Raw genomic sequence first — 57,671 nt, forward strand, 5'->3', positions numbered from 1 at the left:
ATACCACGAATACGGAATTCTTTTAAGTTACGTTCCATTTTTGCAGCAGCTTGCTCAAAAGTAAGTGCCCAAGTTGTAACTTTTACAAGTAAAGAATCGTAGTACGGTGTAATAACTGCACCTTGGAAGCTATTTCCTGTATCAAGACGTACACCAAAACCACCGCCTGATCGATACGCCATAATTTTTCCTGTATCCGGCATAAAATTATTTAGCGGATCTTCAGTTGTTACACGAGATTGAATTGCAAATCCATGTACAACTACTTCCTCTTGCTTCGGAACACCTACCATTTTGCTATGTAATGCATGTCCATCAGCTATTAAAATTTGTGATTGAACAATATCTACTCCCGTAATCATTTCTGTAATCGTATGTTCTACTTGAACACGTGGATTTACTTCAATAAAGTAAAACTCATCATCTTTTACAAGGAATTCTACTGTTCCTGCATTTAAATAATTTACATTTTTCGTTAACTTCACAGCAGCATCACAAATACGCTGACGCAGATCATCTGAAAGTGATACACTCGGTGCAATTTCTACAACTTTTTGATGACGACGTTGTACAGAACAGTCACGCTCGTATAAATGAACAACATTGCCTTCTTCATCTGCTAAAATTTGTACTTCTATATGTTTAGGTTTTTCAACGAATTTTTCGACGTAAACTTCATCATTACCAAAGGCTGCTTTCGCTTCTGATTTCGCTCGATTATATGATTCTCCTAATTCCTCACTAGTACGCACAATACGCATACCACGACCGCCACCCCCAAGGGATGCTTTAATAATAATCGGGTAATCATACTTTTCAGCAAATTTTTCGACTTCTTCTAATGAATTTACTGGACCATCACTACCAGGTATAACTGGAATTTGTGCTAGCTGCGCTTGTGTTCTTGCTTTCACTTTATCTCCAAACATATCTAAATGCTTACTTTTCGGACCGATAAAGATAATTCCTTCTTCTTCACAACGTTTAGCGAATTGAATATTTTCTGACAAGAAACCATATCCAGGGTGGATTGCATCTACATGATTACTTTTTGCAATCTCAATAATGCCTTCAATATCTAGATAAGCATCAATTGGTTTTTTTCCTTCCCCAACTAAATAGGACTCATCGGCTTTATAGCGATGATAAGAACCACTATCCTCTTTAGAATAGATTGCAACTGTTTTTAATCCAAGTTCCGAACAAGCTCGAAACACACGAATTGCAATCTCTCCACGGTTAGCTACCAATACTTTTTGAATACGTTGCAGCTTTGTCATGATTTTCCCCCTCTACTTTCCTACCACTCTAGAGATAAAATATATACACACCTTAAAAAGCGTGAAGTTCTTCACTTTCCACATTATATTATACTTAGAAAGCTTCACTTTATTTTTATCCATCATACCTTATTTTTTAACAAATGATAAGTTTTCTGTGCAATTTGTTTCACAAAAATAGTATAGCATACCTCTTCCTTTTCTAACAACTTAATTGTATATCACATTAAACTAAATGTGATATATTGTTTAACCGAAAGATATATTAATACATCACATTTAAAACTACTTAAAAATAAAAACACATTATGCTCTAAAGCATAATGTGTTTTTATTTTACAACTACAAGATGTGGTCCATTTTGTTCTCTTTCTTTCATTAGACCATTCTGTTGTTTCTCTTGTCGTTTCACGTGACTAGCAATATTGAGTAGTATCCCCATCGCAAGTAGATTAGCTAATAAAGAACTACCACCGTAACTGACAAACGGTAATGGTACTCCGGTAAGTGGTATTACTCCAGACATACCACCAACATTAATAAACGTTTGAACTCCAAACAAGCTTGCAATTCCGATAGCTATTAAACTTCCAAATGGATCTGTACACTTTTGTGCGACTCTAAATGATCGAATAATTATAAGCAATAAACAAATCAAAATGATTGCTACGCCTATAAAACCAAGTTCTTCCGATATAATTGCCATAATAAAATCCGTTTGTGGTTCTGGTAAATAACCATACTTTTGCACACTATTTCCTAATCCCCTACCATTAAGCCCTCCAGAAGCAATTCCAATAAATGAATTTACCAATTGGAATCCATCCTTTTGAGGATCATTAAACGGATCAAGGAAAACAGAAAAACGTGCCTTTTGATATGGATTTAATGCATAATTGCCAAGAAGATATAGTGCCGGAATCCATACTATAGAAGTTAAAGCAATTCGTTTAATCCATAAGTTAACCTGTACTCCCGAACAAAGGAACATAATTCCTACTGTTCCTGCAATTAACAAATCAGTACCTAAATCATTTTGCTTTAATATTAAAAACATGATTATACCAACACCAATGAGTACTGGACCTGACCCTTTGAAAACAGGTGTATTCGTTTCTTGTCTTTTCGCAAAAAAATGAGCTAATATGAGGATAACCGTTATCTTTACAAATTCCGCAGGCTGTATTCCAAATATCCATCCGTTTGCACCGTTTACTGACTTAGTGAAAAAGGCAGCTGCAGCTAATAAAGCAACACTAGCACCGTAACTCCCCAACAAAAAAATTCGTTTTCTCCAAACTTTATATGGGATAGTAGCAATAATTATTAATACTATTGTCCCAGCAACTAAAGTAATTAATTGTCTTTTAAAAAAGAAATTTGCTGGTTTATCAAATCGCGAAATCGCAACAATGGAACTAGAACTATATACCATTATTACCCCCAGCACACATAAGATAACAAGAGGAAGTAACAATGAATAATCCATTGATTTCCATACTTTTTTCATTTCATTTCCTCTTTCTGTTTCAATTTAATTATTGTTGTATTCCATATGTACATTGATTCTTCCTGCTTTATTATACAAATAAAAAGCTCAAACTAATTTAGTTTGAGCCCCCTTATTTGAACCCGTTATTGTTGTTTGTTTGTAAATGCTTCATGAAGTGCAGATAACTCACGTTCGAGCTCACCTAACATTGCTTTCCCTTGTTCTTCTGCAATAAGACCAAGGCGAACTGCAAAATCGACCTCGCGGGATAGTCCAAACATTTGTGTGTCTAACACTTCTTCATATAATGGACATTGCGGCATTGTAAGATGGTCCATTTGCACCTTAATAAGTCTTAAAATCTTCTCTGCATCCGCTTGTAGAAGGGCTAGTGCCTTTTCCTGATGATTTGCTACTGTCTCAGACGCCAAATTGATTCCCTCCGTTTCCGTCCTACTCTCCTCTATCCTATCTATTAATATTAGCGATAGTTTTAATAAATTGCAATAGAAACATTTTTTGTGACAACAGTGTCTAATACTATTATACTGAAAAGTGGGAGTATAACACAAATGGGGGAACAACAATGAGCGAAATTTTATTTATTAACGGAAAAGTACGTTTTCCAATCACTATTGATCCAACTGTTTGGATCTTTGATGATCGAAAAGTAGATTTGACAACTTACTTTGATGAAACTAGAGAAAACACGTCTGAACTAGAAACTTATTTAAAAAACACTTCAGAACATTGGGATCGCGAAATTCGTGATGGTGCCGCTTTTCCTCCAATACAACAAAGTGTGAAGAAATATAAAAAAGAACAGCTGATTACTGGAACATTTGGTATACCATTTCATCCATTCCTTGCTAACGCTGAAATTTTAGAGGACGCTACGCAAGTTGAAATTGAAACGGTAGATCATACAATGACACTTCCATTAGAAACTGTCAAAAATGCTATACTAGGCTTTTCAAAAGAAGGAAAACCATTAAAAGAAGACGGGCCTGTTCATCTCTATTTCAATGATGGATCTAATCAACAAAATCCAATCCGTAACATCCGTAAATTTACAATTATTTAAAGAAAAGGAGTGAGCTTAAGCTCACTCCTTTTTACAATAAATCTGCTGCTAGTTGAGCTAAATTAGATCGCTCTCCTTTAACAAACTTCACATGACCACTAATACGCTGTTCTTTAAACTTCTCTACAACATACGTTAAGCCATTATTATATTCATCTAAATATGGGTGATCAATTTGCTGAGGATCTCCCATCAATACAATCTTACTCTTTTCCCCTACCCTAGTTAATATCGTTTTCACTTCATGCTTTGTTAAATTTTGTGCTTCGTCAATGATAATGAACTGATCTGGAATACTTCTCCCGCGTATATAAGTAAGGGCTTCTACTTCAATCGAACCCATTCCAGCTAGAATAGCATCTAACTCTCCTGGCTTTTTCGTATTAAATAAATACTCTAGGTTATCAAAAATTGGCTGCATCCATGGTCTTAATTTTTCTTCTTTTTCTCCTGGTAAATAACCGATATCTTTTCCGACTGGAACAATTGGTCTTGCCACAAGTAATTTTTTATATAACCCTAAGTCTTCTGTTTGCATAAGTCCCGAAGCTAACGCAAGTAACGTTTTTCCTGTGCCGGCTTTCCCCGTTAACGTTACAAGCGGAATATCTTCACGAAGCAACAATTCTAATCCCATAATTTGCTGCACGTTTCGTGGTCGTATCCCCCACACTTGTTCATTGTGAAAAATAAGTTTCTTTACCTTCTTCCCTAAGTGATCCACAATGCCAAGCGCAGAACTAGAGCCCCCTAATGCATCTTTCATTACTACAAATTGATTTGGGTAAAAAGGATGATTCGCAATTTCAGATAGAGGCAATTCACCTTTCTCATAAAAATAATCCAATTGTTCTTTTGATATATATCCTTCTAAAAAACCAGAATATATATTTTCTACTTCAATTACGCGATCACTTAAATAATCTTCAGCCTTCAAACCAATTGCATCAGCTTTTACCCTTACGAGTACATCTTTACTTACTAAAATAACAGACTTCCCGTCCTCTTTTTCCTGTTCTTCTAAAGATAGATTTTTTGCTACAGCTAAAATTCGATTATCATTTGTTTTTTCTACAAAAATATCTTGTAGTTGCACAAATGAACGATGGTTCAATTCAATACGAAATGTTCCGCCGTTTTCTAGCGGGATACTTTCATGCAGCTTTCCTATTTCACGAAATTTATCTATTAACTTAGATACATAACGAGCGTTTCTTCCTACTTCATCCATATAACGTTTTTTCGAATCAACCTCTTCTAATACAACTGCTGGAATCACTACTTCATTGGTTTCAAATGAAAAAATAGATAAAGGATCCTGCAAAAGTACATTCGTATCTAACACATAAATTTTATCCAACCTGTTACCCCCTGACTCCACTTTTAAATTTGTAGAACAAGGGTTTCATCCATACAATATGGACGAACCATTGTTATAATTATATGTACCGTGTAAACGAGGTAGAATCGAAAATCATAGTCATTAAACCTTTTATTTATTCTTTATTCATTTCTATTCAATATATTACTTTTTATTATAATTATTAACGTTAAATCACAATAACCGACTACAAAAGTGAATAAACGAATTTCTTATTTAGCATCTTTATAATTCTCTTATCCCTACTAAGACTTCGTTATCCAGCTTTTTCGCTGCCCGAAGATCATATGTTTTTTCATATGTTGGTTCAATTGCAAGTTTCGCTCCATAAAACATAACATCACGCACTTCTTGCACCTTTACTTCTATTACAGTTAATTTTAGAGAAATACCTTCCATTCTATCTGTCAAAATTTCACCTGCACCACTTATAGAAAATACGGATTCATTCGCCATTATAGTCAATACCACACCTGTATTATGACGTATATTTTCCACAATACGTGAACGTTGATCTACTGCAAATCGAATACTAGTTTTACTCACTGCATACACCCAAGAAATAGCACTTACGTTAGGAACTTGTTTTTCGAAATCTGTCGTTGCTATCATAACAATACACTCTTTACGCAACGTTTGTACTAAATCCTCTGTTAAGGTAGGCTCTACTACATTCGCCATATTTTCACCTCCAAATATACTTGGTATATCCTTATCATAACTTATTTTTCGAATTGCGAAAATATTATTTTTTCCCACTATTATTCAAAAACATTATACTTCCATGATATACTTATACTGATAGAATTCGTATTGAGGTGACGAAATGAGAGTCAAATGTATGATTTGTGATAAAAAAGATATGTTAGATGATGAAAATCCTATGGCAAAAAAACTGCGTAATCGCCCTATTCATACATATATGTGCATGGAATGTTCGGAACGAATTGCAGAGCGTACAATGGAACGTCATGCAAGTGGTAATTTCCGATTGTATCGTGATAAAAAAATCGAAGATGATTGGTAAAATGTAAATAAGTCCTTACTCATATAGATAAGGACTTATTTATATTTTTCTGGTTCACGATTCATCTGATCCAAAAAACAATCAATGGCTTCTAACGGAAACCTTGCAGATTTCCGTTCTCCATTTATTTCATATGTAATTAAATACATTTCCTCGTTCTTTTCGACTTCCACATTTCTTAATTTATGTTCTTCATATACCATATTTTGAAATAACAAATATGTTTCTTTTGCAGCACTATCATCTGGACGTGCTTCCGCAACTGTTTTAATTGTTAACCAATTATATAGTGCATCTTGTACTGAACGCATGAAAACTCCCCTTTCTTATCCTGCTTTTTGTTGTTTCGCTTGACGCAAACGCAGTCTATAAATTCCAAGTACAATTGCCGCTACAACAAGTCCTTCTCCAACAGGTAAAAACACAGCAAAAAAGGTTAATACTGTGCATCCAATTGCTAATGATATATATATCACAATATTTTTTAGTACAGACAACTTTCTAGCAAACCCTAAATTATAAACGAGAGCACTTAATATAATAATCGTCCCATAAAGTAACCACATTCCTAACTCTGGATTTTCATCTACCTTACACAATTTTGCAAAAAAAGACATCCTTTCTAACACACTCTTCCCCCCTAGCAGTAAAATGCAATTTTCTTTATACACTTAATACAAGAGTAACTCGCAAAAAAAATACTGTCCACAAAAAAGAGTAAATATTCTAAAAAAATAAACAAAATAAAAAAACAACGCCCTTTATAAAGGGCGTTGTTTTTTTATTTTTACGCTTCAACAGATTTCTTTTTCTTAGCAGCTCTTTCGCGCTCACTCTTATCAAGAATCTTTTTACGTAGACGAATTGATTCTGGAGTTACTTCACAGAACTCGTCATCGTTTAAGTACTCTAATGATTCTTCTAAAGTCATTAGGCGTGGTTTCTTCATTGTTGAAGTTTGATCTTTCGTCGCAGAACGAATGTTAGTTTGTTGTTTCATTTTCACAACGTTAACTGTTAAGTCGTTCTCACGAGTGTGTTCTCCGACAATCATACCAGCATATACTTCTGTACCTGGTTCAACGAAGATTACACCACGGTCTTCAACTTGCATAATACCGTATTGTGATGCTTTTCCTGTTTCAAGTGAAACTAGAACACCTTGGCGACGTCCACCAACTTGTCCAGCGTGTACTGGTTGGTAGCAATCGAATGTATGGTTTAAAATACCGTAACCACGAGTTAATGTTAAGAATTCTGTTGTGTAACCAATTAAACCACGTGCTGGAACCATGAAAGTAAGGCGAACTTGACCGTTTCCGTTATTCACCATATCTAACATTTCACCTTTACGTGCACCCATAGATTCCATAATAGAACCAGTGTATTCTTCAGGTACATCGATTTGTACGCGCTCTACAGGCTCACATCTTACGCCATCAACTTCTTTAATGATTACTTCTGGCTTAGATACTTGTAATTCATAACCTTCACGACGCATGTTTTCAATTAAGATAGATAAATGTAGTTCCCCACGTCCAGATACGATCCACGCATCAGGAGAATCTGTATTATCTACACGTAAACTTACATCTGTTTCTAATTGTGAACGAAGACGCTCTTCAATTTTACGAGATGTAATGTATTTACCTTCACGACCTGCAAATGGGCTGTTATTTACAAGGAACGTCATTTGTAGTGTTGGCTCATCAATACGTAATAATGGTAACGCATCTTGATGTTCAACTGGACATACTGTTTCACCTACGTTAATGTCTTCCATACCAGAAACGGCTACTAAGTCCCCTGCTTTTGCTTCTTCAATTTCTTGACGTTTTAATCCCATGTAACCGAATAATTTCGTTACGCGGAATTGCTTCACGCTTCCGTCTACTTTCATTAAAGCAACTTGTTGTCCAACCTTCATTGTACCGCGGAATACGCGACCAACTCCAATACGTCCAACGTAGTCGTTGTAATCAAGAAGTGCTACTTGGAATTGAAGTGGCTCTTCGCTGTTATCAATTGGTGCTGGAATATGTTCGATAATTGTATCGAATAATGATTTCATATTCTCTTCTTGATTTGCTGGATTTGAATCTAAGCTTGCTGTTCCGTTCATTGCTGATGCAAATACAACTGGGAACTCTAATTGATCTTCGTTTGCACCAAGCTCAATGAATAAGTCGATTACTTCATCAACTACTTCATCTGGACGAGCGAAGTCACGGTCAATTTTGTTTACAACTACGATTGGAGTTAAGTTTTGCTCAAGAGCTTTCTTTAAAACAAATCGTGTTTGTGGCATACAACCTTCATATGCATCAACAACAAGTAAAACACCATCAACCATTTTCATGATACGTTCTACTTCTCCACCGAAGTCAGCGTGACCAGGTGTATCTAAAATGTTAATTCTTTTATCTTCATAGTGAATCGCTGTATTTTTCGCTAAAATTGTAATACCGCGTTCTCTTTCTAGATCATTTGAATCCATTGCGCGTTCTTCAACGTGTTCGTTCGCACGGAAAGTCCCCGCTTGACGTAATAACTGGTCAACAAGTGTTGTTTTACCATGGTCAACGTGGGCAATAATTGCTATATTACGTAAATCTTGTCGTTTTTTCAACATGTCCAACTCCTAATGTCTTTTTAATCCTTCTCTATTATAAGAGCGAAGGGGATACAATAGCAATTAAAATAAAAGCAAGAATGAAAATATAGTTGTATTCTTACTTTTGTGAAAGTAAAATGAGATTGGAGGGTGAAGAAATGGAACACATTCAATATCGCTTTTTATTAACTGCAATTATCGGTGTTATTTTCTTAATCGGTATCGGCATTATGATTGCTGAAAATAGTCCAATCGGTATTATTATTTGCATTATCGGCACATTTGTTACAGTTGGATACGGTTTTGTAACAAAAAGAAAAATGCGCAAATCACAATAACGCTAAAAAGTAAGAAGCTTATACACAGCCTCTTACTTTTTTTGTTGCTCTCATATAAACGATAACACTTCTTCATACACTCCTGGTTTTGCAACTAACACACTGCTCTTCTCTATGATAGAAAGTGGCGCTCCAGAGAATGTCGTCACCTTACCTCCAACTTCTTCTACAATTATCTGCCCTCCGCCAAAATCCCATGGTGATAATCTCGGCGTTACATATGCATCTATTCTTCCTGTTGCAACGTATACCATCTCTAACGCTGCACAGCCATATGACCTTGTGCCCCTTGCTTTCTTAACAAGTGCCATCATACTTTCCATATTAAGCAATGGATTATCTGTAAGCCATATCGCATTTAAAGCTACAATACCTTGCTCTACAGTTCCTTTTTCCAATGGAGGAATTGATATATCATTACAAAAAGCTCCAGATCCCTTGACTGCATGATATAGTTCATCATGCACTGGATCATATATAAGTCCAATCTTTCCGATACCGTTCTCATAAATCCCAATTGAAATCGCAAAATTTCTTTTTTGATGAACAAAGTTCATCGTGCCGTCAATTGGATCAATTAACCAAACAACCCCGTCAGAAGACGTTATCTCGTCTCCATAACCCTCTTCTCCTAAAATATTATGATTCGGGAATGTTTCTTTAATTTTCCCAATTAAAAACTGTTCTATCTCTCGGTCCATATTTGTAACTAAGTCAGCTGCATTTGATTTTGTTTCTATAATAAGTGCTTTTTTCATTGATGCCATTAAATGCTCTCCTGCATCCCGAATCCACCGTTTGGCGTGTGCATCGATGTCTTTCCATACTTCTTGCATGTTTAAACACTCCGATCTATACTGTTCACAGAAAAAACGAACCCTTTATAAGGTTCGCACCAACTAATTTTTTATACATATACTATTATTACGCTTCTAAACGAATCATTTCAAGTCTTAACACTTCTAACTTTTGTACACACTCTTCTTTTTTCTGGTTATCATCTTCCATCATCGCATCATATAAAGTTGCTAATTCATAATCTAGCTCCAAACGTAGCACCGGTATTCTCTTTTCAGCATCTGTTCTCTTTAACGCATTAATCACCTGTCTCATATTATTTGCCTCCTCCCAATATTCGTCTGCCCTCGGACTAGAATTAATTCAATTTTCTGATTTTTTGTTTTATACTATACTATGTTGGATAAATCATCTATGCAACAAAATTATATTTTTTTATTTAAATTTTTTTGTGCTGTTTTTTTTATGAATAGTACAAGCTATGCTAAAATAAAAGCAAAATAGGAGTTGGAGGAACAATCATGACAATACAAACATTCAAGTCAACTGATTTTGATGTCTTTACAGTTGATGGTCTCGAAGAACGAATGAGTGCAATTAAAACGAACATTCATCCTAAGCTAGAAGCTTTAGGGGAACAATTTGCAGAATACTTATCCAAACAAACTGATGAGAACTTTTTTTATCATGTTGCAAAACACGCACGCCGCAAAGTCAATCCACCAAACGATACTTGGGTTGCTTTTTCAACAAATAAACGAGGATATAAAATGCTACCGCATTTCCAAATCGGCTTATGGGGTACTCATGCCTTCATATACTTTGGTTTAATCTATGAGTGTCCACAAAAAGTTGAGACGGCTCATGCCTTCTTAGAACATTTAAATGATTTAAAAACAAATATTCCAAATGACTTCGTTTGGTCCATTGACCATACTAAACCAAGTGTGAAATTACATAAAACACTTGAAACCGAAGACTTACAAAAGATGATTGAACGATTAGCTACTGTAAAAAAAGCAGAATTATTAGTTGGTATTCATATATCACCAGAGGAGTTTTCAGCAATGACCAACGAACAATTCCTTGCTAAGATTGAATCTACGATGCAATCACTCCTTCCTTTATATGCACTTTGTAATCGATAGTAGAAAACGGACAATTTATATTGTCCGTTTTTAGTTGTTATCACATTATATCACTTCAGTTTTTATTTTTCAAAATATTTTTTACATTTTTACAAGCTTTTGTTCTTCGACTTCTTTTGCCCTTTGAATAGCACGATATATAGAGTATCCACTTACTTCTTGAAATTCTTTATCAATTTTCTTTTCTTCTGCTTTCGATGGAACAATCTCTTTAAAACGACGATATAAACCCATTAACTCTTCTCTTATAATTCCTTTTTCATAAGCTTTCTCAATCGCTTCATAAAACTTCACCATTGTAACCATTTCCTCATTTGACCAATCATAATCTAACGGATATTGATATTCCATTTCGCACCTCATTTATCATTTCTTCTTGTTTCATTATGCTATCTTAAAGAGAATATTTTATTCTTCATTATAGCCACTCTGCATTATACACTATTTATTCATTTTAATGGAATTGTCTTCCTCTATTCATTAGTTGAGGCTAACTATTAAACATACTCACCTTAAAAAGATTTTTTTCTATACATCTATAATTATTGGTGATATAATGCTTTTGTTTTATAGAAAATAAAGTGAAGCTACCATCTCAAAAACGATTTTTTGAATGGCAGAAAAACAAGCCTTATTCTAAAAAGGGCTACACTTTTTTAGAGCAGGATTATATAAAACAAATTACACTAAATATTATGAAGAAGAAGGGGTGTATAGATTGTCCCAATACGAAACACCATTGTTTACCGCTTTAGTTGAGCACAGTAAGCGAAATCCAATTCAATTCCATATTCCTGGTCATAAAAAAGGACAGGGCATGGATCCTACATTTCGCGAATTTATTGGGCATAATGCATTAGCAATTGATTTAATTAATATTGCGCCACTCGATGATTTACATCATCCAAAAGGTATGATTAAAGAAGCACAAGATTTAGCAGCAGCCGCATTCGGTGCAGATCATACTTTCTTTTCTATTCAAGGTACAAGTGGCGCTATTATGACAATGGTGATGAGCGTTTGCGGTCCTGGTGACAAAATCCTAGTACCACGAAACGTGCATAAATCAGTAATGTCAGCTATTATTTTCTCAGGTGCAAAACCGATTTTCATGCATCCTGAAATCGATCCGAAGCTCGGTATTTCTCATGGAATCACAATTCAATCTGTCAAAAAAGCACTTGAAGAGCACTCAGATGCAAAGGGCTTACTTGTTATTAACCCAACGTACTTTGGGTTTGCTGCAGACTTAGAACAGATTGTACAATTAGCACATTCTTATGACATCCCTGTACTAGTCGACGAAGCTCATGGTGTTCATATTCATTTTCACGATGAATTACCTATGTCAGCGATGCAAGCTGGTGCGGATATGGCAGCAACAAGTGTTCACAAATTAGGAGGCTCTTTAACTCAAAGTTCTATTCTTAATGTGAAAGAAGGCTTAGTGAATGTAAAGCATGTCCAATCTATTATTAGCATGCTTACAACTACATCAACTTCTTACATCTTGTTAGCATCCCTTGATGTTGCGAGAAAACGTCTTGCTACAGAAGGAACAGCACTCATAGAACAAACAATACAATTAGCTGAGCATGTTCGTGATGCTATAAATTCTATTGAGCATCTTTACTGTCCTGGAAAAGAAATGTTAGGTACAGATGCTACCTTTAACTATGATCCTACAAAGATAATTGTATCTGTAAAAGATTTAGGTATTACCGGCCACCAAGCTGAAGTATGGCTTAGAGAGCAATATAACATTGAAGTAGAACTCTCAGATCTATACAACATACTATGTCTTATCACTTTGGGAGATACAGAAAGTGATACAAATACACTTATTGCAGCATTACAAGATTTAGCAGCAACATTTAGAAATAGGGCAGATAAAGGTGTTCAAGTACAAGTAGAGATTCCAGAAATTCCAGTGCTAGCACTTTCTCCTCGAGATGCTTTTTATTCGGAAACAGAAGTCATTCCATTTGAAAATGCAGCGGGTCGTATTATAGCTGATTTTGTTATGGTTTATCCGCCAGGGATTCCAATCTTTACTCCGGGGGAAATTATTACACAAGAAAACTTAGAGTATATTCGTAAAAACTTAGAAGCAGGTTTACCTGTACAAGGTCCTGAAGATATGACATTACAAACATTACGTGTTATTAAAGAGTACAAGCCTATCAGTTGATAGGCTTTTTTTCACCTTTTTTCCTTTTCTTCATACGATACTTAAGAATGTAACGTATAGGTGGGGATACTATTATGATTGTAATAGGCCGTTCTATTGTACATCCTTATATTACAAATGAATATGAGCCATTTGCAGCAGAGAAACAACAAATTTTATCAATAATGGCAGGAAATCAAGAAGTTTATTCCTTCCGAACAGCTGATGAACTCAGCTTTGATCTCAATTTACGAGTTAATATTATTATCTCTGCACTAGAGCTTTTTCAAAGTGGATTTCAGTTTCGTACATTTCAACAATCCTTTTGCAACCCCCAGTATTGGAAAAGAACGTCTCTTGGGGGATTCGAGCTTCTTCCAAACATACCACCTTCTATTGCCATACAGGATATTTTCAAAAACGGAAAACTATATGGAACTGAATGCGCAACCGCTATGATCATTATTTTTTATAAAGCTTTACTATCATTGTATGAGGAAGAAACTTTCAATCGTCTATTTGCAAACCTTTTACTTTATACATGGGACTACGACCAAGATCTAAGGCTTATAACAAAAAACGGTGGCGATCTTGTTCCAGGTGACCTCGTTTACTTTAAAAACCCACAAGTAAATCCAGCTACGATTGAATGGCAAGGAGAAAATACAATCTATTTAGGAAATTTCTTTTTTTACGGGCATGGCGTAGGTGTAAAAACAAAAGAAGAAATTATTTATTCATTAAATGAACGACGAGTCCCTTACGCTTTTATTTCAGCTTTCTTGACCGATACTATTACCCGTATCGATAGTCGTATAATGAGCCAATACGCTTCTTCTAGTACACCACAGACCTCCATAAGCTTTATTCCGATTAGGGATGATGCAATCGTTGCAACAGTTGGTCATACAACTACAATTTATTAAAAAAGCGCCTACACATGTAGGCGCTTTTTCTTATTATTAAGCTTTTGTATGTTCTTTATGGTCACATTCGCAATGAGATCCACATTTCCCGTATAGTACTGTTGATTTTTCATCTTCAAAATGTCCAATTGTTCCTTCACATACTTGGCATACGATTGTTCCCATTTTCATTTCCCCCTGAGTTTCAATAGTAATCTATCTATTTATTTATCATTAAGCTTTCGCATTATCTTTTCTAGCACAGTCACAATTTGTTCCGCATTTTCCGTAAAGTACCGTCGTTTTCTCATCTTCAAAATGTCCGATTGTTCCTTCACATACTTGGCATACGATTGTTCCCATTTTTCATTTCCCCCTAAGTTTATGGTCCTAAAAACTTTTAGCTGTCCATTTCCTATCAATTATTGGGCTTTTGTATGCTCTGTGTGATCACATCCGCAAGATCCACATTTCCCGTAAAGTACCGTTACTTTCTCATCTTCGAAGTGTGCAATTGTACCTTCACAATCTTGACATACGATTGTTCCCATTTTTCATTTCCCCCTAAGTTTATAATCCCAAAAACTTTTTGTAACCGCTTAACTTTCTGTCTTTATTTTAATATGTTATACTTTTTACGTCAATAGGTTTTTAGTATAACACATTAAATATTTTAAATTTAAATTAGTATGCGATATTCAAATAAAAAACAGCCATATTTATAAGTACGACTGTTTCACATTAATTATTCTTCATATTCCGCATGTAAAGAAGTTGACGGAACTAGAAATTTGAAAAACTGAGCTAACTCCTTTGCTTCCTCTTCTGATCCTAATTTAAAAATCTCCTGTATATATTGAACATTCTCTACATCATCTCGTCCGAGTAAAGTAGACCTTCCTGTTTGCATACAAACAATGAGCGGCTTTCCAAAAAACATATTTGTATAAATAACACCAAAATCATAACGTGTATCATGTGTCATAAACCCTAAAAATCGTACCTTCACACTTTCATGCTCATCATACAATTTTTCAAACATTGGTTTCCACCTTTCTACATCACGTTTCATTAATAGTATATTAAACAAAACATGTAATACTCCTTTTAATTGTCAAAAAATTCAGTAGGATGTAGAATGATAGTATTCTACTAAGTTAGGGGGAACTTATATGCAACACGCCTTTATTACGCTTGTACCGAAATCCAACCAACAATCAGTTTCAATAGATGATATAAAACAACTTTTTCATTATTATAAAACAGTTACTTCTAAAACTGGTGCCCAAATTAATTACACGTATACAAATACCGCTTTTCCTTATGAAATTTTAGATACATCTACAACAACATTAAAACTTCAATCCAATCACGACCGGTATGACTCAATTTATATTGGTGTTGGTATAGAAAATGAACAATCTTTCATCCAAGTTTCTTTACCACCTAATGCAACATTTGGTGACAAAGGGAAAGCAAATGAATTTTGCCGTTTTTTAGCGAAGAAATTAGAAGGAGAGTTACAATTATTTAATGGAAGAACAATGTATTTTTATAAACGCTAATTTAAAAAATAGATAATATGCTTAAAAATAATATACAATTCGAACATGTAAGAAATAAAGCTTGCTTTCTTACGTGCAATACAAAATATGCTATTACATAGGCTAAATATAGAAATACGAAAAAAAGAATAACTTTATAATGAAACTTATCACCATTCGATAATGTTAATACAGTGGAAAAGCCACTCCATAGTAGTAAATGATAAAATATAACATGTAATATTTTCATGGAACCTTCTCCTTTGACATGCTCTATTTTATTAATATATGGGGTTACGTTTGAATCAATTACATATTATAGGATGATATATATTACCTTTGAAGTAAGTTAAGCCGGAATCATTTGTTAAAGTATTATATATTCATTCGACAAGTACGTTTAAAGACCTTGCAAGTCATTTGATGAAAATAAAAATAGCCCCTCTCTTACAATAAGAGAAGGGCTATTTACATTACTTAAATTATTTTACAATGTGAATTGGCATTCCAAGAGCAACTTCAGCTGCTTCCATTGTGATTTCACCTAATGTTGGGTGAGCATGGATTGTTTGAGCGATATCTTCAGCTGTCATTCCAGCTTCGATAGCTAAACCAATCTCAGAGATAATATCAGAAGCACCTGCACCTGCAACTTGAGCACCTACAAGAAGACCATCTTCTTTACGTGTTACAAGTTGTAAGAAACCGTCAGTGCTGTTTAATGATAATGCACGACCGTTAGCAGCGAATGGGAACTTAGATACAGTTACAGTCATTCCAGCTTCTTCAGCTTGTTTTTTAGTGTAACCAACAGATGCTAATTCTGGATCAGTGAAGCATACTGCAGGAATTCCGATGTAATCGATAGCTGATGCATGGCCACTAATTGCTTCTACAGCTACTTTACCTTCGTAAGAAGCTTTGTGAGCTAATGGTGGTCCAGGAACGATATCACCGATTGCATAGATGTTTGGTACATTTGTACGACATTGCTCATCGATTTCGATGATGCCGCGGTCAGTCATTTTAACTCCAACTTGCTCAAGACCGATTTCTTGAGTGTTTGGACGACGACCTACAGTTACTAATACGTAATCTGCTTCTACAGTTTGGATTTCACCTTTAACCTCAAAGCTAACTTTTACGCCAGTTTCTGTCTCTTCAACGCCTTTAGCCATAGCTTTTGTATGGATATTTACGTTACCTTTTTTCTGTAGAGCGCGTTTAACAACAGAGCTCATAGCTTTTTCGAAACCAGCTAAGATTTCGTCGCCAGCTTCTACTACAGTAACTTCTGTACCGAAGTTAGCATATGCAGTACCTAATTCCATACCGATGTAACCGCCGCCGATTACAACAAGTTTTTTAGGAATTTCAGGTAAGCTTAAAGCACCTGTAGAGTTGATAACACGTTTAGAGTATTTGAATCCTGGAATTTCGATTGGTGTAGAACCAGTTGCAAGAACAGCATTTTTAAACGTATAAGTTTGAGCTGCATCTTCAGTCATAACGCGTAATGTATTAGCATCTACGAAGTAAGCTTCACCGCGAATGATTTCAACTTTGTTACCTTTAAGAAGGCCTTCAACACCGCCAGTTAATTTCTTAACTACGCCGTTTTTCCATTCTTGAACTTTTGTAAAGTCAACTTTTACGTTTTCTGCAGTAATACCCATGTCATCAGAATGCATTGCATTCTCATAACGATGACCTGCATTGATTAACGCTTTTGAAGGAATACATCCAACGTTTAAGCATACGCCACCAAGGTTAGCTTTTTCAATGATTGCTACCTTTTGACCTAATTGTGCTGCACGAATTGCCGCAACGTATCCACCAGGACCTGCACCAACAACGACTGTATCTAATTCAATTGGGAAATCTCCTACTACCATTGTTATTACGCCTCCATTACTAATAATTGTGGGTCATTCAATAGACGTTTAATTTGGTTTAACGCTTTTTGAGCAGTTGCACCGTCAATTAAACGATGGTCAAAGCTTAGAGATAATGCTAATACTGGAGCTGCAACGATCTCACCGTTTTTCACAACTGGTTTTTCAGCGATACGGCCGATACCAAGGATTGCTACTTCTGGGTGGTTGATAACTGGAGTGAACCATTGTCCACCTGCAGAACCAATGTTTGTAATTGTGCAAGAAGCACCTTTCATTTCAGCTGGAGCTAGACGACCTTCACGTGCTTTACCAGCAAGATCATTGATCTCGTTAGAGATTGTGAAGATAGACTTACGATCTGTATCTTTAACAACTGGTACTAATAGACCTTTGTCTGTATCAGCTGCGATACCGATATTGAAGTAATGTTTATGAACTACTTCTTGAGATGCATCGTCTAAAGAAGTGTTTAACATTGGGTATTCACGTAATGCAGATGTTAAAGCTTTAACAACGTACGGAAGGTAAGTTAATTTAATACCTTTGTCAGCTGCTACTGCTTTGAACTTCTTACGGTGAGCAACAAGTTCTGTTACATCTACTTCGTCCATTAATGTTACGTGAGGAGCTGTGTGTTTAGAGTTAACCATTGCTTTCGCAATCGCTTTACGGATACCACTCATTTTCTCACGAGTTTCTGGATATTCACCAGCTAGGATTGGTTGTGCTTTTGGTGCTTCTTCTTTCGCTGCTGCTGGAGTAGCTTCTACTGCTGCTGGAGCCTCAGTTGCTGCTACAGTTTGTCCACCATTTGCAAATGCATCGATGTCAGCTTTTACGATACGGCCATTCTTACCAGTACCAGCTACTTTATGAATGTCTACACCTTTTTCACGAGCGTATTTACGAACAGATGGCATAGCGATTACGCGCTCATTTACTACTTCTGCAGTTGCTGCTGGAGTAGCTTCCGCTGCTGGAGCTTCTACTGCTGCTTCTTCAGCTTTTGGAGCTTCATCATGATCGTCACCTTTAAATTTAAGGTTTTCGTATCCAGGAGCATCAAATTTAATTAATGTATCTCCTACGATTGCAACTGTTCCTTCTTCTACAAGTACTTCAAGTACTTTACCTTTAACAGGAGAAGGGATTTCTACTACTGCTTTATCATTTTGTACTTCAAGAAGTACATCGTCTTCGTTTACTTCATCGCCTGGTTTAATAAACCATTTTACGATTTCACCTTCGTGGATACCTTCACCGATATCTGGTAGTTTAAATTCAAATGCCACGGAATTCAGCCCCCTGATTCATTTCATTATTATGGAATATGTACAAAAGAAACCAGCATGTGCTGATTTCTTTTGCACATGAAAAGCTAAAAATTAGAAGTTCATTACTTTGTTTACAGCTTCAACAATATCTTTGTGGTTTGGTAACCATACGCTCTCTGCTTGAGAGAATGGGAATACTGTATCAGCAGCTGCAACACGTACAACTGGAGCTTCTAAGTTTAAGATTGCACGGTCGTTAATTTCCGCTACAACGTTAGCTGCAATACCAGCTTGTTTTTGAGCTTCTTGAACTACAACTACGCGACCTGTTTTTTCAACAGAAGCGATGATTGTTTCGATATCTAATGGTTGAACTGTACGTAAGTCAACAACCTCTAAAGAGATACCTTCTTTTTCAAGTTCTTCAGCAGCTTTTAATGCAGCGTGAACCATAGCACCGTAAGCGATAACAGATACATCTGTACCTTCACGTTTGATATCAGCTTTACCTAAATCAATTGTGTAATCACCTTCTGGTACCTCTTGACGGAATGAACGGTACAATTTCATATGCTCTAAGTAGATAACTGGATCGTTGTCACGAATCGCAGAGATTAAAAGACCTTTAGCATCGTATGGAGTAGATGGAATAACAACTTTTAGACCAGGTTGTTGAGCCACTAATCCTTCTAAGCTATCAGCATGAAGTTCAGGAGTATGAACACCACCACCGAATGGAGAACGAACTGTTACTGGAGCAGTCCAACGTCCACCAGAACGGTAACGCATACGAGCTAATTGACCAGAAATTGAATCCATTACTTCATAAACGAAACCGAAGAATTGGATTTCTGGAACTGGACGGAATCCTTCAAGTGCAAGACCAACTGCAAGTCCACCAATACCAGACTCTGCAAGTGGAGTATCCATTACACGATCTTCACCAAATTCAGCTTGTAAACCTTCAGTAGCACGGAATACACCGCCGTTTACACCAACGTCTTCACCAAATACAAGTACGTTAGGGTCATTTTTCATTTCAACGCGTAAAGCATCAGTGATTGCTTGAATCATTGTCATTTGAGCCATGGCTTACTTCGACTCCTTTTCTTTGTAGATTTCATATTGTTCAGCTAAGTTGTAAGGCATTTTTTCGTACATGATTTCCATTAAATCAGTTACTTTTTGTTTTGGAGCTTGGTCAGCCTTAGCAATTGCTTGTTTGATATCTTCTTTTGCTTCTTCGATTACTGTCTCTTCAACTTCTTGAGACCATAGGCCTTTAGCTTCTAAGAACTTACGGAAGCGTACGATTGGGTCTTTTTGTTCCCATTCGTTTTCGATATCTTTTGTACGGTAACGAGTTGGGTCATCACCAGCCATTGTATGTGGACCGTAACGGAATGTTAAAGTCTCGATTAAAGTAGGGCCTTCGCCATTTACTGCGCGCTCACGAGCGAAAGCAGTTGCTGCGTATACAGCTAATGGATCCATACCGTCTACTTGAATTCCGTAAATACCTGCTGCTACTGCTTTTTGTGCTACAGTTTTAGCTGCAGATTGCTTTTCTACTGGAGTAGAGATTGCATAACGGTTGTTTTGAACAACGAAGATTGCTGGAGCTTTGAATGCACCTGCAAAGTTCATACCTTCGTAGAAGTCACCTTGTGAAGCACCACCGTCACCAGTGTAAGTAATTGCAACAGATTTTTTACCACGTAGTTTCATACCTAACGCAACACCAGCAGTTTGGATGATTTGCGCACCGATAATGATCTGTGGAGCTAATGCATTTACATTCTCAGGCATTTGGTTACCCATGAAGTGTCCACGAGAGAATAAGAATGCTTGGTATAATGGTAATCCGTGCCATACTAATTGTGGTACATCACGGTATCCTGGTAAGATGAAGTCTTCTGCTTCAAGTGCGAAATGACTTGCTAATTGAGAAGCTTCTTGTCCAGCTGTAGGTGCGTAGAAACCTAAACGTCCTTGACGGTTTAAAGAAATAGAACGTTGATCTAATACGCGAGTATACACCATACGACGCATTAATTCTTTTAATTGTTCATCAGATAATTCAGGCATAGCTGCTTCATTCACAACTTCACCGTTTTCATTTAAAATTTGTAATGTTTCAAATTGAGCTGCGATAGCTTTCATTTGCTCATCAACATTAAATAGGGTCTTTTTTGTTTTAGTACCCATTCCGTTCACCTCTTCCTCTCTTGAACCATATTCTGAAACGCTTTCACTGGCTATTTTCCAGTTTAAAAAGCGCAACGATGTAAACCAACATGTTTGTATGTCGGTTGAGAATAATTTTGTGTACCTAACAATCTGTACTAATGTTTTTTCAGAAACATATTAATACAATCTTGATCACGTTTTTTAGTTTACAACTATTCTAATTACGATGTCAATTACTTTGAATACGTTTTTTTATAAATAATATGCAGGTTTCTACTACACAAACGTGTTTTTATTTTTTACATCTGTATTAGTAAGCATTGACCTACTGTTATATTATTCCCTTTTTCACTTATTTTTTCTCTTAGAATAATATGTAAACGATTTAATTCTCTTTAGTTTTTCTCTCTTCGTAACAAAAATATACAAACTACTCTTCCTTTTTTAGGTAAATACCTATACATTTCTACCCTCTCTTCCATACATTATAGTAACCGCAGTATTAGCGGGAAATGATAAAGGAGGTCATCTCATGTACGGATACTCATATTGCTATCCAACTTGTTCATATCCTTCCTACGGTTATGGCGGTTCTTGTGGCGGGTCTGGACGCGGCTTCGCCTTAATCGTTGTGTTGTTTATTCTTTTAATTATCGTTGGTGCTGCTTGCATTCGCTAATTGTAAAACGAAACAACTATGGAAAGAAAAAGACGGCTTTGCCGTCTTTTTCTGTTTATCACATACATAACTACTCTATAATAGAACGATTTCCAAAATGCCTTCCCTTTCTTGCCGATGACTTTTTCCATCTCCTTTGGTAGACTAAAGAGGAAAGGAGAGATTACATATGCTTACAATGAAAGATGTTATTCGCGAAGGAGATCCTATTTTGCGCAACGTTGCAGAAGAGGTGTCCTTACCGGCAAGCGAAGAAGATACAACTATCTTAAAAGAAATGATTGAATTCGTAATAAATAGCCAAGATCCTGAAATGGCTGAAAAATATAGTTTACGCCCTGGAATCGGATTAGCGGCTCCGCAAATCGGTGTTTCAAAAAAAATGATTGCAGTTCATGTAACCGATGCGGATGGTACATTATATAGCCATGCATTATTCAATCCAAAAATCATTAGCCATTCTGTTGAACGTACATATTTACAGGGTGGTGAAGGCTGTCTATCTGTAGACCGCGAAGTACCTGGTTATGTTCCTCGTTATACAAGAATTACAGTAAAAGCAACTTCTATTAACGGAGAAGAAGTAAAATTACGTTTAAAAGGTTTACCAGCAATCGTATTCCAACACGAGATTGATCATTTAAATGGCGTTATGTTCTATGACCATATCAATAAAGAAAATCCTTTTGCCGCTCCTGATGATTCCAAACCTCTAGAGCGATAATAATAAAAAGGCGGAAGTTAATCTTCCGCCTTTTTATTATGAAATGGGTTCCATATTCACTTATAGCAATCCAGCCCACTTTAGTCCATGATATATACCGTCTTCATTAACATCCTTTGTCACATGATTTGCAAGTTTTTTCAAGTCTTCATGGCCATTTCCCATCACAATACCTGTGCCAACGGCTTCGATCATTTCTAAATCATTTAAGCCATCTCCAAATGCATACACTTGATCACGATTAAAACCTAACTTTTCAATGTATTTCTCAATTCCTTTTGCCTTAGAACCACCATTCGGAATGATATCCATTGAATATGCATGCCAACGAATAAAATGGAAATCTGGATAATGATTAATAAACTTTTCCTCTTCATTTACTTCACAAAAAAGTAGTGTTTGATAAATATTACGTTCCTCATAAAAATTAGGCTCATATGCTGGATGCTCAAAGTTTAAGCTTCCAAAGCCTTCTTTCACATAATCATGATATTCCACTGATGCTCTCATATCTTGATGGTCAAGATATACAAGTGGATATCCTTCTTGTTTTGCAAACTGAGTAAACTTATGTAAAGCATCTGGATGTAACGGATTATTAAATATTACCTCATCTTCAAAGACAACATATTGTCCATTAAAACTAACATAATTATGTATATCAAGTTCCTTACGAATATCTTCGAACATAAATGGCGCGCGCCCTGTCGCAATTGCTACATGTACACCTTTTTCTTGTAACTGTTTTACTGCATCTCGTGTAGATTGCGGAATTTTTTTATCATGATCTAATAATGTTCCATCAATATCAAAAAAGACAATTTTATCATTCATTTGTCAAAATCCTTTCTGAGACTCTATATTCCTATTTTGAATATCACTTTTCAAATTCTAAAAAAAAGTATAACATATTAAACATCTGTGAAGAAAGCGTTCCCTTTCTGACCTTATTTGTAAACTTTGCATATATATATTAGTAAAACATGTAGATACTTGTTCGGATGAATTTTCTTTTCCATTCTTCCTCATACTATACCTATAACTAACGGCTACTGATCGTTACTATAGAATAACTTTCACTGTATGGGAAAGGACAAGATTCACCATTCACTTTTGTCCTATCTCTTATATCAGAGATAGAGTTTTCACTAGTAATAGGCATGTTTAAAATAAGGAAAGGAAGGAGTAATCATGCTGAAGAAGCTGAAGAAAAAGCTCAAGCGTTATTTAAATGGTCTAGTCCGTAAAAAGACAGTCGCTTAAATTGTGCCCATTTCGGGCTTTTTCTTCATTCTCATTCGAAAAAACATGAAAATCGTGACTGTTTGCTTTATAATAAGTAACAGATAATGCAAAACATAGACAAGGAGAGGTTTTCCAAATGATTTTTAAAGTATTTTATCAAGAAAAATTAACTGAGGTTCCAGTACGTGAAAATACAAAAGTTTTATATTTAGAGGCTACGTCTGAAAAGGATGTTCGTACAAAATTAAATAAGTTCGCATATAATATCGAGTTTGTTCAGTCTGTTACTGGCGCTCATCTTGAATATGAAAAAGAAAACGCTGATTTAACATTAGCGGAAATCGTATAGCGATATGAAATTTCTAAAAAACGACCAAGTTGCTGTATTTGCTCTCGGTGGGCTTGGTGAAATCGGTAAAAATACATACGCTGTTCAATTTCAAGATGAAATTATTATAATTGATGCTGGAATTAAATTTCCAGAGGACGAACTTCTCGGAATCGATTATGTAATACCAGACTACACTTATTTTGTGCGAAACGAAGATAAAATTAAAGGGTTATTCATTACACATGGTCACGAAGATCATATCGGCGGAATCCCTTACCTATTACGTCAAGTGAACATTCCAATTTACGGCGGAAAATTAGCAATTGCACTCATCAAAAACAAATTAGAAGAACACGGCTTACTTCGTAAAGCAAAACTTTACGAGATTCAAGAAGATGACGTTATTAAATTCAAAAAAACGTCTGTATCCTTCTTCCGTACAACACACAGTATTCCAGATTCGTACGGCGTTGTTGTGAAAACACCTCAAGGTCAAGTTGTTCATACAGGTGACTTCAAATTTGACTTCACACCAGTTGGTGAACCAGCTGATTTAACAAAAATGGCTGAAATCGGTAAAGATGGCGTACTATGTCTATTATCTGATAGTACGAACAGTGAAGTTCCAAACTTTACTATGTCTGAGCGTCGCGTTGGTGATAGCATTCAAGACATTTTCCGTAAAGTAGAAGGACGGATTATATTCGCAACCTTTGCATCAAATATTCACCGCTTACAACAAGTTGTTGAAGCTGCTGTTGAAAACAACCGTAAAGTAGCTGTGTTTGGTCGAAGTATGGAAGCAGCGATTGAAATCGGACAAAACCTTGGTTATATTCGTTGCCCGAAAGATACATTCATAGATGCATCTCAACTAAACCGCTTACCAGCTAATAAAGTTGTTATTTTATGTACAGGTAGTCAAGGTGAACCGATGGCAGCACTTTCACGTATTGCAAACGGTACACACCGCCAAATTCAAATTATTCCTGGAGATACAGTTGTTTTCTCTTCTTCACCAATTCCAGGAAATACAATTAGCGTAAGTCGTACAATTAACATGTTGTACCGCGCTGGCGCTGATGTAATTCATGGGAAACTTTCAAATATCCATACAAGTGGACACGGTGGACAAGAAGAACAAAAATTAATGTTACGTCTAATTAAACCGAAGTACTTCATGCCAATTCATGGTGAATATCGTATGCAGCGTATGCACATGAACATAGCAAATGATTGTGGCATCCCTGAAGAAAATTGCTTCATTATGGATAATGGCGATGTTCTTGCTTTACGTTCGGATGAAGCTAGCGTAGCTGGAAAAATCCCATCTGGTTCGGTCTACATTGATGGAAACGGTATTGGAGATATTGGCAATATCGTATTACGCGATCGTCGTATCCTTTCTGAAGAAGGACTTGTAATTGTAGTTGTAAGCATTGATATGAAAGAATTTAAAGTTGCAGCAGGACCTGATATCATCTCACGCGGTTTCGTTTACATGCGTGAAAGTAGCGATTTAATCAATGATGCACAAACATTAATTACAACTCATTTAGAAAAAGTAATGGAGCGTAAAACAACACAATGGTCTGAAATTAAAAATGAAATTACAGACACATTAGCTCCATTCCTATATGAGAAAACGAAACGCCGTCCAATGATTTTACCAATCATTATGGAAATATAAGAAAAAGGACAATGCCATGAAGGCATTGTCCTTTTCTTTTCTCTTATCTTAAAAAGTGTTTAAATCGATCCACTTCATCGTCATGACCAATGACAATTAATATATCTCCTGCTTGAATATTCTCCGTAGCTCGAGGGGATACGATAACTTCTTTGCCTCGTTTAATTGCTACAATATTCAATCCAAACTTCGCACGAATATCTAATTCAATTAAAGAGTGCCCATCAATTTTTTTATTCGCAATAATCTCTACAATACTATGCTCATCTGAAAGCTCAAGGTAGTCTAGCACATTGCTTGATGCAATATTATTAGCAATCCTTTTTCCCATATCACGTTCTGGATGCACAATATGATTTGCACCTATTTTACTTAACACTTTTTCATGATAATCATTTTGAGCTTTTACAGTAATATTTTTTACACCCAACTCTTTCAAAATCAAAGTCGTTAAAATACTTGAATTTAAATTATCTCCAATAGCAACGACTACGTGATCAAAATTTCGAATACCAAGGCTTTTTAATACCATCTCATCTGTTGAATCTGCAATTACAGCATGCGAAGCTATATTTGCAAATTCATTAATTTTATCCTCATCTGAATCGATTGCCATTACTTCCATACCTAATTGAGCTAGTTCTCGGCAAATACTTCCACCAAAGCGACCAAGTCCAATGACAGCAAATTCTTTTTCTTTCTCACCCACGGGAATTCCTCCAATAACTTCAAGTACTATTTATTTTCAGTGTAACACACTTTATATGCGTCACAAAAACTATGATTAGCTCTTATTTTTGTTTTTGTATATAAAAATATTGTTGCAAGTAAAAAGCGATACCAACAAGTAGCATAGCAAATACAAATATATTTCCAAAAGAACTAAATGTTTCAAAAACGAATAATAATGTTTCTTGACCAAAAAAGGCAAATAGAAGCTGTGTGAATGCAAATAACAACGCCCATATGTAATGATGTTGATGGAATAAATAATGCGTTGCACCTAAAAAAGCAATAAACGAAAAGATAAAGATCCACCAATTTTCTAAAAATAGTTGCCAATTAGAAAATTGATATCCATTTACTAATATCGCAATAAGCCCGATAACTACCATCGTCGGCACACTCCAAAATAATGCCCGTCCTCTAAAGAAACGAGTGCCTTTAACATCTCCTTTTTCATGTGCAATATATGTTAGTACTACTGTGCTTATATACAAAACAGAAAGAATTGTTAAAACGATAATAAGCCAAAAATGTAATTGATAATATTCATGCTCTATATTTGTCACGATTGCAGCTAACATGCACGGAATTAACATTCCCGTCCAACCATCTACTTTTCTTTCATTCCAAAAGACCGTATTACCAATCCTTATTCCTAACAACATAAAAATAATGATACCCAATACAAATAACGTAGTTTTATTCCCTACTAAACTCGTTGAAAAAGCAATTAATCCAATAAATAAAAAGAGCACAAACCCATTCATAATTTCTAGTACAGGTGATAAATATCTCTTCACCCATTTGTATGTTTCGTCATATTCATTATTATCTACTAGACGATAGGCATAAAAACTTATCCCAAAATAAACCGCCGCAATAATAACATACGCATATAAGACGAAACATAAAATCGCACTGCTAATTTGCACGTAATTCCCCACCCTTTTTTCTATGTTTCACATTGATTTTACACACTTTTCATACTAAAAGTAAACATATATAAGTTAGTCAAATAATTAATAATGAGCAGTGGCTAAACCCCCTGCTCATTATTAAAACAGTACAATTAACTTTAATTCTTCCATTTGTATATAAATGTCTAAAATCAATCTATACGAGCGTTACTTACACCTCAGAACAAAAAGTTTTTTGGAACCTTCAAGAAAGTGGAAGTTTTATTTTCTATTCCCTTTCCACTTTACATATTGGCTTAAAAATGTAATTGCCTTTTCAATCACTTCTTCGTCTGGTTTTAATTTTGCATGATGTAAACCATATTCTGAATTTACTCCAAGCCAAAACATAAATCCAGGGATTTCTCGAAGCATATAACCAAAATCTTCACCCGTCATTGCCTCAGTACATGTAATAACATTCATATCAGTTTGTTTATGTACAAATTCCATAAACTCTCTCGTTAACTCTTCATGGTTATATACTTGATGATACATTGCTCCGTAATCTATAATCGCCTCACACTGGAAAGAAGCTTCGATACCTGCAACAATTGACTCAATTCTGCTTTTCACACGCTTCATTGATTCCACTGATAATGTTCGAATCGTTCCTTCTAAACGAGATTTTTCTGCAATAATATTTTGAACCGTACCACCAGTAATTTTCCCGATTGTAATTACTGCACTATCAAGAGGATTTACATTGCGACTAATAACGGATTGAAGCTGTGTAACAAGATGACTCGCTGCAACAATCATGTCATTTGCAGTATGCGGATAGGCAGCATGGCCACCTTTCCCTTTTAAATCAATATATAATTCTGAAGTATTGGCAAATAACAGTCCTTCTTTCGTTGCAATTGTCCCCACAGCGTATTCTGGTGCAATATGAAGACCAAGAATTATATTCGGTTTCCATTCTTTTAACTCTTCACTTTCTAACATAGGAAGAGCACCGCCTGGTCCTTCTTCTGCTGGCTGGAATAGAAATACAAGGTCATCATCTATTCTTTCGCTCACAGCTTTCGTTAGAAGGCCTAAACCGATTGTTGTATGTACATCATGGCCACATGCATGCATCATTCCTTCATGAATAGAAGCAAACTCGTATCCAGTTTCCTCTGTAATTGGTAAACCGTCTATATCTGCACGATAACCTATTATTTTTTCGGGATTTTTTCCATTTACTTTAACGATTACACCCGTTTTCCATGTCTTCACTTCCACAAATTCATGAGAAAGTGTTCCTATATAATCTAAAATATACTGTTGTGTTTTCCATTCCTTAAATCCGATTTCTGGAATTCTATGTAGATCTCTACGAATTTGGACAAATTTGCTTACTGTCATTTTTGCACCTCTATCTATAAAAAGCGTAAGAGCCCATTTACGCTCTTACGCTTTTTTTACTTTTTATTTCTCTGGGTTTAATTGACGAAGCTCTTGTTTAATTTCTGTTTTTGCTTTTGTCTTCTCATCAATTTCTTTGATTACACGTGCTGGAGTACCTGCAACAACTGTGTATGGAGGTACATCTTCTGTTACAACAGCTCCCGCTGCTACAACTGCACCTTTACCTACTGTAACACCCTCTAAAACAACTACATTTGCACCGATTACTACATCATCTTCAACGATAACTGGTTTTGCAGAAGGTGGCTCAATAACACCTGCAAGTACAGCACCTGCACCTACGTGACAGTTTTTACCGACTGTTGCACGTCCACCAAGTACTGCGTTCATGTCGATCATAGAACCTTCACCAATTACAGCACCAATGTTAATTGTTGCATTCATCATAATTACAGCGTTGTCACCAATTTCAACATGGTCACGAATAATAGCACCTGGCTCGATGCGAGCTTTAATACCTTTTAAATCAAGCATTGGGATTGCAGAATTACGACGATCGTTTTCTACAACGTAGTCAACGATGTGCTTATTATTCTCATCAAGAATTGTCTTAATTTCAGACCATTCTCCGAATAATACACCTGATTTTTTATTCACAAATGCTTGTACTGTTTCAGGGAATGTTACTTCTTTTAAATCCCCTTTTATGTATACCTTTACAGGAGTTTTCTTTTCACTTTTTTGAATAAACGAAATAATTTCGTTAGCGTCCATCATTTTCATTCTTGTTGCCTCCTAAATCCATTTATAATGTTACTCTACCAAACGAAAGAGCGAGTAGCAAGATAATAATCTTATTTTTCCCTTTGAATTTCTTCTATAATTTCTAAAAATGCTTGTACTTGCTTCAACTGCCTTGCCGAGTCACTTGTTAACAACCATGTTTCTCTCGTCAGTTGAACAGGTGTTTTATACATATTTTCCTGTACTTCCTTTAAAACAGTAGAAGGTAAAAGGGCATAACCTATACCATTTAAAACAAGTTGTTTACATGTTTCAATTTGGTCAACTACAATCGTTCGCTTAGGCGGATTAGAAAATAAACCATACCACCAATTTTGTATTTGTCCATAATAAGTCGAGTCACTTTTAAATTGAATGAACGGCCTATTTGTTTCTTTTAACATCGAAATATCTTTTATTTCTTTATCAACTAAATACAGTTCATCTTCAAATAATTGTTGCTTCTGACCTTTATATTCTTGTGTTCCCCTCAGTATAGCAACATGCACGTCTCCTTCATAAAACTGCTTTTGCACTTCACTACTCCATCCAGTAAACAGCGATATCTTTACAGAAGGATATTTATGCACAAACTTTTTCAAAACAGGAGGGAGCCAATATTGACCAATAACTGATGCAACAGCTATTTTTAACGTTCCATGAGTTTCCGTTCTGAAAACAGCCAGCTCACTTTTTATATCTTCTTCCCTTTGCAACATTTCTTTGGCATAATTTGCAACTTTTTCCCCTTCAGGTGTAATTGTCAATCCTTTTTGTGAGCGAATAAAAAACTTCATTCCCCATTGTTTCTCCATAGATTGTAATCGTTGACTCAGCGCAGGTTGGGAAACAAATAAACGTTCCGCCGCTTTTCTCATATTTGATTCCTGAGCTAACACAACCATCATTTGAAAATCATCAATTTGCAACTTTCTCCCTCTTTCCTTAGCTTCCATACACCTTATTTCAATAAGCTTTTCATCCTTAATTTATCCGAATGCTTTCATTCAGAAAATACAATTGTCCAGCGCAAACTTTCCTTATGTTTTATGTCTTTTTAAATATAATACATACACAAGTGATATGCACGAAAAAAAGTGACTTCTTCGTTTCTATGAAGTCACTTTTTTCACTTTATCGATTATGTTGCCTTACTTTCTTATTCAACAATTTTAAAATAGCCCGACGTGTTAAAATCCCCTCAAAATAGCCTTCTTCATTAACAGCGCAAATAAAAGGATGATCAATTGTCATTTCTAAAGCTTTTGCAAATGAATCGTCTAATTTAAGAACAGGTATATCTTCTTTCATCACCTGCTCTACTTTCATATCATCGAGCCTTTCAAACTCAATACGTTCTAATCCTAACATACCATCTAATATCATGGCAGTACTAATCAAACCATGTAGTTTATACATTGGATCTAAGACAGGTATCGCTGAATATCCAGATTTTACAAGAACAAGTAAAGCATGTTCTAAACTATTTCCAATTTGGACATGAGCTACTTTTTCCGATGAAATCATTAAATCCTTCACAAGAATTTGTTGAAATTCGTCTTTCGGAATACTAATCATATTACATCCCCCATTTTCCCTTTTTCCTGCTTATGTTCACAACTCTATTCACATTTTATGACAGCGTTTTCATATTATTATTTTGTCCTAAATTTATTTCAATAAAAATACAATCACACAGCTATTTTAGCATACCGCACAAAAAAAAGACTACCATTCCGGTAGCGCTTAATACCCTTTATTTTTTAATCTGTAAAATAACCTTGTGATTTTTTTATATTGCATCACATCTGTCTGTTTCAAACCATTCTCAATATCTGTAAGTTCCACAGCTAAAATTTCACTTGCGTAATTTTGCTGAAATAAAATATCTAGTAGTAAACTTTCTTCTTCCTTCGTTAAAACAACTTCCCTTTGCATATACCCCTCTCCTTACACTCGCATCGTTACTCTTATTATATAAAAAATTCAACCTATTTAATAGATGTAATATTCAGTTTTTATTAAAAGATATGTAACAATCGTACACATACAAAAAATCATTTCGTATATCGATTTGCATAGCTAAACGCCGCATAAGCATCCGGCTTAATTTTTGCAGTTAATCCCATCGCTCGAATTTTTTCTGTCATATCTAAAATAAATTCTTTTGTTAAGCCATCATTCCCAATGTCTAAATGAATTTCCATTATGAATCCAGCCCCATCTTGAGCATAAGGATGCAATAACTCCCATATTGTTTGTATATGAGTAGGCGTAAATAGACATGCGATTTCTTGACTAAACTGCGTTTCTAAATATATTTTCTCACGTAAGGTCGCTGGCTTATCTTTTACTGATCTATGGTGTAAACAACCCCAGGCACCTTTTCCAACACGATGAATATGGATTGCTGTAATAAACCTCGTATCCTTTTGATGCGCTTGCGAGTCTGTCCCAATGGATAATCGATACAAATTTCGCGGATCCTTTTCAATGAAACTACAAATACGGTTAAAGACCATATCAAAATTTAAATGTCTCTCTGAAACATTGTAAAATTTATGTGCACCGTCCACAGAGTCACGTCCTTTCAATTAGACAGACTTTTCGTATTCTCATTGTATGGGACAAAAACTAAAATTATAACTTCCTATCCTTTATTCGTTTCAATATTTCGAATTACAAAGTGACAAATTTGGCACGTATAAATTACATTTTGATTAGATTGAGCCGTTAATACATGAATAATCTCAGCAGAACTTTGACAATTAGGACAAATCACAACTGGTAAACGTTCCATACGATAACCTCCTAGTTATATTTCTCCCGCTATTTGCAAAACCCAGCGATAGTGAGAAGTTTAGCTTCACATATTCACCCGGTTGACGGGACTAATTATCCACATGGATAAGCAAACTTGCACGGATTAAATTTTCATTTTAATACCATTGTAGGAAAAATAAAAAACTTCTATACATTATGCTAGAAAGTAATAGAACTAAAAAAGGTACTGCCATGTGGCAGTACCTTTTTTATATGTATCAAGAAATGATATCGTAAATCTCAATTGCAACCATGTCGATATTATCGAATTGATATACTTGAGGTTTTTCACCTTGTTGATACACTTCTAACTCATACATTTCACTTTTATCGAAAAATTTCACGCTACATTTGCGCTCACCGTTCACTTCAAAATAGCGTTGTGCTACTTCACCGCTTTCAGCTTGTTCTTGTAGACTAACAAGTCGAGTTAAAATTCCTTGGAGTAGAGACATGAAATCTCTCCTTTCTCTGATCTTCCTACCAATAGGTTTTACAGCTATACTCATTCTATCCGTCATAACAGAAAAAATGTTCCACACTCTAGGATAAAGGTTATTGGCCAGAAACTCAACTAAAAATTTGTCGAAATGCGAAGGAAAAAACAGAAAGAACATATTTCTCCTTCATTATTGCGGTTTTTATACTGGAAGAATATAATAAAAAACAGAAAAAAGGAGGAATTACAATGAAAAAAATTGAGGTTTATACACAACCCGATTGTCCGCCATGTGTTATTGTAAAAGAATTTTTGAAGCATAATAACGTTGCATATGAAGAATTTGACGTAAAAAAAGACGCTGCTGCTCGCAATCGTCTTTTATACGACTATGATTCTTATTCAACTCCAACAGTCGTAATTGATGGCGAAGTAGTTGCAGGTTTTCAAATTGAAAAGTTACAACTACTACTCAATATAGAATAGGAATAGGTAAATACCTATTCCTATTCCTATTCTTATCCCGCTATTTGTAGGTAGTAAAACTCCCACCCACTGATTAAAAGTTTCACTTTATAATTGTTGCAACCTTTTTATTTCAGTTAAAAGTTCCTGACTTTCATGATATCCTGCTAACTTCCATTTATCTTGATCCCTTTTCAATGTTACAATTTGATATTGTCCACTTTTTGTCCGTTCATATACATATAAATTTTTATGTTCTTCATCATACGACATTTTCGTTTCTGAATTAAAAGAAAACGGTGCTTCTTTTGCCGGAAGTAAATATTCACCACTTTGTTTATCACTTCTGCTATTTTCATCTGTAAATACTTGAAGGAAATTATCTGTAAAATACGGTGATAACGTCTCTATCATCTTATTCATCGGCAAATGCTTCCCACGAATTGAAAACTGGGTTTCATAGCCTTTTTGTATCGTTGTAAATACTTCTTTCCGATCGACTTCCACTTCCTCTTTTCCTAAAACAGTCGTAACACTATAACCAACTAGAAAGGCAACACATACAAATAGAACAAGCCATATTCCATATTTCCTCATTTTTTCACCTTCCTTTTAAAAGAACTTGTCTTTGTAGTATTCATTGTAACAATGATTATGCAAAGAAAGGACAGATTTCGTTCGTAAAATCTTTACAACGATAGACAGCATTTTCATCACCATTTTCACTATTACCAATTTATGATAAAAACAAACAAAAAATGCACGAATCTCTTCGTGCATTAAAATAAAACATCTTCTTCATATAAATATTCATAAGATAAATCTATAAATAAAAAGTTGTCATCATCAATCGGGAAAGAAAATGTTCGTACCATTTCTCCCGTTTCAATATCTGCATATAAATCTGAAAGCCTCGCCTTATTCTCAAAACGCATTTTCATTATATTCTCGAGAAAATACGGGCGCCAGCTCCAGTTCTTCATATAATAATCCGGCATCACAATCCATTCTCCATCTTTTTTCATAACATTTCCTGATTGTTGGAAACCATCTTCATTACAAATAAATATACGAAAACTACACTGTGATACACTTTGACTAAATTGTAATAACCAATCATTTATATCTTCATTCTTTTTTTGTTTTGATAAAACATCGCCAATGCGATCGCGTAACATCTCTGTTAAATTATAAATTTTTTGTAACTTCTTCTTTTCATGCTGAATAAACTGATGACATTCATTACCTAGTCGCTCTTTCAAAACATTCGTTTCAATAAAATCAGGTAAACATTCTTTTAAATAATTACCTTGATAATATCTTCCGCCGTTCTTCCAAGCATATTGCAGTTGATAAAAAGCATCTATTTCTTCATATAATAAAGTTGCACCAATTCTTCTAGCAAGTAATGATAAAGAATATAAAATATCTTGATAAGATTGTAAAAGTGCTGTTTGCCTTAAGTTCGTTAAATCTACTTTTAAAATATCAGGTGCTAACACGCTAATACGCTCTAAATTACTTGTACCCGTTCCGACTTTATTAATCGAAATTTGAATACCATATGTACGATAATACATAAGCAAATGATTAAATTGCTCTATATCTTCTTTACATTCATGCTCTGTAATCTCTAAAACAATTTGTTTTAAATTTAAACCTTGTTCTTCATACCTCAATAAAAGTTGAAGCAAGCTTTCATCATCATCATTCATTAATACATTAGCATTCCGATGTATAAATAATAATAATTTTTGATCGCTTTCTAAATAACGATTTAAAGCTTTTTCTACTATAATATTATCCGCTTCCAGTTGAAATTCACTTGGAATCGAATCATCGTGAAAGAAAGAAGCTAAACTTTGTATGCCCTCTTCTGTTTGAATACGTCCTACTACTTCATATCCAATTACAGTATGCTCATCAGCACTAAAAATAGCTTGATAATAAGGAAGGACTTTATCCAAGTTACTCATTACATCTAATGCATCTATCAACGTGCTTCCCTCCCTTTACTTTTCAAAAATTATAACATGATATTTACGGAAAAATAATAAAAAATCCCTTCAGTTTTCCTGAAGGGATTAGAGGGGTAAAATGCTAAGGGGAATTAGCAATTCTACTATGAAGAAAAAAGAGGTCTTAAATATAACGTATATATGACCTCTTGTAAACACTTTTCTTTCATATGTCACAATTCCGTCACATTTAACCGTAAAAAAATGAATCAAACATTCATTTTTTTATCCCTTTTAAAATGGATATTGATGTAAATGTTGTCCTCCATCCATTGTCATGCAAGTTCCATTTATGTACGCAGCTTCATCTGAGCATAAATAATAAGCTAGACCAGCGATTTCTTCTGGCGTACCCAGCCTTCCAAGCGGAACACTTTGTATCGTACGCTTAGCCATTTCTTCTGAAATCCATAATTTATCAGCACCGCCCGTACGTTCAATTGGTCCTGGAGCGATAGCGTTAACTCGTATTCCATATTTACGTCCCCACTCAACAGCGAGCGTCTTCGTCATCGCTAATACTCCTGCCTTCGCTGCAGCCGAATGAATAACTCCTGGACCTGCATCCCATGCATATGTTGCTACCATATTAATGATATTCCCTTTTATACCTTTTTCAATCCAATATTTTCCGACAGCATGGCTACAGTAAAATGTACCGTTTAATACAATATTAATGACCGAATTCCAGCCATTCACGGATAAATCTTCTGCTGGACAAATAAAGTTTCCAGCTGCATTATTTATTAAAACATCAATTCGACCAAACTTCTCATCAATCTGTTCAATCATTTTCTGAATGTCATCCGTATTTCTTACATCCATTTGTACAGGTAATACTTGCCCTGGAAATTGTTCAATTTCCAACTTTGTTTCCTCTAGTTTTTCTTTTGTACGTCCTGTAATAACAACTCGTGCCCCTTCTTTTGCAAAGCGAGTCGCCATTCCTTTTCCCATTCCACTCGATCCACCTGTTATAATAACTACCTTTTCTTTCACATACATCCCCTCCAAAAAATGAATACACATTCATTTTATCACTTTATTTAATAGAAATCTTTATATTTTTAAACTTTTCTGATATTTTAATGTAAAGAACTTTCTTTTTATTCATTTTTTTCGTAATCTATACTAATTTTTTATTATGTAAAATATATTTTTAAATAAACTGAAAGGAGATTTGAGTAGCCTGTAAATGGAATAAAAACATTGAGGTATACTCATATTTTTATGACGCACATTACAAGAAGAAATTTTTTGAAAATTGGTATGCGTACTTGTCTCTATTCATTTATAACCAGTGGCATCGGATACTACTATGCTAAATATATAGAACCCCATTTCATTTCTTTTACACAGCACACATTAAAATCACAACTCATCCCAAAAAGTTTTCATGGTATGAAAATTCTTCAATTCAGCGATTTACATCTCGGATACTATTTCTCGCTTCAACATTTATCTCAAGTTGTTTCTAAAATTAATGCTGTAAATCCAGATATTGTCCTTTTTACCGGAGATCTCATTGATAATTATCAAACGTATACTGACACTCCTTTTGTCGCATCCATTTTAAAAAATATACAAGCCCCCTTCGGTAAATTCGCTATTTATGGTAACCATGATCACGGTGGATATGGAACTGAATACTATGAGCACATCATGCGTGAATCAGGATTTGAACTATTGCTAAATAGTGAAAAAAGAATTCGTCTAATGGATAATAGTGAAATTTCTATTTTCGGTCTCGATGATATACTACTAGGCAAACCAAAAATAGAGAAAACATTACAACATGCACGGCAAAATACTTATAACATCGTTCTTGTTCACGAGCCAGATATCGCGCCGCAAATTTCCAAATATCCAATCAACTTGCAACTTTCTGGTCATAGCCATGGCGGACAAGTACAAATTCCTTTTTTAGGTGCTATTATTACACCATCACTCGCCAAAGACTATATTGAAGGCTTCTATACGATGCAGGATTTAACTCTCTATGTCAATCGAGGTCTTGGAAGAACACGTGTCCCATTTCGTTTCATGTCAAAACCTGAAATCACAATTTTCACACTCCAACATTCGTAATAATTCGCCTATTTTCTTACATATCCTTTCTTGTACGCGCTCATCCATGTTTCGTTTACCATATGATAAAAGTGAGTCCAATAAAGGAGGTATGTTCATGTATCCATATTATCAACCAATTCCAGTCCGTTCAGCACCTATTGGTCCAGTAGGCGACTCACGCTTCTTCCCGTTTTTTGGCGTTCCCTTTCTAGCTGGAATTGCTGGTGGATTGCTCGGCGGAGCATTAGCTTTCGGCCCTCGACCATTTTATCCACCTTATCCACCACCTTTCCCGCCGCCAGCACCTTATCCTTGTTACGGTGGACCATGTCAGCAACCATACTATTACTAGGTTAAAGTAACGATTCTTTCAAATATTATTCTCTCAACGAGCCATCTCATTACACGCTTATAATAAAACTATTGTTTCTACTCATCCTTCCATTTTTGGAGCATATGAGTAGAAAAAAGTAAAAACCTCTTATGGACATAAGAGGTTTTTACTTTTTTTCATTATTCAGCGTCTGTATTTTGATACGCCATCTTAAACAACTTCACTTGGCTATCAATTTCTTCTGTACTACCATTAATAACATAATAGTAATCACCATCTTTATTTTGTTCACGTGTTTTCACATTATCAGCTAATGTAAGCTGTAAAATCGCCTTAATTCGTGCCTTCATTTCAATATCTAATATCGGGAAAGATATTTCCACTCGCTTCTCCATATTTCGCGTCATCAAATCAGCTGAAGATAAATATATTTTCTCCTCCCCATTATGATGGAAATAATAAATACGGCTATGTTCTAAATATCTTCCAACAACACTAACTACACGAATATTTTCACTTACATTTGGAATACCAGGTCGTAGGCAACATGTTCCTCGAACAATGAGCTCTACCTTTACTCCAGCTTGTGATGCTTCGTACATTTTTTTTATTAACGGTTTATCTGTTAATGAATTCATCTTAGCGATAATATATCCATTTCCATATTGCCTATGATAACGGATTTCTTCATCTATTAAATCCATAAATTGCTCTCTTATATCAAATGGAGCAACCGATAAATGATGAAAATGTGGCTTTGTTGTATAACCACTTAAATAATTAAAGAAATTGGTTGCATCGACCCCAAAATCTTTTCTTGATGTAATATATCCAAAATCAGTATATAACTTCGCTGTTGCATCATTATAGTTCCCAGTTCCCAGATGTACGAACCTTTCGATTTTTCCGTTTTTTCTCCTTACAACTAGCGTAATTTTACTATGTGTTTTCAAGTGACTGACACCGTAAATAACATGACAGCCTGCCTGTTCCAATTCTTTAGCCCAGTGAACATTGTTTTCTTCATCAAACCTTGCCTTTAATTCAACTAATACCGTCACTTGTTTTCCCTTTTCAGCCGCTATCTTTAACGCCTGAATAATCGGTGAATCACCACTTACACGATATAACGTTTGTTTAATCGCAAGTACATTCGGATCGTCTGCCGCATCACGGACAAAATCAACTACCGGCTGAAATGATTCAAAAGGATGATGTAATAAAATATCATGCTCAATTGCTTTTTCAAATACATCTTCTTCATCACCTAAATCTTGAGGCGGTTGCGGAATAAGAGCTGGATATACAAGATGTTCATATAAAGGAGCTAGTTTTTTATATAAAGAAAACAAACATGTCAAATCTAATGGGCCATCCATTATATATACATCTTCATCTTTTACTTCCAGAACCTCATATAATAACGCTAATACTCTTTCATCAATGTGTTCTTTCCCAACTTCTAAACGTACAGCAGCCCCCCACTTACGCTTTTTTAATTCTTTTTCAATTACCTTTAATAAATCTCTCGCACCTTCTTCATGAATCGTTAAATCTGCATTGCGTGTAATACGGAAACGAGTAACAGATGATACTGTATATCCCGTAAATAATTTATGAGTAAAGCTACTAATTACGTCTTCTAATAAAATAAATTTATGCTTTTGCCCTTCGCTCGGTAAAATTATGAAGCGCTCAAGTAATGAAGGAACTTGTACAATCCCTAACTTCGTCCTGTTTTCTTCTTCCGCTTGCTTCTCATCATATAAAAGAGTAGCCAAATTCAAACTTTTGTTTAATAACATTGGAAATGGGCGATATGCATCAATAGCTACAGGAGTTAACACCGGAAAAATTTGCTCGTCAAAATACTCTTCTATAAATTCTCGCTGCTCTTTCGTCAAATCATTGAATGTTAAACGTTCAATTCCCTCTAACTCAAGCGCTGGTAATACATAATTTTTAAATGTATCATATTGTACTGTCATTAGTGCATGGGCTTTTATCGCAATTTTATTTAATTGTTTTTTCGGTGTTAAGCCAGCTTTATTTTCTGGTTAATTAAATCCAGCACTCACTTGATCCTTTAATCCCGCTACACGTACCATAAAAAATTCATCTAAATTCGAACTAAAAATACTAATAAATTTCAATCTTTCCAAAAGTGGATTATTTGCATCTTGCGCTTCTTGTAAGACACGTTCATTAAATGCTAACCAACTTAACTCTCGATTATTGTAATAAGCTGTATCATTTAAATTTACTGCATTCCCCTTCAATAATTCCATTCTCTTCACACTTCCCCTTGAAACTTTTTTACTATAATTTAGTTAATTTCATTTTATCAAATTACAATATTACAAAGTGTAAATTTTTCGTAAAGACATCCGTACAACCTAATGTTTTAGTTCAAATAATAAATTAATATTCGTTTTTAATACTCTTTCTAACTGTTTTTTTTGTTTTTCAGCTTGTACTTTTTCTGCTAATGCCGATTGTTCACATAAAACTTTAAACGTTAATCCCTCTTCGCTTTCTGTTATAGATATGGTATCAATAAGCGATCGTTGCCTTACATTTAAAGTAGCTGAAAATTGTAAAACAGCTCCTAACAGGCGGATTTTTTTTTGTTCGCTTTTATCAAACCAACCTTCAAATGGAGATAAATGTTGTTTAAATAACATTTTTGATTTATACGATGCAATAAGCGCTAGCCTTACTCGATCTTTATGCATCATGCCATCAATTGTCTTATTCGCTAATAAATAAAACGTATGTAAACGGCTCGCTTCTTCGTCTATATATTTGCCTATATTAAATACTTTCGCAGCTTGATGGAACACTTCCCAGTCTTTTACTGTCATAGAAATAAGCCCTATTTCCTCAAGTTGTTTGCAAATTAATCTTCCATGTTTAATAAGTTGAATAACAAATTCCATGTCCATTTCGTATTCATGTGATAGTAAATGCAAACTTTCTTCAACTACGTTCGGATAATATGAAATCCCCAAATCTTTTGTCAACTCTTCATAGAAAACACCTTCTCTTAACCCTTTTCTACTTAATACAAATGCCGGTGCCTCTATAACATTAACAAGTGTATGAAATACTTCAACCGCTGGAATAATCGTATCTGCTCGATCTTTTGCTAATCCTTCCAATTTCTGAAGTTCTATGAACGACAATTTTTCCAATTCCTCTTTTACACTTTCAATATCATCTTCTTTCATCTTGTATAAATGTAATCCTGCTATAGGATAACATATTAAATTTTGATGGATTTTTACTAAGTTCCTAGCACTACCACCAATTGCAATAAGAGGCAATTTCTTATTGATTAACCATGGTAACGTTCGAAATTGAAACTCTAAATACTGTTGCATTCCCTCTAACTCATCTTTAGTAGGAATATCACCTTTAATAAATTGTTGCTTTAAAGAAAGTGCCCCAAAAGGAAAACTATGGTACTCTAAAATCTCTCTATTTCTAAAGTATGTAACTTCCGTACTTCCCCCACCAATATCTACCGTTATTCCTTCTGAAAACGATGTAGAATTCATAACCGCCAAGTATCCGTAACGCGCTTCCTCATACTCTGATAATACTCTAAGAGTAAAGTCCGTTTGTCCTTCAACAAGCTTTTTAATTTCCTCTTGATTCTCCGACTGTCTAATTGTTGCTGTTGCAACACAAAGTACATGATGCAACTGATGGAATCTTGTACTTTCTTGAAATTGAAATAATGTCTGTAATAATACTTCTATTCCCTCTTCATTCAATACACCATCAATTAAGTAATTCCTTAACCTAGCAACAACTTTCGTATTTTCAATCTCTTTATAAAAACCTCCATTTTGCTTTTCATAAATAACTAAACGCATTGTATTAGATCCAATATCTATAATGGCATACTGTTGTTTTAATATTTCTTTCAAACTTCTCACTCTTTCATTATCAAATTTCAAAAACATATTCTATTACTATTATACAAAATAGTTGTTTTTTGTAACAATATTGCTTTAATATTGAAAATATATACAATCACTTTTTGCGTATAATAAATACCTATTTTATTTATGGTATAATAATGAAAAATTGAAAGGAGATTCAATATGAAACCTTCACAACCACAATCTCAATTACAAAACCAACATTCTATTAATCGACTAGCTCAATCTATTTTCGTTGTGAATCGTCATGCTAAAGCAGCTACTAATCCTAAATATTTATACTGGTTAAAAAAGACAGCTTTAGAACGTTTGATTGCTGAAAAAAAAGCAATTAAAGAAGGATTGCATTTTTCTAGAAACCCACGTTTTAGCCAACAACAATCTGATGTCCTTATACGTTTAGGCGATTATTTTTTCCACATCCCTCCTACGAAAGAAGATTTTCGAATTCTACCGCATCTTGGTCATCTTGAATCCTCCTATCGAAATCCGAAAACAACCTTATCTTTAACAGTAGCAAAAAAAACACTTCAAGATTATATTGGTCCTGAAGCATTAAAACAAGAAAAAAAATTAAGTGAGCCTGTTCCATGGTATAGTCGTACTTATACAAAAAAATAAAACAGTTTGGCCAAGTGTAGGCCAAACTGTTTTATTTTTTCTCTTCTTTAATTTTAATATTTGCTTGTTTATAAAAAGCTACTTTTTCTGTATTATAAGACTTTGTAAATTCATTAAATTTATCTTTTTCTGACTCAATATCCTTATAAGATTGATTTACTACTTTTACTTTTTCACTAATATCTTTTAATTTAGTACCTTTATCTTGTAACATTGTATATAACTCTTTTTCTTGTTTTAAAGATTTGTTATAGCTGTCATACATTTTATTAAATGAATCGTGGCGTTTCTCATACGTGCTTTTCACTTTATCAGCTTGATCTTTCAATTTCTTATCTTCAATTTTCTTCACATACTTATCAGCTGACTTCACTTCTTCTTGCGCTTTATTTAAAACTTCTTTTTCTTTTGTAAGCACTTTTTCTCGTTCAGTTGTATTTTTCACTGCTTGATTCAGTTTTTCTTTAACAGTTTGATTATTATCTTTTCCTTCTTGAACAATCTGGTTATATAATTCTTGTCCTTCTTTCTCTAAAGTCTCAAGTTTTTTTGCATCTTCAAACATTGTTTTTTCTTGTTTAGCAGCGTTTTCAAACGCTACATATAATTCTTCTTCTGGTTTCGGGCCGAAACAACCGGCTAATAAAATCATTGATAATGTAGTTACAATTGCTAATTTACTATATTTCAACATCTCTTCCTCCTACTTATAAACGACCATCGTGTAATATAAAAAAGTTATAAAATATGTAATTGTTCTATACACTCGCATCTTTTTTACGAAGATCATTAATATTGTTTGTACAAATTATTACTTGATATTACATTATTCTTTTTGAATTATTTAGCAATTCCATATCCATCTTTAAGTATACTACTTCGTGTTTTTTAAGGCCTGTTCACACTATGTATTACTTTAATATCCACGGAATTTCACCTCAGTCTTAATAAGACTATAATAGTTCACCTGATAAAAGGTGATCGCTCCGCTCTCACGTCTATCATTCCCTTTCCAGCTTTCTATCAATTAATCTCTTTGTTCATTTTACACAGTACAATCGATATCTCGCAACAACTTACAAATATTCTTTTCATTTCCTAAAAAGGAAAAGTGTAGAGCTTGCTTTCCTCTACACTTTTAAAATAAAACACACTGTGCAAATTGCATTGGCACTACCATCATAATTATATGCTTATTTCATATATTTTTAAAGACTTTTATTACAAACGCGGCGTTTTTTTGTAATAAAAGTCAAAAAAATGTTACAAATAAAACATCTTCCTATCATATATCTTCAAATCAAAGCTTCACTCATTTTCCTGCAAATTTCTATACTGGTACAATTGATTTTGCGACTTTCTCAACAGTTCTTCAAACGTTTTTCCTTCTACTGGATAGCTAGCTGCTCCAAATAAAAGAGTGACACTGAGTAAATCACCTTCTATTTCACTTTCAATATTTTTCATTAATCGTTTTGTTATTGTTGATGTTTCATGACCATTATCAATTGCTACAATAACGTACTTATTTTCATCCCACTTTGTAACAACATCACCCTTCCGAATTGTCTTTACAATGGTACTCTCTAATTTTTGTACTAACACTCCCAACTTTTTTTCTTGCAACGTGTCTTTTAATCCTTCCCATTCTTTTACAGAAAGAATGTACACTGTAATATTACGAGAATCTCTTTCAGATAAAGCAGCTACTTTCCCAAAAAAATCAACAACAAAATCATTGCTTGCCATTCCTCCTACTTCCATACCCATACGCTCGTTCGCTCTTTTATCGTACCAATGTCCAAAATAATAACTTAGTATCATTTGCAATATATAAATAATAAAGACGGTATAAAATGATCGTGAATCCAGTTTTGCAATTACATCCTGAAGTGCAATCCATTCTGTAACTGCCACAGTATTGCCAAGCAATAATCCACTAATTTTCCCTTTATGTTTCATACTTTTCCCCCTTTTATACCAATATATGTTTCTATATCAATAATGTTTTTCTACAAAATAAAAAATGTACATATGCAATGTACATTTCTGCTTAAGCTTGTATACCTTTTCTACTCTATTTCATATATATAATATATAACTTTTATAGAAAGGAGTAATCTATATGCTACAAAAAGAGAATCTATCAGATGCTATGCGTTTACTAGCTGGTTTTCTATTATCATTAAAATTATTATTTACCTCTTTCGGGATACACTTTATTACAAACGATCAAATCGACGCTATTGTTAATGTTGTTTCATTTTTATTTATTCTATACTTTGGCTACAAAAATAACTATGTAGGAAAAAAAGGAATGGAGCAAAAGAAAATACTCAAAAAACACAACCTTCACTAAAAAAGGAACCTTTTGTACAGGTTCCTTTTTATCATTGACGCACAACAACTTCATTTGTTTGCAGTGGGCCATATGATATCTCTTTATCTTGAAATGTATATGTAGCCTGAAAGAATGTTTGTTTAAGAGCTTTATCTTTATTAGCTTTTATTTTACAACGTAGTTCCACCTTCTCATTCGGTAACAAATCATCAATTCGCCATCTAACAAGCTGGAATAAAAACTCACTTATCCCCTTATCAACTTTTAAAGAATTAGGAATATAAGCAAAGTAATCTCGAATCATATGACTTACAACAACTCTCGAAATCATTTCTCCCCCTTTATTTTCCACTTCAATTCGCATAATAAGTATGTCGTTTACATCGTAGGTCAATTCATACGAAAACTGTTCTGTATACATACTACCAATTTGTAATGTAACGGCTACTTGAGGAAATTCGTTTTCCTTTTTCGATCCGTCAATCCACAATACTGGTTGTAGCGGTATTGAATACTTTCCTGTATCCGAAATTCGTCCCCATATTTTCATAATATATATTCACCTCATTTCAGATGTAACATACACACAATGAATTCCCCAAATTACTAAAGCTTGCTACAAGCAATGTTTAATATTTCTCTTCCTTTTATCCTATTCGACAATATGAAGAAAAAACCATTTTTCATCTATTAACAGAAGGTGTTCTTTATGAAATTTTTTTACAATTTACTTCATTCCCTTCATAGCAATATTCAGTATGGCTCACTCGTTCTCTACTCATACGAAAGAATATTTTGACGTAAGAAAAAGTTTGCCTTATAGTCAAATTTGACTATAATATTCTTTATGGCATATCAGTGCACTTATGGAAAAGAAATTAAAATCAACTATACATTAAAATTTTTTATCCACTGCACTCAAAACTTAATATAGTTTACTTATTTCTAAAGGAGGGTTATATTTGGAAACTCAACCATTAAAAAAAGAAGCCAACAAGACAAAATTTGTTGTTGCTGGTTTACTGCTTGGTATATTAATGGCCGCAATGGATAATACAATCGTTGCAACCGCAATGGCAACAATCGTTGGAGACCTAGGAGGATTTGATAAGTTTGTTTGGGTCACATCAGCTTATATGGTAGCAACAATGGCAGGGATGCCTATCTTCGGGAAACTTTCTGATATGTACGGGCGGAAACGTTTTTATATTGGGGGCCTCATTCTTTTCTTATTCGGTTCTGCTCTTTGCGGAACAGCTTCAAGTATTGAGCAATTAAGTATTTATAGAGCTATTCAAGGGATCGGTGGTGGTGCCCTTATGCCTATCGCCTTCACAATTATGTACGATATCTTCCCACCAGAAAAACGCGGGAAGATGACAGGACTATTCGGTGCTGTTTTCGGGACATCTAGTGTATTCGGTCCTTTATTAGGTGCTTATATTACAGACTATATAAGTTGGCATTGGGTCTTCTATATTAATATTCCATTAGGACTTATCTCCTTTTTCTTCATTACTAAATACTACAGTGAGTCTCTAGAATTTAGAAAACAAAAAATTGATTGGGCTGGTGCTATTACACTTGTCATAAGTATCGTTTGCTTAATGTTCGCATTAGAACTTGGTGGTAAGGAATATGCCTGGAATTCTACTGTAATTATTGGCTTATTTACAACAGTAGTTATTACGCTTATTATTTTCTTCTTTGTAGAACGAAAAGCAACCGAGCCTATTATTTCGTTCCATCTATTTAAAAAACCTTTATTCGCAGCTAGTCAAGGAGTTGCCTTTTTCTATGGTGCCGCTTTTATTATCTGTACAGTTTATATTCCAATCTTCATTCAAGGCGTTCTTGGAGGTTCCGCCTCTAATGCTGGATTAATTTTAACACCAATGATGGTTGGTTCTGTAATTGGAAGTCAAACAGGAGGACAATTAGCTTCTCGAACAAGCTATCGTAACATTATGATGGTATCTGGTGTCTTCTTCGTTCTTGGTATTTATTTATTAAGTACTTTAACAATGGACACACCTCGTTTACTCGTAACACTATTTATGATTCTCGCTGGGCTTGGTGTTGGCTTCTCATTCTCAGTATTAAGTATGTCTTCTATTCACAAGTTGGAAATGCGGGACCGTGGTTCGGCGACATCAACAAACTCATTCTTCCGATCACTCGGTATGACCCTTGGTGTAACGATTTTCGGTACAATTCAAAATCATATTTTTACAGATAAACTAAACTCTGTATTCCCCCCTGAACTAGCAAAATTAGCTCCAAAAGGCGGAGACACAAGTTTCTTATTATCACCAGGCGCTACCGCAAAAATTCCTGCTGAAATATTAGCGGGTATTAAAGAAGCTCTCGCTACATCTATTGCGAATACATTCTTCTGGGCACTCATCCCGGCTGTACTAAGTATTATTTGTATTTTACTTATGGGAAATGAACGCCTCTTTACAGGCCCTAAAAAGAAAGAAAAACAAAAGCAAGTTAGTTAATATAAAAAAGAAGCGGCATATTCCTTTATGAAAAAGGATATGCCGTTTATAATTATGTATAAAGTGAAACTTTAATCAGTGGGGGGATGTTCATCCCCCACTGATTATTAGCCCACACCAATCGGGCTTTTACGGGCAGTTAATCCCCACCTAACTTCTTTGCTTCCGCTGAATTTTTGGGTGGGGATCTTACTGGATAAAGTTTTTATATACAGGAGTTGAGACAGCATGAGCATGAAATTAGTCATTCTCGGCTTGCTACTCGAAGGAGATAAACATCCATATGAAGTGCAGCATATTATGAAAGAACGACAAATGGATTGTTACATTAAATATGCTAAAGGATCACTTTATTACGCCTTCGAGCAATTAGAAAAGCAAGGGGCAATTCATATTACAAATGTAATTAGAGACACAAATCGACCTGACAAAACGATTTTTCATATAACAGAAGAAGGCAAAAAACTATTCCACACTTTACTATTAAAACAATTCGAAGCCAAAAACCAAATATATAAACCTATTTATTCAGCCTTATCTTTCGCTCACTTTAGCAATGATCACGAATTAGTTCCTATTTTAGAAAAAAAGAAAAACGATACTCTTCAATATTTACATACTATGCAAACGATATATGATTGTAATAAAGGAAAGGTTCCACGTGCACAACTATATATTTTGCAAAGTGTAATTGAGCATATTACAGTTGAATTACAATGGCTAAACACCCTCCTTAAAGATGCTATAGCAGGCCGACTTTCAGAAGTTGCTATAGATGAAGATTGAGCTATGAAAGAAGACATCCCTACTTCTTTCATAGCTCAATTTCTCTTTTCATACTGTAATATTATTAGTTACTCCAGAACACTAAAGTCAGAATACTAAGAAATAAAAACTTTAGAATTTTCTTATTTTAAAACAGTAGACAAAATTCCAAAAATTATGTTAAAATTTGTTTCAATATCATATCGCTTGTTAAATTCCTTTCAAAAGGAAAATAGGTACACGAAAGTTTTGTTTCGTGTTTAAAAGGGAAGCTTGGTGAAACTCCAACACGGTCCCGCCACTGTAAATGCTGAGATTTCTTTTTGGTGCCACTGTGAAAACGGGAAGGTAAAAGAAATTATATGAAGCATAAGTCAGGAGACCTGCCTGTTTTAACAACACTGATAGATTCACGGATGATGATGAGGTGTTAAAACAAAAAGGAAGGCTTATTTTCTATGTCTTTGTACTTTTTGTTATAGGTATTTCCTAGTAAACGGAAATGCTTACTTTCAATTAGGGAGGAATTTAAAATGGCAATTCAAACAAGTAACTTAGGTTATCCACGTATCGGACTACAACGAGAGTGGAAAAAAACATTGGAAGCTTTTTGGTCCAATAAAATCGATGAAGAACAATTTTTAACAACAATGAAAGAAATTCGCCTTCAACACGTAAAAGTACAGCAAGAAAAAGGGATTGAACTCATTCCAATTGGCGACTTTACATATTATGATCACGTTTTGGATACTGCCTATATGCTAGGATTTATTCCATCACGTTTTTCTGAGTTTACATCTTACCTTGATGTATATTTCGCAATGGCGCGTGGCTCTAAAGATCACGTAGCTTCCGAAATGACAAAATGGTTTAACACAAACTATCACTATATCGTTCCTGAATATGAAGAGGGATTACAAATCTCTTTAAAAGATAATCGTCCACTTCGCTTATACGAAGAGGCAAAACAAGAATTAGGAGTAGATGGAAAGCCTGTTATTTTAGGACCATATACTTTCTTAAAATTAGCTAAAGGCTATACACAAGAACAATTTCCTACCATTTTAAAACAGTTAGTTGCACCTTACGTACAACTGCTTTCAGAACTACATGCAGCTGGTGCACCAGCCATTCAAGTTGATGAACCGATTTTCGCTTCTTTAACTAAAAAAGAAGTTCAACAAGCAAAAGAAATTTATGAAGCTATTCGTAAAGAGGTTCCAAATGCGACTCTTCTTTTACAAACATATTTTGATAGCGTAGAAGAAAACTATGAAGAAATTATTACATTCCCGGTATCCGGTATTGGATTAGATTTCATTCATGGTAAAGAAGGTAATCTAAATGCTATTTCAAAATATGGATTCCCAGCTGATAAAACTTTAGCTGTCGGTTGTATAGATGGCCGTAACATTTGGAGAGCTGACCTTGATGAAGTTCTTGAATTATTTACAACGTTACAAAAACAAGTCCAAACGAAAGATATCATCGTTCAGCCTTCTTGTAGCTTATTGCATACACCAATCGATAAAACAGAAGAAACTCACTTATCGACTGAGCTGTTTGATGCGTTAGCATTTGCAAATCAAAAATTAGAAGAGTTAGTTCTTATTCATTCCGCTCTCACTCAAGGTACAGAAAGCATTAGTAATGAGCTGGAAACATATCGAAACGTACATCATACAATTCGTTCATCTGCTGCACGTAACCGAGAAGATGTCAAAGCAGCACGAACAGCACTAAAAGAAGAAGATTTTTCACGTCCTCTTCCATTTGAAAAACGATACGAATTACAACAAGTTGCTCTAGAGTTACCGCTATTACCAACAACGACTATTGGTAGCTTCCCGCAAACAACTGAAGTTCGTCAAACGCGAAAAGAATGGCGTAACGGTGTTATTTCAAATGAACAATATGAACAATTTATTGAAAAAGAGACAGAAAAATGGATTCGTTACCAAGAAGAAATTGGGCTTGATGTCCTTGTACATGGTGAATTTGAAAGAACTGACATGGTCGAATATTTTGGTGAGCGTCTTGCTGGTTTCTCATTCACTAAAAACGGTTGGGTACAATCATACGGTTCCCGCTGCGTAAAACCACCTGTTATTTATGGTGATGTAGCCTTTATTAACGGCATGACTATTAAGGAAACAGTTTATGCGCAAAGCTTAACAGAGAAAGTTGTAAAAGGAATGTTAACCGGACCTGTTACAATTTTAAATTGGTCCTTCGTTCGAAATGATATTCCAAGAAAAGAAGTTTCGTATCAAATTGCACTAGCTCTTCGTCACGAAATTGAACTACTTGAATCTTCCGGAATTAGAGTAATCCAAGTCGATGAGCCCGCACTTCGTGAAGGAATGCCACTAAAAGAAAAAGATTGGGATGCTTATATTACATGGGCAGTACAATCCTTCCTTTTAGCAACTTCTTCTGTAGCAAATGAAACACAAATTCATACTCATATGTGTTACAGTAACTTCGAAGATATTGTTGACGCGATTCGCGCATTAGATGCAGATGTAATTTCTATCGAAACATCAAGAAGTCACGGAGAATTTATTGATACATTAAAACATACAACATATGAAAAAGGCATCGGCCTAGGTGTATATGATATTCATAGCCCACGTGTACCGAGTAAAGATGAAATGTATAAAATCGTAGAACAATCTTTAGAAGTATGTGATCCTAAATATTTCTGGATTAATCCTGATTGTGGTTTAAAAACGAGAAGAACAGAAGAAGTTATTCCAGCTTTAGAACATATGGTGCAAGCAGCGAAAGATGCTCGTTCCCTTTTAAAAACAAACGCATAACAAAAATGGGTTATCCTTTTCTCAGGATAACCCATTTTTTATTCTTTACTTTCAAAAAAGAATTCATATTGTATTTTATATAATTCATCATCCGTTGGCTCTTCAAGAGGAATTGCTTGTAATACAACTGTATACTCACCATTTGGAATAGGTATTTGAAATTTATTAGAAAGAATACTCGTTATAACGATACTTTCATTTTCAACTGTAAAAGGAACCGTAATCGTTCTAACTACTTCTTCTTTTTCAATATGTTTCCCTGGGGTCACTTTCACTTCACAAGTATAATCAGAAAGTGCTTCAAAAATAACAGTTCCATCTGCCTTAGCATAACCTCTTTCAAAATCTTCATCAGTCCAATCTACATAAGGCTGCTCACCGTCATAGTTCATCAACATTAATTGCGAATAAGAAATCGTTAACTCCATAGTTCCCCTTCTCCTTCATTATGAAATATACAACTACTACTTCACTTCAAATTTTACTCGCGTACCATCTGGGTATTTATCTAACTTATTCCCTACCCAAGAGCCTGCTCCACGGTTATCCGCCGGACTTATATATTCAATATGTGCTCCTTTTCCGCCTTCCTTGCACATCGCCATTGGCCATTCATCACGATCATACCCTTTTTTTGATGGATATGGTGCTAACGACAATTTCCTTCTATCTGCAGCACCACCACGATCGATTGTACAAACTTCTGAATGCCCTTCTTTTATAGCATCCGTAATATGTTTTCCTGTCTCTGGATAACGTTCTTTCGGAAATTCTAACACTTGATCATACGTATTCGTTTTCTTTACACTTGTTTCCTCTGGCACAAGTACTTCATAAACTGCTACTAAAATAGACAGAATTGCGATAATTGAAATGATAATACCTTTTAATTGCTTCATGTATACCTCCATGTTTCTACCAGTTTCTTTTCCTCCGTTATTATAACAAACTTCTCCTGTATATGTTTTCAGACATTATTTTAGTTATTCCTTGCCATTCCGCCAAAAATTTTCATTTTTTCACTAATGCTGTAGAAAACTAATAGCCTTCCGACATTCTTTTTCAAAGGAAGTCCTCATAAAAGATTGAAATGATATATACGATACTTTTTGGGGAGGAAATATGATGGAAGCTACCTATAAAACGAAAGATGTCACGAATAAAACAGGCATCCCAAAACATATAGTTCGCAAATATAGTCAACTGTTAGAGGAACATGGTTATATGATTTCCAAAACAGCTGATGCTCGTATTTATAAACTTGATGATTTAAAATTATTGAAATCTATACACGAAAGAGCTGCTACATTACAAGAAGATATTTCAGAAACGATACCGATTATTTTAAAAGAAAAAGAGGCCCCACCTGTACCAGTTATACAAGATAAGCAAGAGATACAAACGAAAGAAAAAGAAGATGGGCGTAACTTTGAGGAGTTCATGTTAAAACTTGAAATGCTAGCTCAATTAAATGAGGCAATTATTCATCAAAATTCTACTTTAATTACACAAAATCGTTTAAAGGATGAGAAACTAGACGAATTGATGCAACAAGTTTATGTAAAAGAAGGCTCTCAAGAAAAAATGCTTCAAGAGTTAGTCGATCACGCCGCTCAAACAGATGCACTGCAAAAAGAAAAGATGGACTTATTAATGAATCATATGTATAAACGAGAATCCAAACAGGAAGAAAAAATGAATAAACTTGTTAGTCAAATTTATAATAAAGACAGTAACCGTGATGCACAGCTTATGCAAGTTATTCGAGAAATTCAAGAAACAAAAAGAATGGTTGCTGCCTCAAAAGAGCAAAGCTTCTTTCAATCATTTAAAAGTTTATTTAGCCGAGCAAAACAAGAAAAAACAAATGAATAAACAATATAAAATAAAAAGTTACCTTTCATCGGTAACTTTTATTCCTTATTTTGTACAGCTGGTAATATAATAATTGCTTCAGTGCCTTTTCCACTTTCACTCTTATATTCCAATGTACCATTATGCGCTTGTAAAATACTAAATGTTACCATAAGTCCTAATCCTGTCCCTTTTTCTTTTAAAGAATAATATGGTTGCCCAAGCCTTGCTAACTGTTCTTTCGTCATACCAACACCACTATCTTTAACTCTTATTATGATTGTTTCATCTTTTTGAATAGCTGTTACTTTTAAATATCCTTTATTTCCTTGAATTGCTTCAATACCATTTTTAACAACATTCATAATGGCTTGCTTCAATTTTGTCTTATCACCAATCGTATAAAGACTTTCTGAAATTTCAACTTGCAAATATACACCTTGCATCGCTGCAAATGACGACATAAGAGTGGTCATTTCTATTAATTGGGCTGATAAACAAATGTGTTCTTTTTTCTCAATTTGTGGCCTTGCTAAATTTAAGTAATCTGAAATAATTTGTTCCGCCCGATCCAATTCAGCTAATACGAGACGCATATAATCCTTATTCTTCACATCTTCCGTACTTTCTAGCAATTGGATAAATCCACGAACAACAGTTAGTGGATTTCGAACTTCATGTGCCACACTTGCTGCTAACTCACTTACAATATTAAGCTTTTCTGATTTTTGCATCTCTGTACGTAGCAATGCATTTTCATTTAAATATTCAGTTAAATACACCTGGAATACCATTGTCATGACCATGATAAGCGAGGCAAATATAAATCCGCTATATATTTGCGAAATATACGGTGTAAATCCTGTTTCCAAAAGAACATTAATCATGCCTAATACTAAAGAAACAAGCACATAAAATGATGAAATCATAAATGCTAAAATTAATTTCTTATCCCTTGAAAAAAGAGACCATTTCTTTGATAAAAATAGCGGAACTATCAATAAAAATATTACTTCTAAAACTGGAAGAAAGCTCATTCCCTTTAGTAACCATTCGTATGCAACAAAAATAACCGCTGGGATTAAACCAACAATCCCACCATATAAAAAACCACTGACAATTGGAATGGGATGAAAGTTATACCCACACACATTGCCAAAACAAATAGAGTATGTCATGGAGAGAACGAGCGTAACGCTAGATAAAAACATAATAAAGTAACGATTTGGCTTCGGAGGCATTTCTTGATAGCGATTTAAACGAATCGCTTCATATAAAAATAGTGGCAAAATTATGATGGCAATTTGAATCAATAAATCACGGATAAGCTCCATAACCTCTCATCCCCTATATGTATTTTGATATGATTATATCATTTTATAGGTGTATTTGTTTTAAAATTTTGATTTTTCTTAACATATTTGTTAATTCTTTGTTAACAACTCATAATAATTGTTACAGATTTTCGAAATGATTGTAAACCCTGTACCAAATTTCCTTCGTGCAGTATACAATGAATACGGATTACAAAGAAAATATAAAAATACTTTTTTAGACGGACAACTATAGCAAAATACAGCATATAATCCATACTATCTATGTTTACAAATAAGTGATCATTACTTTAGTAGGAGGAAGATAAATATGGCGGGTACTACGCTTGTTTTAAAAGAAGAAAATTTGGTTGTTCTAGAAAATGTTGAAAAATCAGTATATGAAGAGTTACAGCATAAAGCGGGAGAAGAAAACTGCACATGTGCTGTGAACGAATCAGTTGTTCACCTTGGCAAGGTATCCTCTGTACTCTGGAATGAAGATGAAATAGATTGGGAATACGGATATTAAAAAGTCGCTTATAGCGGCTTTTTTTCTCTTTTCTCTCTCTTTCTAAATAACATATACAAAGCGTAATCATAGAAAATATGATAAAATGAACTTAATTTTCAAACGGAAGAAAGGGAGATACAATGGAACAATTCATTAACCCTAGAGTGAAGGATATCCAAATTTCTGGAATCCGTCAATTCTCTAACATGATTCAAAACTATGATAATTTGATTTCTTTAACAATTGGACAACCCGATTTCCCTACACCTTCTCTCGTGAAAGAAGCGGCAAAACGGGCTATTACAGAAAACTATACAAGCTATACACATAACGCTGGTTTATTAGAATTACGTAAGGCAGCTTGTAACTTCGTAAAAGATAACTACGATTTACATTACTCACCTGAAAACGAAACCATCGTTACAATCGGTGCTAGCGAAGCAATTGATGTTGCATTCCGAACGATTTTAGAGCCAGGAACAGAAGTAATTTTACCTGCTCCTATTTATCCAGGTTACGAACCCATTATTCGATTATGCGGTGCAACGCCTATTTTTGTAGATGTTCGTGAAACTGGATTTCGTTTAACAGCTGAAGCGCTTAAAAATGCTATTACAGAAAAAACAAGATGTATCGTACTACCGTATCCTTCTAATCCAACTGGTGTAACTTTATCCACAGAAGAATTAAAAGATATTGTAGATGTTTTAAAAGATAAAAATATTTTCGTCCTTTCAGATGAAATTTATAGTGAGCTTGTATATGAACAAAAGCATACATCTATCGCACATTTCCCAGAAATGCGTGAAAAGACAATTGTCATTAACGGTTTATCTAAATCACATTCTATGACTGGCTGGCGTGTTGGACTTTTATTTGCACCAAGCTATTTAGCAGGACACATATTAAAAGTTCATCAATACAATGTAACGTGTGCTACTTCAATCGCTCAATACGCTGCAATTGAAGCATTAACAGCAGCTAAAGACGCACCAAAAATGATGCGCCACCAATATAAAAAACGCCGTGATTACGTATATAATAGACTCACTCAAATGGAATTAACAGTTGAAAAGCCAACAGGTGCATTTTACTTATTCCCATATGTTGGTCATTTGACATCTTCATCATTTGATTTTGCACTTGATCTTGTCAAAGAAGCGGGACTAGCTGTAGTTCCTGGAACAGCATTCTCTGAATACGGTGAAGGCTACCTTCGCTTGTCCTATGCGTATAGTATCGAAACTTTAAAAGAAGGCTGCGACCGATTAGAAGCCTTTCTAATGAAAAAAGCTAAGAGTTAAACTCTTAGCTTTTTTATGCATAATGATCACAAGTTTGACGTTTTAGTAATTTATGAGGAATAATGATACACTTTGCAGTGGATTCTGCATTCTCTACTTTATCAACTAAAGCTTTTGCTGCCTCATATCCTAGCTGATAAATATTCACATCAACTGTCGAAAGTGGAGGGCTCGCAATTTCTGATAATAAAGCATTATTAAAGCTTACAATAGAAACATCTTTCGGTACAACGAATCCTTTTTTAGAAAGAGCACTTAACACACCAAGTCCAATTAAGTCATCGGTTGCCATAATTGCCGTTGGCGGTTGCTGCAGTCCCATTAATTCCTCAACAGCTTGTTGACCACTTTCCCTCGAAAAATCAAAATGTAAAATATATTCTTTTGGTAATACAATGTCTGCTAATTTCAAGGCATCACTCATACCAGCTAAACGATCTCTCGTTACAAGTAAATCTGATCCACCACCAATGAACGCGATTTGCTTATGCCCTAATGAAATTAAATATTCTGCCACTTCTCTTGCAGCTGTATAATTGTCATTATCTACATATGTAATTTCATCTTTTCGATCATATGGTTTTCCTATTAAAACAAACGGGAAATTTTGTTCATGTAAATATTGAATAATCCGATCATTCTCCCTTGAATATAAAAGAATAATGCCACCAATTTGGCGTCCCTGTACCATCTTTACGACACCATTAAAAATTTCCTCTTCCGTTTCACCTGTCGACATGTAAAGCGCATAACCTTCTACGTGTGCAAATGAACTAATCCCTCTTATAACTTCTGGGAAAAATGGATTTTGAAAAGCTTTACTTGCAGAACTTGGCATAACAAGACCAAGTGTTTTCGTCGTTTGGTTCGCAAGATTTCTCGCATTTAAATTGGGATGATACCCTAATTCACTCATCACTTTCCTAACACGGCGCTTTGTCTTTTCACTTATACTTGGATTATCAGCAATTACACGAGAAACTGTTGATGGTGCCACATTCGCTTGCTTCGCCACATCTTTAATTGTAACTGTCATAAAAATCCCCCTCCTCTCATTTCTCTGCCATTTTTCATATATTTTATCTCGCACTCATTGCAAGTCATAAACTTTCATTTCTTATATCTTGCAAAACTAATCCTATTCTCCCTCTTCATGTATTGTAAGGGATATAGCTATTTTTTCCTATACTATAATATACTATTTATTTCACTTCTTTTCACATGTGATGTCAAATCTCTTTTCATCTCCCTATAAACTTATTTATAGGGAGATGAAAAGAAAAATGGGACGTAATGTCCCATTTTTCATCCTTTTGTACCTCCAGCTGTTAAACCAGAAATAAAGTATTTTTGTAGTGATAGGAATAAAATTGAAATTGGGATCGCAATTAACACAGAACCCGCTGCAAACGTTGTAAATTCATTACCGAATTTCTTCGCAACCATTTCATATAATCCAACTGCTAAAGTATAATTTTCTGGTGTTCGCAAAATAATACTCGCTAAAATGAAATCTGTAAATGGACCAATGAAAGTAAATAACGCTACAACCGCTACGATTGGCTTTGCAAGTGGCATAATGATTTGCCAAAAAATACGAAAATGCCCTGCTCCATCCATTCGAGCTGATTCATCTAGTTCTTTCGGAATCGTATCAAAATACCCTTTCATAAGCCATGTATTCATCGGAATAGCCCCGCCTACATAAATCAAAATTAATGCAAGGTGTGTATCAATTAATCCTGTTAATTGAGCTAATACGTATAAAGCAATTAACGCTGCAAAGTTTGGAATCATTTGCAGAATTAAAAATGTTAATAAACCATTTTTTCTTCCAACAAAACGATATCTCGAAAATGCATAAGCAGTAAAGCTAATTGCTAACACTGAGAAAATCATCG

The 57,671-nt window shown here is 34.8% G+C and carries 65 protein-coding genes, 1 pseudogene and 1 riboswitch (2 of these 67 running past the window's edge); of the genes and pseudogenes, 22 read left to right on the top strand and 44 right to left on the bottom strand.

What is annotated here, in order from left to right; translation table 11 throughout:
• The 3 genes from pyc to V6946_RS21065 all read right to left on the bottom strand — a co-directional run.
• Positions 1-1,280, bottom strand: partial view of a pyruvate carboxylase gene (gene pyc, locus V6946_RS21055; RefSeq protein ID WP_000164085.1) — the start only. 2,167 nt of this gene lie to the left of the window's left edge; only the first 1,280 of its 3,447 coding nucleotides appear in the window; its start codon is at positions 1,278-1,280; the stop codon falls past the left edge of the window.
• Positions 1,281-1,611: 331 nt separating this feature from the next.
• Positions 1,612-2,790 (bottom strand): FtsW/RodA/SpoVE family cell cycle protein, encoded by a 1,179-nt coding sequence (locus V6946_RS21060; RefSeq protein WP_033692897.1) that lies wholly within the window; start codon positions 2,788-2,790, stop codon positions 1,612-1,614.
• 125 nt (positions 2,791-2,915) lie between these two features.
• Positions 2,916-3,203, bottom strand: coding sequence for a YlaN family protein (locus tag V6946_RS21065; RefSeq protein ID WP_000135694.1), 288 nt, complete (start codon positions 3,201-3,203; stop codon positions 2,916-2,918).
• Positions 3,204-3,358: 155 nt separating this feature from the next.
• On the opposite strand from V6946_RS21065, the gene V6946_RS21070 reads away from it, so the two are divergent.
• Complete coding sequence (locus tag V6946_RS21070) at positions 3,359-3,856, top strand: hypothetical protein (protein ID WP_001289809.1); 498 nt, start codon at positions 3,359-3,361, stop codon at positions 3,854-3,856.
• A 31-nt stretch (positions 3,857-3,887) separates the two neighbouring features.
• Here the strand turns inward: V6946_RS21070 and V6946_RS21075 are convergent, their stop codons facing one another.
• Both V6946_RS21075 and V6946_RS21080 read right to left on the bottom strand, forming a co-directional pair.
• Positions 3,888-5,216, bottom strand: a complete 1,329-nt coding sequence (locus V6946_RS21075; RefSeq protein WP_000358083.1) for a PhoH family protein — start codon at positions 5,214-5,216, stop codon at positions 3,888-3,890.
• A gap of 246 nt (positions 5,217-5,462) precedes the next feature.
• Positions 5,463-5,918, bottom strand: a complete 456-nt coding sequence (locus tag V6946_RS21080) for a pyridoxamine 5'-phosphate oxidase family protein (RefSeq protein WP_000024596.1) — start codon at positions 5,916-5,918, stop codon at positions 5,463-5,465.
• Positions 5,919-6,063: 145 nt separating this feature from the next.
• Here V6946_RS21080 and V6946_RS21085 point away from each other — a divergent pair, with 145 nt between their 5' ends.
• Complete coding sequence (locus tag V6946_RS21085; RefSeq protein WP_002082250.1) at positions 6,064-6,264, top strand: YlaI family protein; 201 nt, start codon at positions 6,064-6,066, stop codon at positions 6,262-6,264.
• A gap of 35 nt (positions 6,265-6,299) precedes the next feature.
• On the opposite strand, the gene V6946_RS21090 is transcribed toward V6946_RS21085, so the two are convergent.
• The 3 genes from V6946_RS21090 to typA form a co-directional block, all read right to left on the bottom strand.
• Complete coding sequence (locus V6946_RS21090) at positions 6,300-6,575, bottom strand: hypothetical protein (RefSeq protein ID WP_001258151.1); 276 nt, start codon at positions 6,573-6,575, stop codon at positions 6,300-6,302.
• 15 nt (positions 6,576-6,590) lie between these two features.
• Positions 6,591-6,893, bottom strand: coding sequence for a YlaH-like family protein (locus V6946_RS21095; protein ID WP_000893662.1), 303 nt, complete (start codon positions 6,891-6,893; stop codon positions 6,591-6,593).
• 158 nt (positions 6,894-7,051) lie between these two features.
• Positions 7,052-8,896, bottom strand: coding sequence for a translational GTPase TypA (gene typA / locus V6946_RS21100; protein ID WP_000914762.1), 1,845 nt, complete (start codon positions 8,894-8,896; stop codon positions 7,052-7,054).
• A gap of 140 nt (positions 8,897-9,036) precedes the next feature.
• Here typA and V6946_RS21105 point away from each other — a divergent pair, with 140 nt between their 5' ends.
• Entirely contained in the window at positions 9,037-9,216 is a 180-nt protein-coding gene (locus V6946_RS21105; RefSeq protein WP_000400127.1) for a DUF5325 family protein, read from the top strand.
• 50 nt (positions 9,217-9,266) lie between these two features.
• Here the strand turns inward: V6946_RS21105 and V6946_RS21110 are convergent, their stop codons facing one another.
• Both V6946_RS21110 and V6946_RS21115 read right to left on the bottom strand, forming a co-directional pair.
• Positions 9,267-10,052, bottom strand: coding sequence for an inositol monophosphatase family protein (locus tag V6946_RS21110; protein WP_001158701.1), 786 nt, complete (start codon positions 10,050-10,052; stop codon positions 9,267-9,269).
• A gap of 88 nt (positions 10,053-10,140) precedes the next feature.
• Positions 10,141-10,329: a hypothetical protein gene (locus tag V6946_RS21115; protein ID WP_001250165.1), complete on the bottom strand. Its 189-nt coding sequence runs from the start codon at positions 10,327-10,329 to the stop codon at positions 10,141-10,143.
• Between the two features lie 206 nt (positions 10,330-10,535).
• Here V6946_RS21115 and V6946_RS21120 point away from each other — a divergent pair, with 206 nt between their 5' ends.
• Positions 10,536-11,162 (top strand): YktB family protein, encoded by a 627-nt coding sequence (locus V6946_RS21120; protein ID WP_000155317.1) that lies wholly within the window; start codon positions 10,536-10,538, stop codon positions 11,160-11,162.
• Between the two features lie 81 nt (positions 11,163-11,243).
• On the opposite strand, the gene V6946_RS21125 is transcribed toward V6946_RS21120, so the two are convergent.
• The gene (locus tag V6946_RS21125; protein WP_000456562.1) at positions 11,244-11,513 is read right to left on the bottom strand and encodes a UPF0223 family protein; all 270 of its coding nucleotides are present in this window, start codon (positions 11,511-11,513) and stop codon (positions 11,244-11,246) included.
• 367 nt (positions 11,514-11,880) lie between these two features.
• Between V6946_RS21125 and speA the strand changes: the two genes are divergently transcribed.
• Positions 11,881-13,353: an arginine decarboxylase gene (gene speA, locus V6946_RS21130; RefSeq protein WP_000084899.1), complete on the top strand. Its 1,473-nt coding sequence runs from the start codon at positions 11,881-11,883 to the stop codon at positions 13,351-13,353.
• A 74-nt stretch (positions 13,354-13,427) separates the two neighbouring features.
• Entirely contained in the window at positions 13,428-14,258 is an 831-nt protein-coding gene (locus V6946_RS21135) for a protein-glutamine gamma-glutamyltransferase (RefSeq protein WP_000635337.1), read from the top strand.
• Between the two features lie 36 nt (positions 14,259-14,294).
• Here V6946_RS21135 and V6946_RS21140 read toward each other — a convergent pair whose 3' ends face one another.
• From V6946_RS21140 to V6946_RS21155, 4 genes are all read right to left on the bottom strand, one after another.
• Positions 14,295-14,423 (bottom strand): GapA-binding peptide SR1P, encoded by a 129-nt coding sequence (locus V6946_RS21140; protein ID WP_000536796.1) that lies wholly within the window; start codon positions 14,421-14,423, stop codon positions 14,295-14,297.
• Positions 14,424-14,471: 48 nt separating this feature from the next.
• Positions 14,472-14,600 carry a GapA-binding peptide SR1P gene (locus V6946_RS21145; RefSeq protein ID WP_000536803.1) on the bottom strand — a complete coding sequence of 43 codons (129 nt, stop codon included), beginning with the start codon at positions 14,598-14,600 and terminating at the stop codon, positions 14,472-14,474.
• Positions 14,601-14,659: 59 nt separating this feature from the next.
• Positions 14,660-14,788: a GapA-binding peptide SR1P gene (locus tag V6946_RS21150; protein WP_000536778.1), complete on the bottom strand. Its 129-nt coding sequence runs from the start codon at positions 14,786-14,788 to the stop codon at positions 14,660-14,662.
• A 194-nt stretch (positions 14,789-14,982) separates the two neighbouring features.
• Positions 14,983-15,279 carry a DUF3055 domain-containing protein gene (locus V6946_RS21155; RefSeq protein WP_000462038.1) on the bottom strand — a complete coding sequence of 99 codons (297 nt, stop codon included), beginning with the start codon at positions 15,277-15,279 and terminating at the stop codon, positions 14,983-14,985.
• Between the two features lie 130 nt (positions 15,280-15,409).
• On the opposite strand from V6946_RS21155, the gene V6946_RS21160 reads away from it, so the two are divergent.
• A complete protein-coding gene (locus V6946_RS21160) occupies positions 15,410-15,802 on the top strand; it encodes a DUF1885 family protein (RefSeq protein ID WP_001163299.1) in 393 nt (130 codons plus the stop codon).
• Position 15,803: 1 nt separating this feature from the next.
• Here V6946_RS21160 and V6946_RS21165 read toward each other — a convergent pair whose 3' ends face one another.
• The 5 genes from V6946_RS21165 to pdhA form a co-directional block, all read right to left on the bottom strand.
• On the bottom strand, positions 15,804-16,031 hold the full coding sequence (locus tag V6946_RS21165) for a hypothetical protein (RefSeq protein ID WP_100619300.1): 228 nt from the start codon (positions 16,029-16,031) through the stop codon (positions 15,804-15,806).
• A 232-nt stretch (positions 16,032-16,263) separates the two neighbouring features.
• Positions 16,264-17,676 (bottom strand): dihydrolipoyl dehydrogenase, encoded by a 1,413-nt coding sequence (lpdA, locus tag V6946_RS21170; RefSeq protein ID WP_000260104.1) that lies wholly within the window; start codon positions 17,674-17,676, stop codon positions 16,264-16,266.
• A gap of 5 nt (positions 17,677-17,681) precedes the next feature.
• A complete protein-coding gene (gene pdhC / locus V6946_RS21175; RefSeq protein ID WP_006928222.1) occupies positions 17,682-18,971 on the bottom strand; it encodes a pyruvate dehydrogenase complex dihydrolipoyllysine-residue acetyltransferase in 1,290 nt (429 codons plus the stop codon).
• A 93-nt stretch (positions 18,972-19,064) separates the two neighbouring features.
• Complete coding sequence (pdhB, locus tag V6946_RS21180; RefSeq protein ID WP_000068168.1) at positions 19,065-20,042, bottom strand: pyruvate dehydrogenase complex E1 component subunit beta; 978 nt, start codon at positions 20,040-20,042, stop codon at positions 19,065-19,067.
• Between the two features lie 3 nt (positions 20,043-20,045).
• Positions 20,046-21,161: a pyruvate dehydrogenase E1 component subunit alpha gene (gene pdhA / locus V6946_RS21185; protein WP_006928221.1), complete on the bottom strand. Its 1,116-nt coding sequence runs from the start codon at positions 21,159-21,161 to the stop codon at positions 20,046-20,048.
• 514 nt (positions 21,162-21,675) lie between these two features.
• Between pdhA and V6946_RS21190 the strand changes: the two genes are divergently transcribed.
• Together V6946_RS21190 and def are read left to right on the top strand one after the other, a co-directional pair.
• Complete coding sequence (locus V6946_RS21190) at positions 21,676-21,822, top strand: YjcZ family sporulation protein (RefSeq protein ID WP_000274562.1); 147 nt, start codon at positions 21,676-21,678, stop codon at positions 21,820-21,822.
• Positions 21,823-21,991: 169 nt separating this feature from the next.
• Entirely contained in the window at positions 21,992-22,546 is a 555-nt protein-coding gene (gene def / locus V6946_RS21195) for a peptide deformylase (protein WP_006928220.1), read from the top strand.
• Between the two features lie 60 nt (positions 22,547-22,606).
• On the opposite strand, the gene V6946_RS21200 is transcribed toward def, so the two are convergent.
• On the bottom strand, positions 22,607-23,380 hold the full coding sequence (locus V6946_RS21200) for a Cof-type HAD-IIB family hydrolase (RefSeq protein WP_000998268.1): 774 nt from the start codon (positions 23,378-23,380) through the stop codon (positions 22,607-22,609).
• Positions 23,381-23,927: 547 nt separating this feature from the next.
• Between V6946_RS21200 and V6946_RS21205 the strand changes: the two genes are divergently transcribed.
• Complete coding sequence (locus V6946_RS21205; protein WP_000576435.1) at positions 23,928-24,140, top strand: DNA-dependent RNA polymerase subunit epsilon; 213 nt, start codon at positions 23,928-23,930, stop codon at positions 24,138-24,140.
• Between the two features lie 4 nt (positions 24,141-24,144).
• On the top strand, positions 24,145-25,812 hold the full coding sequence (gene rnjA, locus V6946_RS21210; RefSeq protein WP_000670377.1) for a ribonuclease J1: 1,668 nt from the start codon (positions 24,145-24,147) through the stop codon (positions 25,810-25,812).
• Between the two features lie 43 nt (positions 25,813-25,855).
• On the opposite strand, the gene V6946_RS21215 is transcribed toward rnjA, so the two are convergent.
• The 10 genes from V6946_RS21215 to V6946_RS21260 form a co-directional block, all read right to left on the bottom strand.
• Positions 25,856-26,521 (bottom strand): TrkA family potassium uptake protein, encoded by a 666-nt coding sequence (locus V6946_RS21215; RefSeq protein ID WP_006928211.1) that lies wholly within the window; start codon positions 26,519-26,521, stop codon positions 25,856-25,858.
• Positions 26,522-26,603: 82 nt separating this feature from the next.
• Positions 26,604-27,470, bottom strand: a complete 867-nt coding sequence (locus V6946_RS21220) for a hypothetical protein (RefSeq protein WP_006928202.1) — start codon at positions 27,468-27,470, stop codon at positions 26,604-26,606.
• 246 nt (positions 27,471-27,716) lie between these two features.
• Entirely contained in the window at positions 27,717-28,847 is a 1,131-nt protein-coding gene (locus V6946_RS21225; RefSeq protein WP_000218672.1) for an N-acetyldiaminopimelate deacetylase, read from the bottom strand.
• Positions 28,848-28,910: 63 nt separating this feature from the next.
• The gene (dapD, locus tag V6946_RS21230) at positions 28,911-29,633 is read right to left on the bottom strand and encodes a 2,3,4,5-tetrahydropyridine-2,6-dicarboxylate N-acetyltransferase (RefSeq protein ID WP_000783241.1); all 723 of its coding nucleotides are present in this window, start codon (positions 29,631-29,633) and stop codon (positions 28,911-28,913) included.
• 71 nt (positions 29,634-29,704) lie between these two features.
• Positions 29,705-30,589, bottom strand: a complete 885-nt coding sequence (locus V6946_RS21235) for a LysR family transcriptional regulator (RefSeq protein WP_001987174.1) — start codon at positions 30,587-30,589, stop codon at positions 29,705-29,707.
• Between the two features lie 178 nt (positions 30,590-30,767).
• A complete protein-coding gene (gene cbpB / locus V6946_RS21240) occupies positions 30,768-31,211 on the bottom strand; it encodes a cyclic-di-AMP-binding protein CbpB (RefSeq protein ID WP_000623579.1) in 444 nt (147 codons plus the stop codon).
• A gap of 168 nt (positions 31,212-31,379) precedes the next feature.
• A complete protein-coding gene (gene abbA, locus V6946_RS21245; RefSeq protein WP_001188692.1) occupies positions 31,380-31,571 on the bottom strand; it encodes an antirepressor AbbA in 192 nt (63 codons plus the stop codon).
• A 119-nt stretch (positions 31,572-31,690) separates the two neighbouring features.
• Entirely contained in the window at positions 31,691-32,209 is a 519-nt protein-coding gene (locus V6946_RS21250) for a ribonuclease H-like YkuK family protein (protein ID WP_000348489.1), read from the bottom strand.
• 74 nt (positions 32,210-32,283) lie between these two features.
• Positions 32,284-32,433: a hypothetical protein gene (locus V6946_RS21255; protein ID WP_366981353.1), complete on the bottom strand. Its 150-nt coding sequence runs from the start codon at positions 32,431-32,433 to the stop codon at positions 32,284-32,286.
• A 241-nt stretch (positions 32,434-32,674) separates the two neighbouring features.
• Entirely contained in the window at positions 32,675-32,911 is a 237-nt protein-coding gene (locus tag V6946_RS21260; protein WP_000055151.1) for a YkuJ family protein, read from the bottom strand.
• 233 nt (positions 32,912-33,144) lie between these two features.
• Here V6946_RS21260 and V6946_RS21265 point away from each other — a divergent pair, with 233 nt between their 5' ends.
• Positions 33,145-33,381, top strand: a complete 237-nt coding sequence (locus V6946_RS21265) for a glutaredoxin family protein (protein WP_006928192.1) — start codon at positions 33,145-33,147, stop codon at positions 33,379-33,381.
• Between the two features lie 87 nt (positions 33,382-33,468).
• Here the strand turns inward: V6946_RS21265 and V6946_RS21270 are convergent, their stop codons facing one another.
• The 3 genes from V6946_RS21270 to fadH all read right to left on the bottom strand — a co-directional run bounded on the left by V6946_RS21270 (position 33,469) and on the right by fadH (position 36,377).
• Positions 33,469-33,957 (bottom strand): DUF3993 domain-containing protein, encoded by a 489-nt coding sequence (locus tag V6946_RS21270; RefSeq protein WP_001233804.1) that lies wholly within the window; start codon positions 33,955-33,957, stop codon positions 33,469-33,471.
• A gap of 182 nt (positions 33,958-34,139) precedes the next feature.
• Positions 34,140-35,357, bottom strand: a complete 1,218-nt coding sequence (locus V6946_RS21275; RefSeq protein ID WP_000564306.1) for an EAL-associated domain-containing protein — start codon at positions 35,355-35,357, stop codon at positions 34,140-34,142.
• Positions 35,358-35,612: 255 nt separating this feature from the next.
• Positions 35,613-36,377 carry a 2,4-dienoyl-CoA reductase gene (fadH, locus tag V6946_RS21280; RefSeq protein ID WP_000660913.1) on the bottom strand — a complete coding sequence of 255 codons (765 nt, stop codon included), beginning with the start codon at positions 36,375-36,377 and terminating at the stop codon, positions 35,613-35,615.
• A gap of 231 nt (positions 36,378-36,608) precedes the next feature.
• Between fadH and V6946_RS21285 the strand changes: the two genes are divergently transcribed.
• Both V6946_RS21285 and V6946_RS21290 read left to right on the top strand, forming a co-directional pair.
• On the top strand, positions 36,609-37,466 hold the full coding sequence (locus tag V6946_RS21285; protein WP_002024756.1) for a metallophosphoesterase: 858 nt from the start codon (positions 36,609-36,611) through the stop codon (positions 37,464-37,466).
• A gap of 97 nt (positions 37,467-37,563) precedes the next feature.
• Positions 37,564-37,800 (top strand): hypothetical protein, encoded by a 237-nt coding sequence (locus V6946_RS21290; protein WP_000283738.1) that lies wholly within the window; start codon positions 37,564-37,566, stop codon positions 37,798-37,800.
• A 161-nt stretch (positions 37,801-37,961) separates the two neighbouring features.
• Here V6946_RS21290 and V6946_RS21295 read toward each other — a convergent pair.
• Positions 37,962-40,070, bottom strand: a pseudogene (locus V6946_RS21295) (polyphosphate kinase).
• A 108-nt stretch (positions 40,071-40,178) separates the two neighbouring features.
• The gene (locus tag V6946_RS21300; RefSeq protein WP_406622111.1) at positions 40,179-41,753 is read right to left on the bottom strand and encodes a Ppx/GppA family phosphatase; all 1,575 of its coding nucleotides are present in this window, start codon (positions 41,751-41,753) and stop codon (positions 40,179-40,181) included.
• A gap of 141 nt (positions 41,754-41,894) precedes the next feature.
• Here V6946_RS21300 and V6946_RS21305 point away from each other — a divergent pair, with 141 nt between their 5' ends.
• On the top strand, positions 41,895-42,353 hold the full coding sequence (locus V6946_RS21305; protein ID WP_000804864.1) for a YkyB family protein: 459 nt from the start codon (positions 41,895-41,897) through the stop codon (positions 42,351-42,353).
• A 31-nt stretch (positions 42,354-42,384) separates the two neighbouring features.
• Here the strand turns inward: V6946_RS21305 and V6946_RS21310 are convergent, their stop codons facing one another.
• Positions 42,385-43,047, bottom strand: coding sequence for a YkyA family protein (locus V6946_RS21310; protein ID WP_000922498.1), 663 nt, complete (start codon positions 43,045-43,047; stop codon positions 42,385-42,387).
• Positions 43,048-43,661: 614 nt separating this feature from the next.
• Positions 43,662-44,315 (bottom strand): diguanylate cyclase domain-containing protein, encoded by a 654-nt coding sequence (locus V6946_RS21315; protein ID WP_000680811.1) that lies wholly within the window; start codon positions 44,313-44,315, stop codon positions 43,662-43,664.
• A gap of 163 nt (positions 44,316-44,478) precedes the next feature.
• On the opposite strand from V6946_RS21315, the gene V6946_RS21320 reads away from it, so the two are divergent.
• Positions 44,479-44,712 (top strand): SPP1 phage holin family protein, encoded by a 234-nt coding sequence (locus V6946_RS21320; protein ID WP_000939448.1) that lies wholly within the window; start codon positions 44,479-44,481, stop codon positions 44,710-44,712.
• Between the two features lie 31 nt (positions 44,713-44,743).
• Here V6946_RS21320 and V6946_RS21325 read toward each other — a convergent pair whose 3' ends face one another.
• On the bottom strand, positions 44,744-45,244 hold the full coding sequence (locus V6946_RS21325; RefSeq protein WP_006928182.1) for a hypothetical protein: 501 nt from the start codon (positions 45,242-45,244) through the stop codon (positions 44,744-44,746).
• A 412-nt stretch (positions 45,245-45,656) separates the two neighbouring features.
• On the opposite strand from V6946_RS21325, the gene V6946_RS21330 reads away from it, so the two are divergent.
• The 3 genes from V6946_RS21330 to metE all read left to right on the top strand — a co-directional run bounded on the left by V6946_RS21330 (position 45,657) and on the right by metE (position 50,785).
• Positions 45,657-47,198, top strand: a complete 1,542-nt coding sequence (locus tag V6946_RS21330; RefSeq protein ID WP_000449912.1) for an MDR family MFS transporter — start codon at positions 45,657-45,659, stop codon at positions 47,196-47,198.
• A gap of 228 nt (positions 47,199-47,426) precedes the next feature.
• On the top strand, positions 47,427-47,984 hold the full coding sequence (locus V6946_RS21335; RefSeq protein ID WP_000062062.1) for a PadR family transcriptional regulator: 558 nt from the start codon (positions 47,427-47,429) through the stop codon (positions 47,982-47,984).
• Between the two features lie 196 nt (positions 47,985-48,180).
• Positions 48,181-48,369: riboswitch (cobalamin riboswitch) on the top strand.
• 127 nt (positions 48,370-48,496) lie between these two features.
• Positions 48,497-50,785, top strand: coding sequence for a 5-methyltetrahydropteroyltriglutamate--homocysteine S-methyltransferase (metE, locus tag V6946_RS21340; protein WP_001007608.1), 2,289 nt, complete (start codon positions 48,497-48,499; stop codon positions 50,783-50,785).
• A 38-nt stretch (positions 50,786-50,823) separates the two neighbouring features.
• On the opposite strand, the gene comJ is transcribed toward metE, so the two are convergent.
• Positions 50,824-51,213 carry a competence protein ComJ gene (comJ, locus tag V6946_RS21345; RefSeq protein ID WP_000424030.1) on the bottom strand — a complete coding sequence of 130 codons (390 nt, stop codon included), beginning with the start codon at positions 51,211-51,213 and terminating at the stop codon, positions 50,824-50,826.
• Between the two features lie 36 nt (positions 51,214-51,249).
• Complete coding sequence (gene nucA, locus V6946_RS21350) at positions 51,250-51,684, bottom strand: DNA-entry nuclease (protein WP_000811494.1); 435 nt, start codon at positions 51,682-51,684, stop codon at positions 51,250-51,252.
• A 226-nt stretch (positions 51,685-51,910) separates the two neighbouring features.
• Between nucA and V6946_RS21355 the strand changes: the two genes are divergently transcribed.
• A complete protein-coding gene (locus V6946_RS21355; RefSeq protein WP_000388471.1) occupies positions 51,911-52,660 on the top strand; it encodes a DUF3967 domain-containing protein in 750 nt (249 codons plus the stop codon).
• Between the two features lie 38 nt (positions 52,661-52,698).
• Here the strand turns inward: V6946_RS21355 and kinB are convergent, their stop codons facing one another.
• A complete protein-coding gene (kinB, locus tag V6946_RS21360; protein WP_000420369.1) occupies positions 52,699-53,973 on the bottom strand; it encodes a sporulation sensor histidine kinase KinB in 1,275 nt (424 codons plus the stop codon).
• A gap of 310 nt (positions 53,974-54,283) precedes the next feature.
• Here kinB and V6946_RS21365 point away from each other — a divergent pair, with 310 nt between their 5' ends.
• Together V6946_RS21365 and V6946_RS21370 are read left to right on the top strand one after the other, a co-directional pair.
• Complete coding sequence (locus tag V6946_RS21365) at positions 54,284-54,484, top strand: hypothetical protein (RefSeq protein WP_000929280.1); 201 nt, start codon at positions 54,284-54,286, stop codon at positions 54,482-54,484.
• A gap of 122 nt (positions 54,485-54,606) precedes the next feature.
• On the top strand, positions 54,607-55,770 hold the full coding sequence (locus tag V6946_RS21370) for an aminotransferase A (protein ID WP_000434577.1): 1,164 nt from the start codon (positions 54,607-54,609) through the stop codon (positions 55,768-55,770).
• Positions 55,771-55,783: 13 nt separating this feature from the next.
• On the opposite strand, the gene malR is transcribed toward V6946_RS21370, so the two are convergent.
• Both malR and malD read right to left on the bottom strand, forming a co-directional pair.
• Positions 55,784-56,806 (bottom strand): maltose operon transcriptional repressor MalR, encoded by a 1,023-nt coding sequence (malR, locus tag V6946_RS21375; protein WP_000219053.1) that lies wholly within the window; start codon positions 56,804-56,806, stop codon positions 55,784-55,786.
• 269 nt (positions 56,807-57,075) lie between these two features.
• Positions 57,076-57,671, bottom strand: the 3' portion of a protein-coding gene (gene malD / locus V6946_RS21380; protein ID WP_001022608.1) for a maltosaccharide ABC transporter permease MalD. It continues 247 nt past the right edge of the window; the window shows 596 of its 843 coding nt (coding positions 248-843); its start codon lies beyond the right edge, outside the window; it ends in the stop codon at positions 57,076-57,078.

Origin of the sequence: Bacillus sp. PPSBB_2, assembly GCF_045291115.1 — a bacterium.
Lineage (GTDB): Bacteria > Bacillota > Bacilli > Bacillales > Bacillaceae_G > Bacillus_A > Bacillus_A cereus.

Bases quoted from the DNA above. Each gene is read 5' to 3' on its own strand.
- V6946_RS21060 (WP_033692897.1), bottom strand. From the start codon at position 2,790: ATGAAAAAAGTATGGAAATCAATGGATTATTCATTGTTACTTCCTCTT.
- V6946_RS21070 (WP_001289809.1), top strand. From the start codon at position 3,359: ATGAGCGAAATTTTATTTATTAACGGAAAAGTACGTTTTCCAATCACT.
- V6946_RS21080 (WP_000024596.1), bottom strand. From the start codon at position 5,918: ATGGCGAATGTAGTAGAGCCTACCTTAACAGAGGATTTAGTACAAACG.
- V6946_RS21085 (WP_002082250.1), top strand. From the start codon at position 6,064: ATGAGAGTCAAATGTATGATTTGTGATAAAAAAGATATGTTAGATGAT.
- V6946_RS21090 (WP_001258151.1), bottom strand. From the start codon at position 6,575: ATGCGTTCAGTACAAGATGCACTATATAATTGGTTAACAATTAAAACA.
- typA (WP_000914762.1), bottom strand. From the start codon at position 8,896: ATGTTGAAAAAACGACAAGATTTACGTAATATAGCAATTATTGCCCAC.
- V6946_RS21105 (WP_000400127.1), top strand. From the start codon at position 9,037: ATGGAACACATTCAATATCGCTTTTTATTAACTGCAATTATCGGTGTT.
- V6946_RS21110 (WP_001158701.1), bottom strand. From the start codon at position 10,052: ATGCAAGAAGTATGGAAAGACATCGATGCACACGCCAAACGGTGGATT.
- V6946_RS21115 (WP_001250165.1), bottom strand. From the start codon at position 10,329: ATGAGACAGGTGATTAATGCGTTAAAGAGAACAGATGCTGAAAAGAGA.
- V6946_RS21120 (WP_000155317.1), top strand. From the start codon at position 10,536: ATGACAATACAAACATTCAAGTCAACTGATTTTGATGTCTTTACAGTT.
- V6946_RS21125 (WP_000456562.1), bottom strand. From the start codon at position 11,513: ATGGAATATCAATATCCGTTAGATTATGATTGGTCAAATGAGGAAATG.
- V6946_RS21135 (WP_000635337.1), top strand. From the start codon at position 13,428: ATGATTGTAATAGGCCGTTCTATTGTACATCCTTATATTACAAATGAA.
- V6946_RS21140 (WP_000536796.1), bottom strand. From the start codon at position 14,423: ATGGGAACAATCGTATGCCAAGTATGTGAAGGAACAATTGGACATTTT.
- V6946_RS21145 (WP_000536803.1), bottom strand. From the start codon at position 14,600: ATGGGAACAATCGTATGCCAAGTATGTGAAGGAACAATCGGACATTTT.
- V6946_RS21150 (WP_000536778.1), bottom strand. From the start codon at position 14,788: ATGGGAACAATCGTATGTCAAGATTGTGAAGGTACAATTGCACACTTC.
- V6946_RS21155 (WP_000462038.1), bottom strand. From the start codon at position 15,279: ATGTTTGAAAAATTGTATGATGAGCATGAAAGTGTGAAGGTACGATTT.
- V6946_RS21160 (WP_001163299.1), top strand. From the start codon at position 15,410: ATGCAACACGCCTTTATTACGCTTGTACCGAAATCCAACCAACAATCA.
- V6946_RS21165 (WP_100619300.1), bottom strand. From the start codon at position 16,031: ATGAAAATATTACATGTTATATTTTATCATTTACTACTATGGAGTGGC.
- lpdA (WP_000260104.1), bottom strand. From the start codon at position 17,676: ATGGTAGTAGGAGATTTCCCAATTGAATTAGATACAGTCGTTGTTGGT.
- pdhB (WP_000068168.1), bottom strand. From the start codon at position 20,042: ATGGCTCAAATGACAATGATTCAAGCAATCACTGATGCTTTACGCGTT.
- pdhA (WP_006928221.1), bottom strand. From the start codon at position 21,161: ATGGGTACTAAAACAAAAAAGACCCTATTTAATGTTGATGAGCAAATG.
- V6946_RS21190 (WP_000274562.1), top strand. From the start codon at position 21,676: ATGTACGGATACTCATATTGCTATCCAACTTGTTCATATCCTTCCTAC.
- def (WP_006928220.1), top strand. From the start codon at position 21,992: ATGCTTACAATGAAAGATGTTATTCGCGAAGGAGATCCTATTTTGCGC.
- V6946_RS21200 (WP_000998268.1), bottom strand. From the start codon at position 23,380: ATGAATGATAAAATTGTCTTTTTTGATATTGATGGAACATTATTAGAT.
- V6946_RS21205 (WP_000576435.1), top strand. From the start codon at position 23,928: ATGATTTTTAAAGTATTTTATCAAGAAAAATTAACTGAGGTTCCAGTA.
- rnjA (WP_000670377.1), top strand. From the start codon at position 24,145: ATGAAATTTCTAAAAAACGACCAAGTTGCTGTATTTGCTCTCGGTGGG.
- V6946_RS21225 (WP_000218672.1), bottom strand. From the start codon at position 28,847: ATGACAGTAAGCAAATTTGTCCAAATTCGTAGAGATCTACATAGAATT.
- dapD (WP_000783241.1), bottom strand. From the start codon at position 29,633: ATGAAAATGATGGACGCTAACGAAATTATTTCGTTTATTCAAAAAAGT.
- V6946_RS21235 (WP_001987174.1), bottom strand. From the start codon at position 30,589: ATGGAAGCTAAGGAAAGAGGGAGAAAGTTGCAAATTGATGATTTTCAA.
- cbpB (WP_000623579.1), bottom strand. From the start codon at position 31,211: ATGATTAGTATTCCGAAAGACGAATTTCAACAAATTCTTGTGAAGGAT.
- abbA (WP_001188692.1), bottom strand. From the start codon at position 31,571: ATGCAAAGGGAAGTTGTTTTAACGAAGGAAGAAGAAAGTTTACTACTA.
- V6946_RS21255 (WP_366981353.1), bottom strand. From the start codon at position 32,433: ATGGAACGTTTACCAGTTGTGATTTGTCCTAATTGTCAAAGTTCTGCT.
- V6946_RS21260 (WP_000055151.1), bottom strand. From the start codon at position 32,911: ATGTCTCTACTCCAAGGAATTTTAACTCGACTTGTTAGTCTACAAGAA.
- V6946_RS21265 (WP_006928192.1), top strand. From the start codon at position 33,145: ATGAAAAAAATTGAGGTTTATACACAACCCGATTGTCCGCCATGTGTT.
- V6946_RS21270 (WP_001233804.1), bottom strand. From the start codon at position 33,957: ATGAGGAAATATGGAATATGGCTTGTTCTATTTGTATGTGTTGCCTTT.
- V6946_RS21285 (WP_002024756.1), top strand. From the start codon at position 36,609: ATGACGCACATTACAAGAAGAAATTTTTTGAAAATTGGTATGCGTACT.
- V6946_RS21290 (WP_000283738.1), top strand. From the start codon at position 37,564: ATGTATCCATATTATCAACCAATTCCAGTCCGTTCAGCACCTATTGGT.
- V6946_RS21300 (WP_406622111.1), bottom strand. From the start codon at position 41,753: ATGTTTTTGAAATTTGATAATGAAAGAGTGAGAAGTTTGAAAGAAATA.
- V6946_RS21305 (WP_000804864.1), top strand. From the start codon at position 41,895: ATGAAACCTTCACAACCACAATCTCAATTACAAAACCAACATTCTATT.
- V6946_RS21310 (WP_000922498.1), bottom strand. From the start codon at position 43,047: ATGTTGAAATATAGTAAATTAGCAATTGTAACTACATTATCAATGATT.
- V6946_RS21315 (WP_000680811.1), bottom strand. From the start codon at position 44,315: ATGAAACATAAAGGGAAAATTAGTGGATTATTGCTTGGCAATACTGTG.
- V6946_RS21320 (WP_000939448.1), top strand. From the start codon at position 44,479: ATGCTACAAAAAGAGAATCTATCAGATGCTATGCGTTTACTAGCTGGT.
- V6946_RS21325 (WP_006928182.1), bottom strand. From the start codon at position 45,244: ATGAAAATATGGGGACGAATTTCGGATACAGGAAAGTATTCAATACCG.
- V6946_RS21335 (WP_000062062.1), top strand. From the start codon at position 47,427: ATGAGCATGAAATTAGTCATTCTCGGCTTGCTACTCGAAGGAGATAAA.
- metE (WP_001007608.1), top strand. From the start codon at position 48,497: ATGGCAATTCAAACAAGTAACTTAGGTTATCCACGTATCGGACTACAA.
- comJ (WP_000424030.1), bottom strand. From the start codon at position 51,213: ATGGAGTTAACGATTTCTTATTCGCAATTAATGTTGATGAACTATGAC.
- nucA (WP_000811494.1), bottom strand. From the start codon at position 51,684: ATGAAGCAATTAAAAGGTATTATCATTTCAATTATCGCAATTCTGTCT.
- V6946_RS21355 (WP_000388471.1), top strand. From the start codon at position 51,911: ATGGAAGCTACCTATAAAACGAAAGATGTCACGAATAAAACAGGCATC.
- kinB (WP_000420369.1), bottom strand. From the start codon at position 53,973: ATGGAGCTTATCCGTGATTTATTGATTCAAATTGCCATCATAATTTTG.
- V6946_RS21365 (WP_000929280.1), top strand. From the start codon at position 54,284: ATGGCGGGTACTACGCTTGTTTTAAAAGAAGAAAATTTGGTTGTTCTA.
- V6946_RS21370 (WP_000434577.1), top strand. From the start codon at position 54,607: ATGGAACAATTCATTAACCCTAGAGTGAAGGATATCCAAATTTCTGGA.
- malR (WP_000219053.1), bottom strand. From the start codon at position 56,806: ATGACAGTTACAATTAAAGATGTGGCGAAGCAAGCGAATGTGGCACCA.